At 70.0% G+C, this 55,461-nt stretch carries 53 protein-coding genes, 5 pseudogenes and 2 riboswitches (2 of these 60 only partly in view); of the genes and pseudogenes, 29 read left to right on the top strand and 29 right to left on the bottom strand.

From position 1 onward, the window contains the following. Positions 1 to 761: the 3' portion of an aromatic amino acid ammonia-lyase gene (locus tag SRB5_RS06125; RefSeq protein ID WP_323377146.1), read on the top strand. Its footprint begins 736 nt before the window's first position; 761 of the gene's 1,497 nt are visible here — the last part of the coding sequence; the start codon falls outside the window, past its left edge; it ends in the stop codon at positions 759 to 761. Here the strand turns inward: SRB5_RS06125 and SRB5_RS06120 are convergent. Continuing rightward, positions 748 to 1,941, bottom strand: coding sequence for a sensor histidine kinase (locus SRB5_RS06120; protein WP_323377145.1), 1,194 nt, complete (start codon positions 1,939 to 1,941; stop codon positions 748 to 750). The two genes, SRB5_RS06125 and SRB5_RS06120, sit on opposite strands and share 14 nt — an antisense overlap. Next, the gene (locus tag SRB5_RS06115) at positions 1,938 to 2,630 is read right to left on the bottom strand and encodes a response regulator transcription factor (protein WP_153450352.1); all 693 of its coding nucleotides are present in this window, start codon (positions 2,628 to 2,630) and stop codon (positions 1,938 to 1,940) included. The genes SRB5_RS06120 and SRB5_RS06115 overlap by 4 nt, the downstream gene beginning before the upstream one ends. A 694-nt stretch (positions 2,631 to 3,324) precedes the next feature. Here SRB5_RS06115 and SRB5_RS06110 point away from each other — a divergent pair. From SRB5_RS06110 to SRB5_RS36315, 3 genes are all read left to right on the top strand, one after another. Further along, the gene (locus SRB5_RS06110) at positions 3,325 to 3,936 is read left to right on the top strand and encodes a TetR/AcrR family transcriptional regulator (protein ID WP_323377143.1); all 612 of its coding nucleotides are present in this window, start codon (positions 3,325 to 3,327) and stop codon (positions 3,934 to 3,936) included. Between the two features lie 44 nt (positions 3,937 to 3,980). Continuing rightward, positions 3,981 to 4,652, top strand: a complete 672-nt coding sequence (locus SRB5_RS06105) for an enoyl-CoA hydratase-related protein (protein WP_153450351.1) — start codon at positions 3,981 to 3,983, stop codon at positions 4,650 to 4,652. Between the two features lie 684 nt (positions 4,653 to 5,336). Further along, on the top strand, positions 5,337 to 5,567 hold the full coding sequence (locus SRB5_RS36315) for an SGM_3592 family protein (protein WP_153450350.1): 231 nt from the start codon (positions 5,337 to 5,339) through the stop codon (positions 5,565 to 5,567). Positions 5,568 to 6,566: 999 nt separating this feature from the next. Here SRB5_RS36315 and SRB5_RS06095 read toward each other — a convergent pair. Further along, positions 6,567 to 6,824 (bottom strand): hypothetical protein, encoded by a 258-nt coding sequence (locus SRB5_RS06095; RefSeq protein ID WP_153450349.1) that lies wholly within the window; start codon positions 6,822 to 6,824, stop codon positions 6,567 to 6,569. A gap of 252 nt (positions 6,825 to 7,076) precedes the next feature. Beyond that, the gene (locus SRB5_RS06090) at positions 7,077 to 7,355 is read right to left on the bottom strand and encodes a hypothetical protein (protein ID WP_153450348.1); all 279 of its coding nucleotides are present in this window, start codon (positions 7,353 to 7,355) and stop codon (positions 7,077 to 7,079) included. A gap of 319 nt (positions 7,356 to 7,674) precedes the next feature. Between SRB5_RS06090 and SRB5_RS06085 the strand changes: the two genes are divergently transcribed. Then, the gene (locus SRB5_RS06085; RefSeq protein WP_153450347.1) at positions 7,675 to 9,444 is read left to right on the top strand and encodes a serine/threonine-protein kinase; all 1,770 of its coding nucleotides are present in this window, start codon (positions 7,675 to 7,677) and stop codon (positions 9,442 to 9,444) included. Positions 9,445 to 10,189: 745 nt separating this feature from the next. On the opposite strand, the gene SRB5_RS06080 is transcribed toward SRB5_RS06085, so the two are convergent. Both SRB5_RS06080 and SRB5_RS06075 read right to left on the bottom strand, forming a co-directional pair. Next, positions 10,190 to 11,269, bottom strand: a complete 1,080-nt coding sequence (locus tag SRB5_RS06080) for a hypothetical protein (protein ID WP_153450346.1) — start codon at positions 11,267 to 11,269, stop codon at positions 10,190 to 10,192. 338 nt (positions 11,270 to 11,607) lie between these two features. Further along, entirely contained in the window at positions 11,608 to 12,363 is a 756-nt protein-coding gene (locus SRB5_RS06075; RefSeq protein WP_153450345.1) for a TetR/AcrR family transcriptional regulator, read from the bottom strand. Between the two features lie 141 nt (positions 12,364 to 12,504). Here SRB5_RS06075 and SRB5_RS06070 point away from each other — a divergent pair, with 141 nt between their 5' ends. Next, complete coding sequence (locus tag SRB5_RS06070; RefSeq protein WP_153450344.1) at positions 12,505 to 13,728, top strand: hypothetical protein; 1,224 nt, start codon at positions 12,505 to 12,507, stop codon at positions 13,726 to 13,728. 120 nt (positions 13,729 to 13,848) lie between these two features. Here SRB5_RS06070 and SRB5_RS06065 read toward each other — a convergent pair whose 3' ends face one another. The 3 genes and pseudogenes from SRB5_RS06065 to SRB5_RS06060 all read right to left on the bottom strand — a co-directional run bounded on the left by SRB5_RS06065 (position 13,849) and on the right by SRB5_RS06060 (position 15,377). Further along, positions 13,849 to 14,310 (bottom strand): SAM-dependent methyltransferase, encoded by a 462-nt coding sequence (locus SRB5_RS06065; protein WP_228389797.1) that lies wholly within the window; start codon positions 14,308 to 14,310, stop codon positions 13,849 to 13,851. 9 nt (positions 14,311 to 14,319) lie between these two features. Further along, positions 14,320 to 14,422: pseudogene (locus SRB5_RS36310) on the bottom strand (SAM-dependent methyltransferase); the annotation flags it as partial. 355 nt (positions 14,423 to 14,777) lie between these two features. Further along, complete coding sequence (locus SRB5_RS06060; RefSeq protein ID WP_153450343.1) at positions 14,778 to 15,377, bottom strand: NADPH-dependent F420 reductase; 600 nt, start codon at positions 15,375 to 15,377, stop codon at positions 14,778 to 14,780. Between the two features lie 79 nt (positions 15,378 to 15,456). Between SRB5_RS06060 and SRB5_RS06055 the strand changes: the two genes are divergently transcribed. Both SRB5_RS06055 and SRB5_RS36305 read left to right on the top strand, forming a co-directional pair. Continuing rightward, positions 15,457 to 15,846 (top strand): winged helix-turn-helix transcriptional regulator, encoded by a 390-nt coding sequence (locus tag SRB5_RS06055; protein ID WP_153450342.1) that lies wholly within the window; start codon positions 15,457 to 15,459, stop codon positions 15,844 to 15,846. Between the two features lie 435 nt (positions 15,847 to 16,281). Further along, entirely contained in the window at positions 16,282 to 16,494 is a 213-nt protein-coding gene (locus tag SRB5_RS36305) for a hypothetical protein (RefSeq protein ID WP_228389796.1), read from the top strand. On the opposite strand, the gene SRB5_RS35830 is transcribed toward SRB5_RS36305, so the two are convergent. Then, positions 16,454 to 16,660 carry a VOC family protein gene (locus SRB5_RS35830; protein ID WP_323377142.1) on the bottom strand — a complete coding sequence of 69 codons (207 nt, stop codon included), beginning with the start codon at positions 16,658 to 16,660 and terminating at the stop codon, positions 16,454 to 16,456. The two genes, SRB5_RS36305 and SRB5_RS35830, sit on opposite strands and share 41 nt — an antisense overlap. Before the next feature lie 387 nt (positions 16,661 to 17,047). Here SRB5_RS35830 and SRB5_RS06045 point away from each other — a divergent pair. Beyond that, a pseudogene (locus SRB5_RS06045) lies at positions 17,048 to 17,485 on the top strand (IS110 family transposase); the annotation flags it as partial. On the opposite strand, the gene SRB5_RS37715 reads toward SRB5_RS06045, so the two are convergent. From SRB5_RS37715 to SRB5_RS05995, 10 genes are all read right to left on the bottom strand, one after another. Beyond that, positions 17,421 to 17,663, bottom strand: coding sequence for a transposase (locus tag SRB5_RS37715; protein WP_194292854.1), 243 nt, complete (start codon positions 17,661 to 17,663; stop codon positions 17,421 to 17,423). The pseudogene SRB5_RS06045 and the gene SRB5_RS37715 overlap by 65 nt on opposite strands. Before the next feature lie 77 nt (positions 17,664 to 17,740). Further along, a complete protein-coding gene (locus tag SRB5_RS06035) occupies positions 17,741 to 19,624 on the bottom strand; it encodes an FAD-dependent monooxygenase (RefSeq protein ID WP_153450341.1) in 1,884 nt (627 codons plus the stop codon). 7 nt (positions 19,625 to 19,631) lie between these two features. Then, positions 19,632 to 20,378: a class II aldolase/adducin family protein gene (locus SRB5_RS06030; protein ID WP_153450340.1), complete on the bottom strand. Its 747-nt coding sequence runs from the start codon at positions 20,376 to 20,378 to the stop codon at positions 19,632 to 19,634. Positions 20,379 to 20,427: 49 nt separating this feature from the next. Beyond that, complete coding sequence (locus tag SRB5_RS06025; RefSeq protein ID WP_194292848.1) at positions 20,428 to 20,712, bottom strand: Dabb family protein; 285 nt, start codon at positions 20,710 to 20,712, stop codon at positions 20,428 to 20,430. A gap of 11 nt (positions 20,713 to 20,723) precedes the next feature. After that, positions 20,724 to 22,241, bottom strand: a complete 1,518-nt coding sequence (locus tag SRB5_RS06020) for an aldehyde dehydrogenase family protein (RefSeq protein ID WP_153450338.1) — start codon at positions 22,239 to 22,241, stop codon at positions 20,724 to 20,726. A gap of 11 nt (positions 22,242 to 22,252) precedes the next feature. Continuing rightward, positions 22,253 to 23,287: a dihydrodipicolinate synthase family protein gene (locus tag SRB5_RS06015; protein ID WP_153450337.1), complete on the bottom strand. Its 1,035-nt coding sequence runs from the start codon at positions 23,285 to 23,287 to the stop codon at positions 22,253 to 22,255. 97 nt (positions 23,288 to 23,384) lie between these two features. Continuing rightward, complete coding sequence (locus SRB5_RS06010) at positions 23,385 to 24,266, bottom strand: VOC family protein (RefSeq protein ID WP_153450336.1); 882 nt, start codon at positions 24,264 to 24,266, stop codon at positions 23,385 to 23,387. Positions 24,267 to 24,361: 95 nt separating this feature from the next. Further along, positions 24,362 to 25,213 (bottom strand): alpha/beta fold hydrolase, encoded by an 852-nt coding sequence (locus SRB5_RS06005; protein ID WP_153450335.1) that lies wholly within the window; start codon positions 25,211 to 25,213, stop codon positions 24,362 to 24,364. Then, complete coding sequence (locus tag SRB5_RS06000; RefSeq protein ID WP_153450334.1) at positions 25,213 to 26,154, bottom strand: VOC family protein; 942 nt, start codon at positions 26,152 to 26,154, stop codon at positions 25,213 to 25,215. Before SRB5_RS06000 ends, SRB5_RS06005 begins: the two co-directional genes overlap by 1 nt. 26 nt (positions 26,155 to 26,180) lie before the next feature. Next, a complete protein-coding gene (locus SRB5_RS05995) occupies positions 26,181 to 27,737 on the bottom strand; it encodes a bifunctional 3-(3-hydroxy-phenyl)propionate/3-hydroxycinnamic acid hydroxylase (RefSeq protein WP_153450333.1) in 1,557 nt (518 codons plus the stop codon). A gap of 183 nt (positions 27,738 to 27,920) precedes the next feature. Between SRB5_RS05995 and SRB5_RS05990 the strand changes: the two genes are divergently transcribed. After that, positions 27,921 to 28,625, top strand: coding sequence for a TetR/AcrR family transcriptional regulator (locus SRB5_RS05990; RefSeq protein ID WP_323377141.1), 705 nt, complete (start codon positions 27,921 to 27,923; stop codon positions 28,623 to 28,625). Between the two features lie 136 nt (positions 28,626 to 28,761). Here the strand turns inward: SRB5_RS05990 and SRB5_RS36300 are convergent, their stop codons facing one another. After that, positions 28,762 to 29,115, bottom strand: coding sequence for a winged helix-turn-helix transcriptional regulator (locus SRB5_RS36300; protein WP_407703880.1), 354 nt, complete (start codon positions 29,113 to 29,115; stop codon positions 28,762 to 28,764). A gap of 261 nt (positions 29,116 to 29,376) precedes the next feature. Between SRB5_RS36300 and SRB5_RS37710 the strand changes: the two are divergent. Together SRB5_RS37710 and SRB5_RS05980 are read left to right on the top strand one after the other, a co-directional pair. Further along, positions 29,377 to 29,496: pseudogene (locus tag SRB5_RS37710) on the top strand (IS5/IS1182 family transposase); the annotation flags it as partial. Positions 29,497 to 29,512: 16 nt separating this feature from the next. Next, positions 29,513 to 29,721, top strand: a pseudogene (locus tag SRB5_RS05980) (transposase); the annotation flags it as partial. Positions 29,722 to 29,894: 173 nt separating this feature from the next. Here the strand turns inward: SRB5_RS05980 and SRB5_RS05975 are convergent. Next, positions 29,895 to 30,470 (bottom strand): hypothetical protein, encoded by a 576-nt coding sequence (locus SRB5_RS05975; protein ID WP_323377140.1) that lies wholly within the window; start codon positions 30,468 to 30,470, stop codon positions 29,895 to 29,897. A gap of 1,333 nt (positions 30,471 to 31,803) precedes the next feature. Between SRB5_RS05975 and SRB5_RS05970 the strand changes: the two genes are divergently transcribed. The 3 genes from SRB5_RS05970 to SRB5_RS05960 all read left to right on the top strand — a co-directional run bounded on the left by SRB5_RS05970 (position 31,804) and on the right by SRB5_RS05960 (position 35,366). After that, complete coding sequence (locus tag SRB5_RS05970) at positions 31,804 to 34,095, top strand: SpoIIE family protein phosphatase (protein ID WP_194292847.1); 2,292 nt, start codon at positions 31,804 to 31,806, stop codon at positions 34,093 to 34,095. 252 nt (positions 34,096 to 34,347) lie between these two features. Then, a complete protein-coding gene (locus SRB5_RS05965) occupies positions 34,348 to 34,656 on the top strand; it encodes an NIPSNAP family protein (RefSeq protein WP_323377139.1) in 309 nt (102 codons plus the stop codon). A 434-nt stretch (positions 34,657 to 35,090) separates the two neighbouring features. Further along, positions 35,091 to 35,366 carry a hypothetical protein gene (locus SRB5_RS05960; protein ID WP_153450329.1) on the top strand — a complete coding sequence of 92 codons (276 nt, stop codon included), beginning with the start codon at positions 35,091 to 35,093 and terminating at the stop codon, positions 35,364 to 35,366. Positions 35,367 to 35,695: 329 nt separating this feature from the next. Here SRB5_RS05960 and SRB5_RS05955 read toward each other — a convergent pair whose 3' ends face one another. The 3 genes from SRB5_RS05955 to SRB5_RS05945 all read right to left on the bottom strand — a co-directional run bounded on the left by SRB5_RS05955 (position 35,696) and on the right by SRB5_RS05945 (position 38,089). Then, positions 35,696 to 36,619 carry a terpene synthase family protein gene (locus SRB5_RS05955; RefSeq protein WP_153450328.1) on the bottom strand — a complete coding sequence of 308 codons (924 nt, stop codon included), beginning with the start codon at positions 36,617 to 36,619 and terminating at the stop codon, positions 35,696 to 35,698. A 219-nt stretch (positions 36,620 to 36,838) separates the two neighbouring features. Beyond that, the gene (locus SRB5_RS05950) at positions 36,839 to 37,165 is read right to left on the bottom strand and encodes a hypothetical protein (protein ID WP_153450327.1); all 327 of its coding nucleotides are present in this window, start codon (positions 37,163 to 37,165) and stop codon (positions 36,839 to 36,841) included. A 108-nt stretch (positions 37,166 to 37,273) separates the two neighbouring features. Continuing rightward, positions 37,274 to 38,089 carry an isocitrate lyase/PEP mutase family protein gene (locus SRB5_RS05945; protein ID WP_153450326.1) on the bottom strand — a complete coding sequence of 272 codons (816 nt, stop codon included), beginning with the start codon at positions 38,087 to 38,089 and terminating at the stop codon, positions 37,274 to 37,276. Between the two features lie 805 nt (positions 38,090 to 38,894). Here SRB5_RS05945 and SRB5_RS37420 point away from each other — a divergent pair. Together SRB5_RS37420 and SRB5_RS37415 are read left to right on the top strand one after the other, a co-directional pair. Further along, positions 38,895 to 39,503: a hypothetical protein gene (locus SRB5_RS37420; protein ID WP_323377138.1), complete on the top strand. Its 609-nt coding sequence runs from the start codon at positions 38,895 to 38,897 to the stop codon at positions 39,501 to 39,503. Positions 39,504 to 39,641: 138 nt separating this feature from the next. After that, a complete protein-coding gene (locus tag SRB5_RS37415; protein WP_323377136.1) occupies positions 39,642 to 39,998 on the top strand; it encodes an SH3 domain-containing protein in 357 nt (118 codons plus the stop codon). A 53-nt stretch (positions 39,999 to 40,051) separates the two neighbouring features. Here the strand turns inward: SRB5_RS37415 and SRB5_RS05935 are convergent, their stop codons facing one another. Beyond that, positions 40,052 to 40,426, bottom strand: coding sequence for a winged helix-turn-helix transcriptional regulator (locus SRB5_RS05935; protein ID WP_153450325.1), 375 nt, complete (start codon positions 40,424 to 40,426; stop codon positions 40,052 to 40,054). A 96-nt stretch (positions 40,427 to 40,522) separates the two neighbouring features. Between SRB5_RS05935 and SRB5_RS05930 the strand changes: the two are divergent. Beyond that, a pseudogene (locus SRB5_RS05930) lies at positions 40,523 to 41,408 on the top strand (NAD(P)-dependent oxidoreductase). Positions 41,409 to 41,491: 83 nt separating this feature from the next. On the opposite strand, the gene SRB5_RS05925 reads toward SRB5_RS05930, so the two are convergent. Together SRB5_RS05925 and SRB5_RS05920 are read right to left on the bottom strand one after the other, a co-directional pair. Next, a complete protein-coding gene (locus SRB5_RS05925) occupies positions 41,492 to 41,860 on the bottom strand; it encodes a cupin domain-containing protein (protein WP_153450324.1) in 369 nt (122 codons plus the stop codon). Positions 41,861 to 41,977: 117 nt separating this feature from the next. Then, positions 41,978 to 42,871: an RNA polymerase sigma-70 factor gene (locus SRB5_RS05920; protein ID WP_153450323.1), complete on the bottom strand. Its 894-nt coding sequence runs from the start codon at positions 42,869 to 42,871 to the stop codon at positions 41,978 to 41,980. A gap of 204 nt (positions 42,872 to 43,075) precedes the next feature. On the opposite strand from SRB5_RS05920, the gene SRB5_RS05915 reads away from it, so the two are divergent. The 10 genes from SRB5_RS05915 (at position 43,076) to SRB5_RS05870 (ending at position 52,323) form a co-directional block, all read left to right on the top strand. Further along, positions 43,076 to 44,542, top strand: coding sequence for an MFS transporter (locus tag SRB5_RS05915; RefSeq protein ID WP_153450322.1), 1,467 nt, complete (start codon positions 43,076 to 43,078; stop codon positions 44,540 to 44,542). Positions 44,543 to 44,702: 160 nt separating this feature from the next. Beyond that, positions 44,703 to 45,467, top strand: a complete 765-nt coding sequence (locus SRB5_RS05910) for a YqjF family protein (protein WP_323377135.1) — start codon at positions 44,703 to 44,705, stop codon at positions 45,465 to 45,467. Positions 45,468 to 45,609: 142 nt separating this feature from the next. Next, positions 45,610 to 46,278 carry a hypothetical protein gene (locus SRB5_RS05905; RefSeq protein WP_153450320.1) on the top strand — a complete coding sequence of 223 codons (669 nt, stop codon included), beginning with the start codon at positions 45,610 to 45,612 and terminating at the stop codon, positions 46,276 to 46,278. Positions 46,279 to 46,423: 145 nt separating this feature from the next. Continuing rightward, complete coding sequence (locus SRB5_RS05900; RefSeq protein WP_323377133.1) at positions 46,424 to 46,855, top strand: Rrf2 family transcriptional regulator; 432 nt, start codon at positions 46,424 to 46,426, stop codon at positions 46,853 to 46,855. 101 nt (positions 46,856 to 46,956) lie between these two features. Further along, on the top strand, positions 46,957 to 47,706 hold the full coding sequence (locus SRB5_RS05895) for an SDR family NAD(P)-dependent oxidoreductase (RefSeq protein ID WP_153450318.1): 750 nt from the start codon (positions 46,957 to 46,959) through the stop codon (positions 47,704 to 47,706). 77 nt (positions 47,707 to 47,783) lie between these two features. After that, positions 47,784 to 48,200, top strand: coding sequence for a nuclear transport factor 2 family protein (locus SRB5_RS05890; RefSeq protein ID WP_153450317.1), 417 nt, complete (start codon positions 47,784 to 47,786; stop codon positions 48,198 to 48,200). A gap of 102 nt (positions 48,201 to 48,302) precedes the next feature. Then, positions 48,303 to 48,505: riboswitch (cobalamin riboswitch) on the top strand. A gap of 56 nt (positions 48,506 to 48,561) precedes the next feature. After that, positions 48,562 to 49,407 carry a nitrite reductase gene (locus tag SRB5_RS37015; RefSeq protein WP_153450316.1) on the top strand — a complete coding sequence of 282 codons (846 nt, stop codon included), beginning with the start codon at positions 48,562 to 48,564 and terminating at the stop codon, positions 49,405 to 49,407. Next, complete coding sequence (locus SRB5_RS36290; protein WP_153450315.1) at positions 49,404 to 50,063, top strand: precorrin-8X methylmutase; 660 nt, start codon at positions 49,404 to 49,406, stop codon at positions 50,061 to 50,063. The genes SRB5_RS37015 and SRB5_RS36290 overlap by 4 nt, the downstream gene beginning before the upstream one ends. Then, complete coding sequence (locus SRB5_RS05875; protein ID WP_323377132.1) at positions 50,060 to 51,574, top strand: precorrin-2 C(20)-methyltransferase; 1,515 nt, start codon at positions 50,060 to 50,062, stop codon at positions 51,572 to 51,574. The genes SRB5_RS36290 and SRB5_RS05875 overlap by 4 nt, the downstream gene beginning before the upstream one ends. Beyond that, entirely contained in the window at positions 51,571 to 52,323 is a 753-nt protein-coding gene (locus tag SRB5_RS05870; protein ID WP_323377131.1) for a cobalt-precorrin-4/precorrin-4 C(11)-methyltransferase, read from the top strand. Before SRB5_RS05875 ends, SRB5_RS05870 begins: the two co-directional genes overlap by 4 nt. On the opposite strand, the gene cbiE is transcribed toward SRB5_RS05870, so the two are convergent. Next, positions 52,295 to 53,527 (bottom strand): precorrin-6y C5,15-methyltransferase (decarboxylating) subunit CbiE, encoded by a 1,233-nt coding sequence (gene cbiE / locus SRB5_RS05865; protein ID WP_323377130.1) that lies wholly within the window; start codon positions 53,525 to 53,527, stop codon positions 52,295 to 52,297. The genes SRB5_RS05870 and cbiE overlap by 29 nt on opposite strands. A gap of 54 nt (positions 53,528 to 53,581) precedes the next feature. Next, a riboswitch (cobalamin riboswitch) is annotated at positions 53,582 to 53,729 on the top strand. A gap of 29 nt (positions 53,730 to 53,758) precedes the next feature. On the opposite strand from cbiE, the gene SRB5_RS05860 reads away from it, so the two are divergent. Further along, a protein-coding gene (locus tag SRB5_RS05860; RefSeq protein ID WP_153450313.1) for a VWA domain-containing protein crosses the window boundary here: on the top strand, positions 53,759 to 55,461 show its 5' portion. Its footprint extends 307 nt past the window's final position; 1,703 of the gene's 2,010 nt are visible here — the first part of the coding sequence; its start codon is at positions 53,759 to 53,761; the stop codon falls past the right edge of the window.

Here is a 55,461-nt window from a genome sequence, read left to right as displayed (position 1 = left end):
CCTACAACCACCCCGGCGTCTGCCATGCCGGAACCCGGCTGCGGCACCTGCTCACCGGGTGCACTCCGTCGGGCGACCGGCCCCTCCAGGAGCCGTACAGCATCCGATGCACTCCGCAATTGCTCGGAGCCGCGGAGGATGCGCTGCGATACGTCGACTCCGTGATCACCGCCGACATCGGCGGGGTCAGTGACAACCCGCTCTTCCTTCCCGACGACGTCGGACCGGGAAGAACCGTGCACGGCGGGAACTTCTTCGGTCAGCCCGCCGCGTTCGCCGCCGACCTCCTTGCCGTCGTCACCGCTCAGCTCGGCAACCTCGCCGAACGCCAGCTCGACCTGCTCGTCGATCCCACCCGCAACGGAGGCCTGCCACCCATGCTCACCCCGACACCGGGGATCCAGCACGGCCTGCAGGGTGTACAGCTCGCCACCACCGCGTTCGTCGCCGAACTCCGGCGTGCCGCTACACCCGCCGGCATGCAGAGCCTGCCGACCAACCTGCACAACCAGGACGTCGTTCCTTTCGGTACACAAGCCGCCCTTCGCTCGTACGACATGGCAGAGCTCCTCGGACTGCTCTGCGGCTCCCTCGCGCTCGGCCTGCGGCAGGCCTCGCACGCCGGTGCCCGCCGCCCCACCGCTCCGCGGTGCGCAGACCTTCTGGACACGCTGGCCGCCGCGATCGAGCCGGTCGACCCGGACCGGCCGCTGGACAGCGATGTCCGTGCTGCGGCACGGATTGTTCTCACATGGCGCTGAATTCGCATTCGGGCAGCCGGATCGTGAACCGCGCCCCCTTCCCCGGCTGCCCGTCGGCCGTGACGGTGCCGCCGTGGTGGGTGACGACCTCCCGCAAGAGCGCCAGTCCCAGCCCGTAGCGGCCGCCCTCCCCGTTGCTGTGAAAGCGCTCGAACAGCCGCTCGCCCTCGTCCGGCGCGAATCCCGGGCCGGAGTCGGACACCGTGAGCTCCACCATGCCGCGCTGCCGCACGAGTGCCACTTCGACCCGCGCGCCCGGTGCGTGCCGGACCGCGTTCGACAGCAGTTCACCGACTGAGCGACGCAGTGCCGTCTCGACCCCGTTCACCCACAGGGGACCCGGCGGTGCCGTCACAGTAACGGGTTCCGTCTCCTCTGCCACTGACCGGGCCAGCGCCGCCAGATCCACCGGCCGGCACTCCGCCGGCCGCGACGGCCCGCCGGTCAGGCACGCGGACAGCAGCAAGTCGTCCAGGATGTCCCCGAGCTGCCCGAGTGATCCCGTCAACCGGGCCAGCCCCTCCCGGTGCCCGGCTGGCAGCCCTGCCGCGGCAGCCTGGTTCGACAGCATCTGCACCCGTGTGAACGCCTGGGTGACCGGTGTCCGCAACTCGTGACTGGCGTCCGCGACGAAACGGCGCTGCCGGATCAGGGCCTCGGCCAGCGGTGCCACCGACACCCGCCCCAGGACCACCCCCGTCGCGACGGACGCCAGCAGCCCCAGCAACTCCGCGACGCCCAGCGCATACCACAGGTGCGTCCGGTCAGCCAGCTGATACCGCATGTCGAATACCGCCTGGACCACTTGCCCGTCTCTTCGGACCTGCGTGCGTACCAGATAGACCGTGTGGTTGCGCCGCACGGTCCGCTCCACCGCCTCACCGGATCGTCTCGTTGTCTCGAGGTCGGTGCCGAGCGGGAAACCGTCGGGAGCGTTCGCCAGCGGCCGGAAGCCCGGCACGAACAGCCATGTGCACACGGGCGGGTGGACTGGGTCACCCAATGCCGCACCGAACCGAACATCACGCCAGACCTGCTCATCTTGCGCATGACGCATGACCGCATCGGAGACCAGTCCGACCGCCATGACGACCAGGGTGATGAAACCCGCGGTGATCAGCGAGATCCGTATACGCGCGCCGCGCACGGCCTTGCGTTCACCGGCCGTCCATCCCTTCACCGCTCCCCCAGGGTTCCCAGCTGGTAGCCGAACCCACGCACCGTCCGGACCACCCGCCGGCCGAGCTTTCGGCGCAGGTAATACACGTAGGTGTCGACGATGGATAATGCGGGCGCTTCTTCGAACACCGTCCGGCGCAGCTCCGCGCGTGAGTACACGATGCCCGGATGCGCTGCCAGAACCCACAGCAGCAAGAATTCCCGCGCCGCGAGGGCGATCTTCTCCCCGTCGGGCAACTCCACCACACGGTGCCCCACCAACAGTCGCGCGGACCCGATGGGCAGAGTGTCGGCAGCGTCGCCTGCACGGCGACGCAAAGCCCGTAATCGTGCGCTGAGTTCCTCCAGGAGGAAGGGTTTCACCAGATAGTCGTCGGCCCCCGCGTCCAGCCCGTCGACGCGGTCGTGCACCGTTCCCATGGCGGTCAGCACCAGCGCAGGGGTACGGACGGCCCGCGACCGCAGGCGGCCCAGCAGATCGAGTCCGTCGAGCACGGGCAACCGCCGGTCGATGACCAGGACGTCGTACTGTCGGGTCAGCCCGAGATGCAGCCCTCTCTGCCCGTCACCGGCGACATCGACGTGATAGCCCTCCTGCTGCAGCACCTCTGCCAGCATGCCGCCGAGTTCTCGGTCATCCTCGACCAGCAGCAGCCGTGCCGCTCCGGTGGTCTGCCCCCGTCCGGTCATGCCATCTCCCATCCCCTCGCGTGGCCCCTCCCACCCATCCGGCCCCACCCGTTCGTCCCCCGATCCCCACCCCGGCACACCGCACGTCCACGAAGCGGACAGGCCGCCGCCGTCATCCGGCGGCGCCCGGGAGTCTCTGCGGCGCCCCGTGGGTCATCGTGCGCGAGGGCCAACCACGGGGACGTCGTCACCGCACGGAGGATGTCCGGACTCCGTACGGCGTCCCCATCAGCCGCCCGGTCCACGTGGCCGAAGGTTCACCCTGTGCCACGGCGGCGCCGGCCGGCGCCGTCCGCCGGAGATCCGTTCACCGGCGAGCGGACCGTGGCGTCCGGTCGAGGCGGTCCGCCGGATCCCGAGGATCGCGTCGGGCGACACCTCGTAGGAGGTCCCGTGCTGCACGTGTACGACGCCGGGCGTGTTCGGGTGCCGTTCCTCAAGCCGGTGAGAGGCTTCGAGGGGAGCGAGGTGAGTACGGGTACCTGCGATCCCGCCCCGGTGTCCTGGTGGAGACCTGCCCGATCGCCGTCGTGTTCGACGCATGTGACACGCACGCTCAGGACCATGGCCTCAATCTCCGACCACGGGCAAGTCACCGCGCAGCCGCTCTTGCATTGTCTATGACATAACCCATAAGTTACCGACAGGTAGATTCTTTGGCGGATCGCACTGCCACAGGGAAGGCGGCGAACTGGTGAACGCACGCAAGAGGGACAGCCGGAACCTCATGGTCCTCAGTGCCGCCTCCCTGCTGCGCGAATACGGGGCCAGCGCGACCAGTATCGACAAGATCCTCGCCCACAGCGGAGCGCCGCGCGGATCGGTGTACCACCACTTCCCCGGGGGGCGGACGCAGCTCATAGACGAGGCGGTGACGCTGGCGGGAGACTTCATCACCGGTTTGATCGGCGCAGCCGCACAAGTCGACGATCCCGTGGAGGCCGTCGACGCCTTCTTCACGGCATGGCGTGATCAGCTCGCGGAAAGCGGCTTCAGGGCCGGCTGCCCGATCGTGGCCGTAGCCGTGGAGACCAACGACGACGCACCCCAGTTGTCCCGCTCCGCAGCTGCCGTCTTCGCCCGCTGGCAGAGAGACCTCGCGGCCCTCCTCGTCCGGCACGGCCTCACCGAGGAACGCGCCCGCAGACTCGGCGCCTTCATCATCGCCGCGGCCGAAGGCGCGGTCATCATGTGCCGGGCCGAACAGAGCACAGCCCCGATCGAGGCGGCCGCCGCCGAGATCCACGACCTGCTCCTGCACACCCTGGGCGACCGCCCCGGAACCAAATCCGGACCACGGCCGTAACCCGCAGTTCCCGCCCGCCGTCAGCCCATTCCGAAGGAGCCACCATGCCCTCGCTCGACCGTCACGACAACATCTTCGTCCTCGACCTCGGAGACGGGGAGAACCGCTTCCACCCCGACTGGCTCACCGCCGTCGGGGCCGCGCTGGACGAGGTGGAGAAGGCGGAAGGCCCCCGCGCTCTGGTCACCGCCGCCACCGGCAAGTTCTACTCCAACGGCCTCGACCTGGACTGGCTGTTCGCCCACCTCGACCAGCACGAGGACTACGTCGTGTCGGTCCACGAGCTGTTCGCGCGGATGATCTCGCTGCCAGTCGTCACGGTAGCGGCGCTGCAGGGACACACCTTCGCCGCCGGAGCGATGTTCTCCCTCGCTCACGACTTCCGCGTGATGCGTGCCGACCGCGGTTTCTGGTCACTCCCCGAAGCCGACATCAACATCCCCTTCACCTCCGGCATGTCCGCGCTGATCCAGTCCCGGTTGGCACCGCAGACCGCCCATGAGGCCATGCTCACCGCTCGCCGCTACGGCGGCATCGATGCTGCGGCCGCCGGAATCGTCGATCGGTCGGTCGGCGAGGACGTCGTGCGCTCCGCCGCGATCGAGATCGCCCAGGCTCAGGTGAACAAGGCCGGCGACACCCTCGGCACGATCAAGTCCCGCATGTATGCACCGGTCATGGCCGCCTTGCGCAACACCACCCAACCGCTCGGCTGACGGGCACGGCAGTCAAGGCCGGCTCGGCAGGCACAGGCGACGCCAGGCGCATGTGCCGCACGTGGACGGTGTACATACGGGTGTCCGACCGAACGCACCAAGGAACTGTTCTCTTCGAGGAGTCCGCTCGCCATCAGCCCGCTGCGCCGGCGGCAGTGGCGAGAGCGGACCGCCCGTGGGCCACCTCGCCGCCGTGCCGCGCGGGCCCTTGTCCGCGGACGATCCGTACCTGCGGCTCGGGTCCCGGGGTATCACGAGCAATTGCTGCGGGGCCGACCGGCGATTCACCGTCGCGATCCCCGAGCCCCTCACACAGCTCACCGGGCCGGCCGACGCCCCCTCGACTCCCTTCCCGGCACCCCCCGGCACAAATATGTCCCCGCCCGCATCGAACCCATCCCCCCGGAGAACCGGAAAACCTCACCCACAATGCCCCAGCCCCGTCCCCGCCCCGGATCCGACCGGCGCGCAGAGGGCGAACAACCCCGCACGGCCGCAGCGAAAGCCGAGACCGCAGCATCACGGCCCCGAACCGGGGTCGGACAGCTGCCGGCTGCACCGCAGGAGAGAACCACGCCCGCCCGCGACCAGCGGAGACACCCACACCGGTTACCCACATCACACCCCGGCCGGGAGCACATCAGGGCATTTCCGACGATCTTCTGTCAGGAGGTGACACGATCCATGATCGATTCACTGCATCACAGGGACCGCGCCGGCTCCCCGGAAGAACCTGGCCCCGCCCTCGACGAGGAATTCGTCCGGGCGGCGCCCGTAAAAGAGCCGTCGGCCCGCAGCCGCATTCTTGCCGCACAATGGCGACGCCAGGCACCCGAGCCCCGCCCATGGCGGGCCGACAAGCCGCCCGCCGGATGGTTCTTCAGCCGCCCCCGACGCCGGTGGCGGCGCTGCTGACGGATCCCCGGCCGTCGGACGCCGCGCTCCTCGGCCGACGATCCGAAGCCCGCAGGTTCTGACGTGCGAAGGGGGCGCCCCACCACGGTGGGCGCGCCCCCTTCCCGTACGACCTCCTCGGCCGTCCCGTTTCGGGGGACCAGAGCGACTCGGGAAGGAGGCCGGGGCACATGATGCGCCGACGATCACACAGACAGGCCGGCCGACGCGAGCGGGCTTACGTATGAGGTCTTCCGGATTCGTCCGCCGACACAATGCACACGGCGGCGGAAACCCCGGCCGGCATCAACGGCTGCGGAACGCAGGGAGCAACGGGTGACGGCGAAACCGCACGCGGCGCAGTTGTATCGGCACGGACCCTTGAACATGCGCCTCCGCCTTTGGTGCTGACGGTTCATGTAGTGGCGGGGCTCACCAACGCCATGCAGTATGTTCGGTTGCCTGCGGCAGGAGAGTCGTACGCGCTACACCAGTTCGGCTGAGTCGCGTGCGCTGCCTGCCGGAGCCCTGGCAGGAACTCGGACCGCATCGGCCACACGGTCGGCCAATGCCGCCCAGGGGTTGATGCCGCTGCGGAAGGCGTGGGCAGGGCGGGGAACTTCGGAGGACCGCCACCCCCGTCTCCCGGACACCGCCGCCGAGACGGCGCCGGGGGACGCCACGTGAACCTGCGCATCGACCTCGCGTGGATCCTGGCCGTGGCGCAGCAGATCCCGAGAGACCCCCGGGTCGTCGACTGCGGCGTCCCGGTCAACGGGGGACGCACGCCACCGGGCGGAGATCCTCGACCACGAGGTCTACCCCGACGGTCACCCCGGCCTGGACACCGCCCTCCCCCTTTCCTGCGGCAGATCGGCCTGGGCCAAGGGACCGGCACCAGAAGCGGGGGAAAGATTCCTTCAGACACCACGCACGAATGCTTGCCCGCTCTGTCCGGCGTTCCGTCCGGATGATCTGCGGAATGGAGGGGATGTGGATGGACGAGGCCGCGGCGGACGATCACGCGGGAGAGTCAGTGAAGCAGCCGCGGCCCGGCCAGATACCTTCCTCAGAGCCCACTACCGCAGACTCGTCGAACATCGGGGCCACAAGAAAGCCGTCGTCGCGGTGGCCTGGCCGATGTTGGCGATCGTCTGGCGCATCACCAACGACCCCGTCCCCCGCATCGAAGACCTCGGGCCCGACCACCACCAACGCCTGATCAACCCGGCCGGCGAAACCCAAACTCTCGTCCGCCAGCTCCAGGCTCTCGGCCACCAGGTCACCCTCACTTCCACAGAAATGCGGCTGAGTGCCACAGCCCCTTCATGCCCCTCCGTCGGCAGACGCCGCCCGGACACTGCTGCCCACCCGCCTGATTCTGGAATTTTCCAGTTCAGAGGGTGCTCAGCGCCGCCAGGGCACGCGAACGGGCACGTCCCGTTCCGAGTAGGTCCGTGAGGCGATCGGCACCGGTTGAGGGCACTCGGCCCCCGCTGTTCGCGGGGGCCAAGGCCGCGCTGTTCGCAGTCAGGATTCGGCAGCGTCCTTCATCGAGGCATGAGCTTCCTCAACCGTAGCCGAGTAGAGGCCCAGCATCGGACGGAGGACCACAGGGTTGTCGGTCGGGAAGCGGCGGGCGCCGGACTGGGGCATGTGGTCGGCGTTCGCGAGTACTTCCAGGGTGTCGAGGTGGGCGCCGTCCTTCGCGCCGGTGGGGTTGAGGTCCGTCACCGCATACGCCGACGTGCCCGCGTACAGCGGATAGGCGGGGGCACCGCCGAGGCCACCGGGGGGGCTGGAACGCATGGCTGTCGCTGGTGGCGTTGGCTGCCGGGGCGTTGGCGGAGGTGTCGCCGTCCCCCGTTGCGCCGTTGCCGGCAGGCTGCTGTCCGGCCCCGCCACCGCCGGAGCCCGGTTGGGGCACAGGGGGCGTGGTGTCGTCGGACGCTCGGGTCTTGCCGGGCTCGCAGGCGGTGAGCAGCAGGGCGGACAGGCCGAGAGCGGCGGCAGACGACCAGAAGGTTGCGATCCCCCGCCTCCGGCACCGTGTCCTGCTGCAGAGGGATGACCGGTAGTTTCGGGGGCCCGGCCGAGATTGATGTCGCGCTTTGGCAGAGTGGTGGGCATGGAACCGTTGAGAGGTCAGGATCCCAGGCGCCTGGGCGACTTCATACTGCTCGCCAGGCTGGGCAGTGGCGGCATGGGGCGGGTGTACCTGGGGCGGTCGCCGGGCGGGATACAGGTGGCGATCAAGGTGATCCGCGAGGACTTCGCGGACGACTCCGACGTCCTGGCCCGATTCCGCCGTGAGGTGGCGACCGTACGTGCGGTGCGCAGCCCGTATACCGCACGCCTCGTCAGCGCTTCCCTGGAGTCGCCCTATTGGCTGGCGACGGAATTCGTGCCGGGTCCCACGCTGCTCATGGCATCACGCGGTGCGCCTCTCGAACCCGCCCTGTACACCGGGGTGTTCGCGGCACTGGCGGAAGCGCTGGCCGAGGTGCACGGGCACGGCGTGGTGCATCGGGATGTCAAGCCGCACAACGTCATCCTGGCCGCAGGAGGTCCACAGCTGATCGACTTCGGTATCGCCCGGGCAGGGACGGACACGAAACTCACCCGTACGGGGCAGACGCCCGGCACTCCCGGTTACACCGCACCCGAGGTGTTGCTGGGCGGTGAAGCAAGTCCGGCGGCGGACGTGTTCGCGCTCGGTGCGACGATGGCGGCTGCCGCGACGGGCCGGGCTCCTTACGGTGCCGGGGAGTGGCCGGCCGTGAGCTACCGGGTTGTGCACGGGGAGATCGACGTCGGCGGGGTGGAACTCGGGCTGGCCGAACTCATCCGGCAGTGCGTCGATCGGGAACCGGCTCGGCGGCCGGACCCGCTGGAGATCGTCCGCCGGTGCGGTGTGACGTACGCACTGGCGGAGTTGCCGTCGTATCGGCGGCTGTCCGAGACATCGCCTTTGGCGGTCCCGCCGACGCCCCTGCGACGGCGTCGGCGCCGGGCTCCCCTGATGGCCGCGATCGCCGCGGCCGCCGGAGTGCTCGCGGCGACGACGGTATGGCTGCTGCCGGAGGGCGGTGGTGCCGCGACAGCCGACTCGCCGACCGCCTGCGCGACCAGTTCCCCGTCCGAGTCCGTTTCCGGCGGCGATGGCAGCCGGGAGACTCTGACGATCGGGATCGCGCCCGATGATTCGGCCATGAGCTGGTGCACCCGGACCGGGGAATACGTCGGTTTCGAGGTCGACATCGCCCGCTACATCGCCGGCGAACTCGGCCTCTCCCCCGAGAAGGACATCGTGTGGCGGGAATTACCTGCTTCCGGCGGTACGGATCTCGTGGCGAGCGGCGCCGTCGATTTCGCCGTAGCCCGCTTTCCCATGGGCCATGAGCGGGGCGGAGTTGGCTTCGTGGGCCCCTACCTCTCCGTCCACCAGGATCTTCTGACCCGCGCCGATGACAAGATCGCCGATGTCACGGCCCTCAACAATCGCAAGCTGTGCGCGGTCACCGGCTCCACCTCCGCACAGGCCGTGAAGGAGAAGGCGCCCGGCGTGGACATCGTGGATCACGCCACGTACACGGATTGCCTCACCGCACTGGACGGCGGCAAGGTCGATGCCGTCACCGCGGACGACGGCGTCCTGGCCGGCTACGCCAACAGTCACGGACAACCCTTCGCCTACCGACTGAGTGGACTGGATTTCAGCACTACCTCGTACGGAGTCGCAGTTTCCGCCGACAGGGCCGAGCTGCGCCGGTCCATCGACAAGGCGATCGGCCGGATGATCGCGAACGGTTCCTGGCGCGCGGCTGTCGAACGCAATCTCCGGGGCGTGGACAACTACGACCCCCAGCCGCCCGATCAGGCCGCGGAGACCGGCTGACCCGGGCGCGGATCGTTCCTCGCAGGGCATTCGGAGATGGCCGATCCCGGACATGTTCACTGCCGGGCGAGCATTCCTGCTGCTGGGTGGAAGGCAAGCGGAACGCTCGCGCGCTCGTTGGTCTTCGGATCGAGAATGGCGGGCCAGTCGGGTCGGACCGGCTGCCATGCACCGATCGCCCCGAGGCGCAGACTCGGCATGGTGAACGCGCCGCCGGCCTTTGTGGGTGGGAATGTCCGGCAGGGCAGACCGCGTCGCGGTCCAGGGCCTGGGGATCGGCAGGCAACCGTGCTGCCGGCGGATGCAACCGACGCGGAACCGTGCGACTTCGTCGCTGCGTTGCCCACCGAACAGCCAGGTCAAGGAGATGGCCCGGATCAGCTCGGCTGGACAGGTGCGGCCGTCCGCAGTCGATAGAACTTCCGACTCGACATTCAGGCCAGCCCACAAGACCTCGGCCCAAGACGCCGTTCGCGATCATGCCCGTCCGGGCTCATGAGGGCCTGAACACTGCGGCTCCTCCGGACTGCGACAGCACTCCGTGACATGCGGGCGAGTGGCGTCGTTGACCGGGGCGAGGCGGATGAGATCCAGCCACATCCCCCACCAGCGTGTCCCCCCTGCCGTTTCTCCCTCAGCCACCACTCGCAGAAGGTGGTCGGCATGCACCGCCTCGTCCGGGACTTCCGCCATGGTGCCGTTCCTGTCCCGGTCTGCGTAGAGGCCGGGACAGGAACGGCGGGTTTCAGCTGACCGACTGGGCGGGGACGGTGAGGGGGCCCATCCGCAGGGTGACGCTGTCCGCCTCCTGCGCTCCTGGTGGCAGCGGGCCGATCTCCGCCGGCTTGCCGGGCTGGGTCAGATCCGCGCGGTAGACCTTGCCGGGGCCGCCGCGGGTGTCGCCGCCGGCGAGTATGTACAGCGCCGTACGGTCCGCGGATACGGCGCGGGTGAGGATCTCGCGGTCCGAGGGGGGTGCGACCTCCGCCGCGACCGGGACCTGCGGGTACGGGTACGGGCTGTCCGAGGCCGGGTGGGCTGCGTCGGCGATCAGGTCCGCGGGGAACTTCAGGGTGAAGAATCCGGCCGACTCGCACAGCAGTTCCGTCTCACTCAGCCATGTGACCGGTGAGCACATCGTCGGTCCGTTCGTACCCTGCGGGGTGACGACGGTCGCCGGCGGGCGGTCCTTGGAGTAGTGGCCGCCGTCGGGCAGTGCCCCCAGCGAGTCGTACCGCTTGCCCACGGGCTCCAGCGACAGTCCGTCGTTGATCTTGCGGACGACGAGTCCGCCGCTGGGGTGCACCGGCGCGGCGCATGGCACCGCGAGGTCCTCCACCGCCTGGTACCAGCCGTCGAGCTCGGCGTCCTCGTAACACGCGCCGCTGACTTCATGCTTGGTCACCTTGCCGGCCGCGTCGGCCCGCTGGTACTCGTCGCCGCGTACGAACCAGAACGAACCGTCGGCCGCGAATCCAGGGTTTTGGTCCAGGACTTCCTCCGCCGCGTAGTCCGATGCGGACGCCGCCTGGGTGAGGTCCTCGAACGAGCTGTCGTCCAGATTCACCCAGCCCACGCCGTGTACCGCGCTGCCCGACATCTGGTCCGGCCATTTGACGCCGATGGCCAGCCGTTTCCCGTCCGGCGACAGCGGGCTCAGTCCCGGGGAGCACGGATCGGCGAGGGCGGCGTCGGTACCGCCGGCCTTCTTCGCCAGCTGGTCGAGCGTGGGCTTGAGTTCCGTGAATGACACCTGTGCGACGGGCTTGCGGAAGTCCTCGTCGTAGGCGGTGGCTGTCCAGTCCAGTCCAGGATTCCGGTGCACACGACTGGGCCCTCGTGGGAGAAGACCTTCCGCAGTCTCTGCGCCGCTCCGCCGAAGCCTGCCTGTGCCCTTCCTCCGTTCTCCTGCGCCAACTCGTCGGGGGTGCCCGCGGCGCTCTCGCCGTCGTTCCCGCAGCCCGCCGCTCCCATGGCCAGCGCCAGTCCCGCCAGCGCCGCCATCGTTACTCGTGTGAATCGCACCTTGTCCCCGCCGTATCCGTTCGGTCGGGGGCGCCGGGACGGTCCCGGACTCCCCGGCAGATCAAGGTAGATGAAAGGACAACCATGTCCGACGGTGAGATCGATCCGTGATCAAACGCGCACACGATCAAGACAAAGTCAGCCTGCCCCGAAGATCGGGCTGCGGGTGAGGCCGAGCAGGCGGAGTATGCGGTCCATCAGGTCCTCGAATACCGCGTCGTATTCGTGGTAGGCGAAGTCCAGATGCCGGTTCGCCGCCATGCAGACCACGCCGTAGACCTGCCGCCAGCAGGTGAACATCAGATACGCGACGCCCACCGGCTGGTCCGGGCACACGCTGCGCCCGTACACGACGATCTGCGGCAGCAGGGCGGGCGTGATGTCGGTCTCGGCCGGCGGGATCAGGCCGTGCTCACGGACGAGGCGGTCGAAGAGCGCGGCGAAGACGCCTCCCAGGCGCTCCGCGAGCGCGACCGGGATCGCTCCGCCCGAGGTGGAGATACGCGCGAACTGGGCACCCATCACGAGGTCGAATTCGGGCCGGTTGGCCAGTGACCAGTCCAGGACCGCCCGGCATCCCGCATGGATCTGGGCGCTGACACCGTGGCTCTCGTACCGGGCGGCGGCCTGCTCGACAGTGCTGGAGAACTCCTCGACGAGGAGGTGGTAGACGGCCCGTACGACCCCTTCCCGGCCGCCTTCGAAGTGCCGGTACAGCGCCGGCGGAGTGACGCCGACGGCGCGTGCGACGGCGGAGAGCGTCAGGTTCTCCGGGCCGCCCGCGGCGAGCAGTTCGCGGGCGGTGCGCACCGCCTCCTCGCGCAGTTCGAGGCGCTGGCGTTCCCGGCGGGAGAGCGGGGCGTCGGAATGGTCGTCGCTGGTCGGCCCTGGCATGTCTGCTCCCGTCGGTGGTCCGCGGCCGGCGCGGTGACCGGCCGGGCTTGCGCTGCAGACATGTTATGTGGTTAAAGATGCCAACGAAGTAATGCCCTTTTACTTTCTATGCAGTTGTTACGACTGAAGGGGGACCACGGCATGCGTGTGTCATCGAGCGGTGGAGTCCGTACGGCCGCAGCGGCGCTGGCCGCCGCGCTGCTCCTGGCAGGATGCGGATCGAACGACGCACCGGTACCCGGCCGGGACGATCCGGCCGGGGCGGGCTCACCGGCCGGGCCGACACTCGCGGAACTCGGACCGGCACTGGCGAAGGTGCTGGCCGCGGACGGTCCGGTGCTGTGCTGGCTGGACGAGGGGGACAACTGGCACGCAGACGCGTACGACACGGACTTCCGCAAGATCGTCGCCTCCGCCGACTACACCCCCCTCACCCAGCCCCTGGCACAGATCGCCGCCAAGGCCCAGGTGGAGCCCGACGCGGTCGTGGTCGTGGACCCGTGCGGCGGCGGGACGCATCCGGACCTCAGCCCCGTGTCACCGGACGGCAAGGAGATCGCCGTTCAGGTCGGGGACGGGATCAGCGGGCACATCGGCCGCCTCGACGTCGCCACCGGGGAATTCACCGACGTCTCCGCGGCCCAGGAGGGCGACGGGTACGCGACCGAGGACGTCAACCAGCAGGACCCGGGGTTCACACCCGACGGCACGCTGTGGTTCCGCGACAACATGGAGATCGCCTCCGTCGACCGCACGGGCCGGCTCACCCACCACAAGATCCGCACCGGCTGCGACGCCGGGTGGTCCGGCGACGACCCGTACTACTTCCGGCCGCTGGGCGACGACGCCGTCCTGTGCCCCGTCGTCCACCCTTCGGGCCGCTTCGCGGCCTGGGGCGACGGCAGCGAACTCGACCTGCGCGTCATCACCGGCAAGGTCGACGACGCCGACCGGATCCCGGGCGAGCCGCCGTACTGGATGGGCCTGCGGACCAATTCCGAGGACTACGCGACCTGCCTCCCGCTGATGTGGCTGTCGGCCACCGAACTGCTCTGCCACGACGGCGGCGGAACGGGTCCCGGCGGGGGCTTCTACACCTTGCGCATCGACCCCGGCCTCGCCCGGGACGACTACGACGTACTCCACACCACGAACCTCGCCGTCAGCCGCGTCATCGCCCCCAAGACCGACCGCGGCATCACCGCGTTCGGCCTGTCGGGCGACCACCGGAACCTCTACCTCCTCGGCGAGGACGACGTCTACCGCGTCGACCTCACCGCGGCCGGCAGTGAACCGCAAAAACTCGGACCCGCACCCGACCACCACCGCGCCACGAACCTCAAGGACAACTTCGTCGCGCCATAACCACACGACACCCGGGGCTGCCTGGGTCGTAGGATGCGGATAGCCGAAGGCGATCGGGGCGAGCCGGCAGAAGTGCTCTCAATCGATCACGAGTTCGGACCGGACATCGCTGCGCGTGTGCTACGGCTTGCGTGCCACCGCGGCGAACTCGTCGACCTCGGGCGCGGTCCCGATCGCGCTGGGGTCGCGTCGCCGGCGCGACAGCGGGCCCAGGCCGGGGTCCAGGATCTCCATCCCGTCGAAGAAGCTCGTGATCAGCTCGGTGGAGCGAACGACCATCGGCGCGGAGCCGCTCTCGTTCCACACCCGCACCGCCTCGTCCGTCCGCTCGCCGTGGATGGCGTTGGCAGTGGACGTCAGGGCCAGGTGGCTGCCCGAGGGCAGGGCATCCCGCAGCCGCTTCATGATCGAGCTGGCTTCTTCGTCGTCGGGGATGAAAATCAGCACGCCGAGCACGGTGCCGGCGATGGGCTGGGTGAGGTCCAGCGTCTTCGCGGCCTCGGTCAGGATCCGGTCGGGATCGCGCAGGTCGGCGTCGATGTAGTCGGTCACGCCTTCGGGGCTCGAGGCGAGCAGGCGCATGCCGGTCGACCTTGTAGTTGTCCTTGCCGCCCAGCCAGTAGTTCGAGACCCGCGCCGGGTGGGAGACCGTGGTATCCGTACCGAATCCGTTCCGGACTCGTCGAGCCTCCAGGAAGCGACCATCGACGAACTGGGCCGCGTCTGGGCCGTCGACACCGACACGGGCGTACGAGCCGAACCTCCCGTACGCCTACGTCGGCATCCGCGGCTGAACTTCCGGGGGCAGCCCCGGTCGGCCTCGTTCCCATCGGTTTCGCAGATTGTTCCCCGGTCATGAAGAGAGTCTTCCTGAACAGTACGTTCTCGCTGGATGCCTGGCGTACATCGTGAACCTTGAAGTCAGGGCGTGGATCGGCTCCGTGGAGAAGGTCGCCAAGGACGCCACGAACGCCGTGGTCGTGGACAGCGCGCCGTAGAAGAGCCCGGTCGTGACAGCAGGGGGCCCCGGCACCGCCAGGGCCCCCTGCTCACGCACCCTGACGGTCCAGAAGGTCACACATGTCCCCGGGCAGATACATGTTCGGGAACAGAGGACCGCCGGGGTCAAGGACGGCCGAGTGGTTCAGATCGCCGACCGGCACCGGAACGTAACCGGCCGACCGGACCAGCTCACTGACGATCGCAAGCGCGCCGGCGTCGTCGGCCGCCACCGCGATCGCCCAGGTATTCGGTTGGCGTACCGCGCGGCTGACCAGCAGTTCGTCAGGCACGTGCGTGAACGCACGCACCACCCGCGCCTGCGGCAGGAGATCCGCCACCCACCGTCCGTGCGGTCGTTCCAGTACTGACCGGATCCGGCCGTCCTCTACGCGGACTCCATTGGCCAGGTCGACGACGACGGTGTCGGGTGTGACAGTGGCCAGCAGTTCGGCGTTGGGCTCGATCGCCGTGTGCGGCAGCGCGATGAAGACAACCTCGCTCCGGGTGATCGCGTGGTTCAGGGAAACGGCCGGAAACGACGATCTGCCCGGCATCCGCGACCCGACGACGACCTCGTGCCCGGCCTTCCCGAGAAGCTCCGCGAGCCCTCGCCCCATGCGCCCGGCGCCAAGAATTCCGATCTTCATGCCGCATCCCTTCGTGGTAACTGTTGATTACCAACACAACGGTAGTAACCATGGAGGCCCGGCAACAGGAGGTACTTCCATGAGCGATAGGCACACCGATGTGACCATGACGGCGCGGTTCAGTGCCGTTGAGTGCTCACTCAAGGACGTTCTTGACCGAATCGGGGACAAGTGGTCGATCCTCGTAGTCGCCGCACTCGCGCGCGAACCGGTTCGGTTTCGCGCTCTGCAGCGCTCGATTGACGGCATCTCGCAGCGCATGCTGACACTCACCCTCCAGCGCCTGGAACGCGACGGCCTCCTCACTCGAACGGTCATCGACATGCGACCCCCGCGCGTCGAGTACGCGCTCACCGCCACCGGCCAGTCGCTGACCATCCCGCTGAGATCGCTCGCCGACTGGGCCGAGGAGCACAGAGGTACCATCACCGCCAGCCGAGCCGCCTGGGACTCCCAGCACAGCTCCTGAAGCAGGAGCGGAAACGGGCGCCACCAGTGTCCTGGCTGGATACGCAGAGGATCCCCGGCGCAGACGGAGCAGTGAGAGAGGTATGGGAACGTCGCAGCCGGAGCTGGCCGAGGTCCAGCGGGAGCACTGGCAGCGGACGTACGACGCGCGCCCTGGGATGCGCGGGGAGGAGCCGTCCGAGCCAGTTGTCCGTGCCGCTGACGTCTTCCGGGGTGCGGGACGCGTGAGGTGCTGGAGCTGGGCGCGGGTCATGGCCGTGACGCGTTGTACTTCGCGCGTGAGGGCTTCTCCGTACGGGCCACGAATTTCAGCCCGGTCGGTCTGGAGCAGCTGCGGCGCAGGGGACGGCGGAGCGGGTCACCCCCGCGGTGCAGGACGTGCGCGAGACCGCTGCGCCGGCGATGCCTCGGTGGACCGGTCACCGATGTCCGCCGGGTGCCGCGCCCCGGTGGCGTCTTCGTCTACACCGTCCGGCGCACGGGCGACGCCCACTTCTGGGCCGGGATTGGGTACAGCGACAACATCTGGGAGCACGGGGGCTTCGCCGTCCACTTCTTCTCCCGCCACCTGGTCGACGCCCTCGCCGACGGCTGGGACCTGGACCAGGTCAAGGCCTTGGAGGAAGACGGCCTGGCCCGGAAGCTGTAGCGACCCGACCCCGGAGGCAGAAGGGGTGTCCGGCCGGATCGAAGAGTACGCGGACACTCTCCTGCGGCTGGAATTCCGCCACCGTAGCGCCCAGGGTCACCGCCTCGGCGACCGCCGAATCCAGATCGCCGACCCGGAAGTCGCCCAGCAAACGGTCCGGCGGCACGCGGGGCCGTCCGGGCCGATACGGGGTACCGGATCGCTTGCATCACGGTGGTGAACTGGGTGAAGTCGTTGGTGCTACCGTCCGTGACGGTGAAGGCGAGCGGGCGGCCCAGGTTGTCGCAGGCCGTGGATCTCGCTGGTCGGCCCGCCAAAACCGCCCCTGGAGCATCCGGGACCCGGACTGCGGAGCCCCGTTACCGTTTTCCTGGCCCCGCAACGGGGCTCCCGGCCTTCGGCCCCGGCATGACTTGGAGCCCCAGTCGATCATGATCGAAAAGGTGGTGCCACCGGATGCCGGAGGCATTGGCAGACCGCTGGTCAGGGGCACGAGCGCTGATCCCGAACCCGGGAAAGGCGGTCTCTTCGTAACGTGGATGCCGGCACGCTGATGCCGCAGGTAGGGCCGGGGAAGTTCGAGCGCGGGAGTCGAGGCGTGACCAACGACAGCATCGACGTCTACCTCGGCCTGGACGTGGGCAAGGGCGAACACCACGCCACCGCGCTCACCCCCTCGGGCAAGACGGTCCTGGACAAGCGGCTGCCCAACACCGAACCGAAGCTACGCGAGATCTTCGCGAAGCTGCAGGCCAAGCATGGGAGAGTGCTGGTGATCGTCGACCAGCCGGCCTCCATAGGCGCGCTGCCCATGGCCGTGGGCCGCACACAAGGCTGCCGTATCGCCTACCTCCCGGGCCTGACGATGCGCCGGATCGCGGACCTCTACCCAGGGGAAACAAAAACCGACGCCCGCGACACGCACGTCATCGCCGATGCGGCCCGCACCATGCCGCACACCCTGCGGTCCATCGAGCTCGCCGACCGTATCGCTCGGGTACATCCCGCCATGCGGCACCGGTCCGAAACCTCCACGCGATCCCGTTCAGCACGGTGCGGTCGTCCAGCCGTTTACGCCCGAGCAAGGACTGAGGCAGAAGCAGCCGGACGAACTCCCACCCGGCATCGGACAGTTCATGGCGATGTATCGCCCCACTGTGATCCACCATTCGTAATCGTTTGAAGACACGCCCCAGCACACCTACACGATCGAGGAGTTGATCGACGGCTCTCCGGTGCCGGGGGCTCACCGGCGCAGCCGTGCGAAGAAACCGGCCAGCTCGTCGGTCGCGGTCAGCGGCAGGACGTGCGCGACATACTGATCCGGTCGCACGACGACGACAACACCACCGCGGTCGATGGCGCGTGCCTCGAAGATGTCGTCCTCCGGCATCACGGCGTAGACCCGTTCGAGGTCGACCAGGGCGAAGGGGCCTGTTCTCGGTTTGAAGACGCCGGGTACCTGGGAGAGTTCGATCGCACGGTGGTCCTGCTGGTAGACGACCTTGAGGTCGAACCAGTCGTGGGGGCGGATGCCCTGCGGGAGTCCGGCCAGCGGCGAGTCGGGGGACGTGGTGAGCCATCTCGCGAGGCCGGCGACCGCGGAGCGGTCGCCGCCGGGCGCCGCCTCGTCCGCGAACACATAGATCCTCCAGCGCCCGTCGGCTGTCGCGTGATGCCCCAGGTGTACGGGATTGGTGTCGGCCACCCGCCGTACCCTGGCGGAGGCGAAGCGCTGCCCGATCGGGAAGCCCTTGGCCAGGTCCTGGTACACCAGCCGGCCGACGATCACCGAGGGGGCGTATTGCGTCCGGAAGCCGGTGCGGAACTCCTCCGTGGACTTGAAGTACTCCGGCAACTCCGCGGCGTCGGCGAATTCGGCGGTCTTCCTGGCCATCATCGCGGACCACGCCATGTCGAAGTCGATCAGGTTCTTCGCGATGATCTTGCGTTCCGCGCCGTACGTGGTGAGCAGTTCCTTCGGCGCCCGGCCGTCCAGGACGTGTCCCAGTTTCCAGCCGAGGTTGAACCCGTCCTGCAGGGAGACGTTCATTCCCTGGCCGCCCTTGGCGCTGTGTGTGTGGCAGGCGTCGCCCAGGATGAACACGCGCGGCAGGCGGTCGCCGGTTTCGGTCGGCGGTACGTCGTCGAACTGTTCGGCGAGCCTGTGGCCGACCTCGTAGACGCTGAACCAGGCCACCTTCTTCACGTCCAGCGAGTACGGGTGCAAGATCGCGGCGGCCTTCGCGATGACGGCCTCCACCGGCGTGTCGCGCACCTTCCCCGCGTCGTCGGCGGGGACCTCGCCCAGGTCGACGTACACGCGGAACAGGAACCCGCCTTCGCGGGGAATGACCATCATGTTGCCGTGGTGGCCCGACTGGACGGTCGACAGCAGCCGGATGTCGGGGAAGTCGGTGTCCGCCAGGACGTCGAGGACGCCCCATGCGTGGTTGGCGCTGTGGCCTTCGAACCGGCAGCCGATGGCCCGGCGCACCTTGCTGTGCGCGCCGTCGGCTCCCACGAGGTACTTCGCCCGGATGTGGAACTCCTTGCCCGCGGACTCGCCCTCGGACTGCTTCAGCCTGACGAGCACGGGGTGGCGGGCCCCGGGGAGGACCTGGTGGCCGAGGTACTCCACGCCGAAGTCCGGGCGCATGCGGCTCGGTGAGTTCGCCATGGACTCGGCGAAGTAGTCGAGCACCCGCGCCTGGTTGACGAGGATGTGCGGGAACTCGCTCAGGCCCTTGGGGTCGTCCGGCGACCGGCCGGTCCGGACGATGCGGGTGTGATCGTCCGGGTCAGGCTGCCAGAAGGCGAACTCGGTGACGTGGTGTGCCTCGGCGGCCAGCCGCTCCGCGAATCCGAACGCCTGGAAGGTCTCGACACTCCGCGCCTGGAGACCGTCGGCGTGACCGGTCTGCAGGCGGCCCGCGCGGCGCTCGATGATACGGGTGGTGATCCCGGGGAACTGGGCGAGCTGAGCCGCGGTGATCATGCCGGCCGGTCCGGTGCCCACGACGAGAACGTCGATCTCGTCGGGTATGGCGTCCGGACGGCTCGGTGCGGCATCGGAGGCGGGCTGGATACGCGGGTCCCCGGAGACGTAACCGAAGTGATGGAACTGCATGCCGGTCTCACTCCTGTCCCGGGCCGGGGGCCAGGTCTCCGGCCGGGATGTCCGGCCGTACCTGTTCGTGCCAGACGTCCCACGCCCGGACGGCCTGACCGCTGATGGTCGCGTTCGCCGCCGCTGCCTCACCGGCCGACAGGTACCGCGGTTGTCCGAGAGCGAGCGCCGTGGCCTGGGCGTGGGCGTTGGCCTCGGTGTAGACCGCCCGGTAGACGGCCTCCTGGAGCGAACCGCCGACGGCGACCGAGCCGTGGCCGCGCATCAGCGCGACGGGTGAGTCACCGAGCGTCCCGGCGAGTGCGGCACCGAGCGGCGACGAGGTGATGAGCAGGTCGCTGGCGTCTCCGGCGACGTCACTGATCTCGAACACCGGTATGGCCCGTCCCCCGAGGAAGCCGGCCATGTGGAGGACCGGCCGCAGCCCGGTGCCGACGACGCTGAACGGCACGACCGAAGGTGAGTGGCTGTGCACGACTGCCATGACGTCCGGTCGGCGGCGGTAGATCTCGGCGTGGATGAAGCGTTCCAGGTAGGTGCGGCGCGGGTCGCGAGTGTGCCCGTCCAGGTCGTGCTCGAGCAGGTCGGACGCGGTCACCGAGCCCGGCGCGAGGTTGCGGGACAGCCAGAACGTGTCGGCGCCGGGGGCGGTCCGCGCACTGACATGCCCGAAGGCGTCCAGGACACCCTGGCGGACGAGGATACGGTTCGCGGCGACCAGGTCCGCTGCCTGTGTCGTGGTGAGAGTGGTCATGAGGCCGGTCCTCCGGCTGGTTCGTGGTACGCGGTCGTGCGGTACGCGGTCATGAGCTGAGGAACACGACGCCGGCGCGCTCGGCCATGATGGGCCGGATGAGCTCGCGTACCACCTGCTGGTGGGCCGGGTGGTCACGGAACTCGAGGTAGCCGGCCTCGTCGTCGAACTCGATCAGCGAGGAGAAGTCGAAGTTGTCCGGCCGGATCCGCAGGTCCCTGCCCATCCGCATCGACCGGATGGTGCCGATCCTGTCCCGCAGACCGAGGAGGCCGTCGGCCATCCGGCGGATCTGCTCGTCGGTGGTGCCCTCGTGGAAACGCAGGGAAATCACGTGGTGGAGCATCATCGCTCCCCGCGGGGGATGCTGACTGTCTTGGACTGCGTGAAGGAGAGGATCTCCTCGAGGCTTTCCTCCTTGCCGAGGCCCGAGGCCTTGACGCCGCCGAACGGCAGTCCGGGGAAGTGCCGCGAGGAGTCGTTGATCCACACGTATCCGGCCCGCAGGTCCTCGGCGAACCGGTGCGCCCGGCCGACGTCCCGCGTCCACACGCTGGCGGTCAGGCCGTAGCGGACGCCGTTCGCGATCCCGACCGCCTCGTCGTCGGTGTCGAAGGTGAGCACCGAGAGCACCGGACCGAAGATCTCTTCCTGGGCGATCGTCATGCCGGGGGTGACACCGGAGAACACGGTGGGCTCGAGGAACAGGCCTTCCGGCAGGTGGGCGGGGCGGCCTCCGCCCGTGGCGAGGACGGCTCCTTCCGTACGGCCGATGTCGATGTAGCGGCTCACCCGCTCGAAGTGCTCGCGCGAGACGAGCGCGCCCATCATGGTGGACTCGGACACCGGCACGCCGACGTCGATCTGTTCGACGAGTTCGACGACGCGGGCCAGGACCTGGTCGGCGATGGACCGGTGCACCAGGAGCCGCGAGTTCGATCCGCAGGACTCGCCCTGGGTGGCGGTGAAGTTCATGCCGAACACGGCGCCCCGGGCCGCCGCCTCGATGTCGGCGTCGTCCAGGACCACCATGGCGTTCTTGCCGCCCAGTTCCAGGCTCACATGCTTGACGCCCGCCCCGGCGGCGACGCGCTGGATCTCACGTCCGGTCCACTCACTGCCGATGAAGGCGATCCGCTCGATCTCCGGGTGCGCGGCGATCGCCACGCCCGGCGCCGGTCTGGCGCCGTTGACGATGGTGACCACACCCGGAGGCAGCACCTGTGCGATCAGCTCACCGAGGCGGATCGCCGACAGCGGTGCCTGCGGCGGCGGCTTCAGGACGACGGCGTTGCCCGCCATCAGCGGCGCGCCGAGCTTTCCCGCCCCGAAGAAGACCGGGTGGTTGAACGGGATGATCCGGCCGACGACCCCGTAGGGCTCGGGCCGCGAGTAGTGCAGACCGGTCCCGGAACCCGGGTAGGTCTCGCCCTTGATCATCAGCGCCCAGTCGGCGAACATCTCGAGATGGTCGGCCGCCCACAGGGCGTCCTTGCGCATCGCGGTGACGGGACTGCCGCCGTCGAGGGCGTCGAGGAGGCCCAGTTCCGCGGCGTTGGCCCGGATGTGCCCGGCGAGTTCGCGGAGCGCCGAGGCCCGGCCCTGGGGCGAATAGCGGCTCCAGGTCTCGAAGCCGCGCCGGCCCGAACGCACGGCGGCTTCGACGTCCGCCTCACCCCCGTCGGCGACCTCGGCCAGGGGGAGTTCGGTGGCCGGGTCGTACGTGGTGAAGGTCGCTCCGCCGGCGGCCGGACGCGGCTCGTTGTCGATGAGCAGGCCCCAGTCGCGGGAGCGGATCGCGTCGAGCGTTGCCCGGTGGGGCGCGTAGTCGGCCTCGTACGGTGTGGTGGCGGTGGATGACATGGGCTTCCTCGTCACTTCTGGTGGTTCGTCCCGGCGGGGGCCGTCCGCGCGCGCAGCTCACGCCAGCGTTCCCCGCAGGCGGCGGAAGCGGCGGCGTACTCCTGCGGCAGGTGGTGGTACGGCGATCGAGCCGGTCCCGGCCGGCAGTAGCCGGCGGCGGCGATCCGGGCCTTCTCGATCTGGGTGTTGTACGAGGCGAAGATCTCCTGGTCGGCGAAGAGGTGTGCCAGTGGCTCGTTGGCCCATGCGATGTCGGCCGCCGCCTTTTGCGCGGCCTTGGTGTCGCCGCGGGTCAGCGCGTCCATCAGAGCGATCGAGGGCTCCGGCCCCATGCCCGCGGCGGTGGCCCAGCAGGCGGTGGTGGTCCGGGGCGCGCGTGCGGCGAAGTCGTGCACGACCATGTCGCTCGGGACGAAGTTGACCTTGCCCTCGGTGACCTCCAGCATGCGCTCCAGCTGCGGCGCCCGGGACACCTTCGCCGAGGTGACGGTGGGCGCTTCGGCGAACACGCCCCGCCAGAAGTCGACGGGGAACTGGTAGCGGAAGGCGCGGGCGTTGGCGTAGACCATGAGCGCGAGCTCGGGGAAGGCCTCGCTCGCCTGGGCGAAGTAGTCAACCGCCATCGCGGTGGTCAGCGGCTGCCACATCGGCAGGCCGAGCAGGGCGCCCGTCGCTCCGGAGTCGGCCACCTTCCGCAGCCGGCGGGCTGTGCCGTGACCGCCCGCGCCGGTGGCGCCGACGAAGACCGGCACCCGGCCGGCGACCGCCCCGACCACTGTGTCGACGACGACGTCGAAGTCGTCCTCGCTCAGGGCCGGGCACTCGCCCGTCGTACCGAGGGCGATGATCCCGGAGGCTCCGTCGCGCACGAGCCGGTCAACGAGCCGTGCGGTCTCGTCGGTGTCGACGGTGTCGACGGCGTCGAGCCGATCGGCGCCGGGCAGCGCCGGGGTCGGGATGATCCCGTACATGCCGTTGATCTCCGCGGCGGTTATCACGGCCGTGCCTCCTGTCCCGGGGGCCGGGCCGGCCATCTGCTGTTCCATCAAGATCCACACTCCTTCTCACGCGCCGTGGGCGGCGCGCTTCGCACTGTTGTCTCCGACCGCACAGGCGGGTTCGGTCACCCGGGGAGCGATCAGGTCACTTCGTGAAGTCGGGCGGCGGCGGGCCGGCGTATCCCCAGGTGTCGCCCTTCCATTCCTCGCCCCAGAACCTCGCCTCCAGCGGGCCCTCCATCTCCTCCTCGACCTGCTCCAGCTCGGCGTAGTACTCGATGAACACGCCGGCCGGGTCGGCGTAGTAGGTGAAGATGTTGTGGCCCGGTCCGTGCCGTCCGGGGCCCCAGACGCAGGCCGTTCCCTCGCGGGTGAGCGCGCCCAGGGCGGTCATGACGCTGTCCATCCCGACGACGTCGAACGCGACGTGCTGCACGCCGGTGCGTCCGGAGTCGCAGACGGCGAGACTGTGGTGATCACGGTTGCAGCGCAGGAACGACATGCCGCGCGCGGTCCGGTCGCTCACCTTCAGCCCGAGTGCCGCGTAGAAGTGCTCCAGTGCCGCTCGCCGCGGCGTGTTGAGGACCACGTGGCCGAGCTTGCGGGGTGCGACGATCCGCGCTCGGTGGATGCGTTCGGTGTGCGTCGCCCCGTACAGCATCTGCACCACGTTGCCGTCGGGGTCCCGGACGGCCGCGGCGGCCTCGTGTCCCGGTCCGACCGCCTCCCCGGGCTCCCGCTCCACCCGGCCGCCCGCGGCCAGTGCCGCCTCGAAGGCCGCGTCGAGGTCGGCCCGGGTCGCGACGTCGAAGGAGATGTGGACGAGCTCGCCGCGTTCGGTCCCGGCAGGTGCCTGCTCGAGGGAGAGGCCGTGATGCGCGGACGTCAGTGTGCGGAGGTAACGACGCCGGCTGTCGCCGTCGCCGTTGACGGGGGCCAGACCCCAGCGATCGACGTAGAAGTCCTCCGTCCGGTCAAGGTCGGGCACAGCCAGGGCGATGCTGTTGAGGGTCTGTACTCGGACCATCGGGAACCTCCGGTTTCTGCTCGCAAAAGGGCGTGGGGCCGGGAAGCCCCTCACGTGGCGCCCCCGTGGGGCTTGTCCCGGGGGCGCCAGACCGTTCAGTGGTGGCGGACGAAGTCCGCCACCAGCCGGTTGAACTCGTCGGCGTGCTCGAGCTGGGCCCAGTGGCCGCAGCGGTTGATGATGTGGCACCGCGAGTCGGGAATGTTCGCCGCCAGGAAGAGCGCGGTCTCGAAGGAGACGACCCGGTCGTCGCGTCCGTGGATCAGCAGCGCCGGCGCCGAGATCTCCGCGAGCCGGCCGGGGTCGGCCCAGATCGTGATCGGCGCCCGGGGCGCGTGCCTGGCGACGTTCGCGAGATGCTCCGGGTGCTCGGCCACGGCGGCCGAACGCTGCTCGGCCAGCTCGGGGGTGGCGAACCGCTCCTTGTCGTAGACCATGACCTCGACCAGTCGCATCATCTGCTCGGGACTGTGGTCGGCATAGCTCCTGGCCATGACCTTGAGACCCTCGGTCGGGCCGCCGCCGGCGCCGAAGAGGATGGGCTTCAGCTGGATCGGGGCGCCCATGGTGATCAGGTGGGAGACCCGCTCGGGCTGCTCGATCGCCATGCGCAGTGAGGCGTGGCCGCCCATCGAGTTGCCGACGAAGGCGGCCTTCTCGATGCCGAGCGCGTCGAGGAACTCGCGGATCACCTCGACGTGGTCGTACGTCGCGAAGTCGGCCTCGTCCGACTTGCCCCAGCCCGGCAGGTCGGGGGCGATCACCCGGAAGCCGGCCGCGGCGACGGGCTCGATGTTCGGGTTGTAGTTGCTCCAGCCGGTGGCGCCGGGACCACCCCCGTGGAGCAGGAGGACGGGGTGTCCGTCGGCGGGGCCGGCCTCGTTGTAGTGGATGTTCCAGCTCTTGGTCCGGATGTCCCTGGAGACGTCCGCTTCGGTGAGGGCCATCAGCGGGCACCTTCCGGGGGCATGTTGGTGAAGGGGGCCCGGCCGAGCAGATCGTGGACCATCTCCGGGGGACGGTGGCCCCAGCTGCTGAGCCTGCCGAGGGTCTCGACCTCCCAGGTCTCGTCGTCGATGAGCAGCCCGCCCCAGCCGTACTCGACGGAGAAGCCGGAGGGCGTACGGACGTAGAAGCTGAACATGCGGTCGTTCGGGTGCATCCCCAGCGTCATCTCGAACGGCTGCTTCGCGTCCATGCACCGGTCGTAGGCCAGACCCACGTCCCGGATGTCGCTGACCTCGACCATGAAGTGGTGCATCTTCTTCGGGTGCGGCATGTTGCCGAAGGCCACGGAGTGGTGGCGCGGGTTGCAGTGCAGGAAGACGACGTCGGCGACGACCCCGGGAGCGACTTCCTCGACGATGAAGTCGCTGATCTTGAAGCCGAGGATGTTCAGATAGAAGGCGAGGTACTCCTCGCGGCCGACGCCCTTGGAGACCAGCACCTCGTGGCCCGCGCCGCCGGCGCCGGTGACGAACGTGCCGAGCACGGTGTCCGAGTGGAACGGGGTCTCGGCGTCGGCGAAGCCGGTGACCAGCTCGAGCCGGTTGCCGATGGGGTCGGCGGTGATCACGATCCGGTCGACCTTGCGGGCGGCGGCGAGGGCGGAATCGCCCTCGGTGGCCTCGATCCCCGCGCCGCGGAGCTTCTCCACGATACGGTCGAGTGAGCTGTCGTTCTCCACCGCGTAGCCGGTGGCGGCCAGGTCGTCGGCCGGCCCCTCGGTGCAGAGCCAGCGGTACGCCTTCTCATCGGTTCGGAAGCCGATCGAGGCGGCGTCCTTGTGGCTGACCTGCATTCCCAGCAGACCCGCGGCGAAGTGCTCCCAGCCGGCGAGGTCGCTGACCTCGTACACGACGTACGCGAGTTCCTTGACTCCAGGCATCTGTTTCCTTCTCTCGGGGTGTGGGATCAGAGCGCCGGAACGGCGAGCCCGGCCTTGTCGGACGCCGCGACGAACTTGTCCGGGCGCAGGGCGATCGCCTGGACGCCGTAGCGGGCGAACCAGCCGAGCAGCACCCCTTGGAGGTCGACCAGTTCGTCGGGTCCCCGGGTGTAGGCGGTCTTCGGCCGGACGGTGAGATAGCGGGCGCCCAGCGCGTCCCACTGCGCCGTCTCCTCGGCGCTGAGCAGGGTCCGCGGGTCGGTGTCGGCGCCCAGCAGGACGAAGCCGTTGCCGAGGAGTTCGTCGAGCCGTCTCATCAGACCCACCGTGTCGGCGACGACGGGCTGGGGGATCATCCGTCCGACGACGGAGGCGTCCGCCACCTCGCCGCGCAGCCAGCTCCCGGCATCGAGGACCGGCGGCGCCATCATCGGCTCCTCGTACGGCGTCACGGTGTTCTCCGGCACCGCGTTCATCGCCTCGAGTTCCTCGGGCGCGACCTGCTGTTTGATCACGCGGCCGAACTGGACGGCTATCTGGGTGAGGAACTCGACGTTGGAACGGCGCTCCGCCTCGTAGGTGTCGAGCATCGCCGTGTCCAGCTCCCCGCGCAGGACCCGGGTGAGCTTCCAGGCGAGGTTGTGCACGTCGCGCATGCCGGACTGCATTCCCGCGCCGGCCCACGGCGGCATCAGGTGGGCGGCGTCGCCGGCCAGGAAGACCCGGCCCAGCCGCCAGGTCTCGGCCGCGCGGACGTGGTGGCGGTAGAAGGCGTGCTGCTGGATCTCCACGTCGTCGGGCGTCATGCCCATCGCGTCGAGCAGCGGCCACACCTGCTCCGGGGTCCGGAAGTCGGCCTCGGTCTCGCCCGGCTTCAGCGGGATCTCCCAGCGGTGGTGGCCTGCGGAGAGCGCGATGTCGACGACCGGCCGCACCTTGTCGCTCCAGAACGTGAGGAGGTCGCGGTCCGGCCACCAGCGCTTGACCCGGCAGTCGATGACGATCCACAGCTGGGGGTCGGTGTCGCCCAGCATCGGGATGCCCAGCAGTTTCCGGGTCGGGCTGGAGCCGCCGTCCGCGCCGAGCGCGTAACGGGCCCGGGTGGTGGTCTCCTCACCGGTCACACGGTCACGCGCGGTGACTGTGACGCCGGTGTCGTCCTGCGTGACCCCGATCACCTCGGCGCCGTAGCGGACATCGATGCCGTCGGCCTCCTGCGCGCAGCGGCGCAGCTCGGCCTCCATCGTCGGCTGGTAGATGCTGAAGAAGCGCGGCTTGGTATTGCGTGTTCCGAGCGCCGAGGGCGGTTGCGTGGCGCGGAAGATCTCCTGGCCGTCGTACGTCTTCCAGCGCAGCTGGTCCTGCGGCTCGACGACCTTCTCGATCCGCTCGTCGATACCGAGGCTCTGGAAGACCCGCATCGTCCAGTCGTTGATCGTGACCGCTCGGGCACGGGGGTAGATGTCCTGGTCCCGCTCGAAAGCGATCACGGACGCGCCCCCGGCGGCGAGCGACAGGGCCCCCACCACGCCGGTCGGGCCGTAACCGATGATCGCGATGTCGGTGTCGAAGTGTTCAGGCATGCGACGCTCCTCGAAGAGTTCGACCGAGCGGTCGATTTCTTGGTGAGCAGCGTCACGCTGCCGTGCGGTTACGGTCAATCGCCGGGCTTGAAAATTCTGTGATGCAGAATTCGCTTGCCGGACAGGCGCGGATGCGCTCATACGTTCGAGTGCCGTGTCCCGCCGCCGCCGTATGCTTCGGGGGTGGACAGGCAGCGAGTCAGCAACCGGCGGGGAAAGCGCTCACGCGAGGAGATCCTCGAGGCGGCCTCCCGCATCATGGGGCAGCGGGGTTACGCGGCCACGCCGCTCTCCGTCGTCAGCAACGAGATCGGGCTGGCGAAGAGCGTGATTTTCCATCACTTCCGCACCAAGGGCGGTCTGCTGTCGGCGGTGATGGAACGCGGCATGAACGACTTCTTCAGGGCGATGAGCGCCGTGCACGCCGACCCGCCCGCCGGTGGAACCCCCCAGGAACGACTGAGCTGGTTCCTGCGCCGGGCGGCCGCAGTGCTGACCGAGCGGGAAGAGTTCCTCCGCCTGCACATGTACCTGATCCTCAGCGAGGACAACGACGAGGCCGATCTCGAGGTGAAGGAGGCGATCGACAAGGTGCGCCACGAGGGCAGGCGCCACGTGAATCACATGATCCGGGAGTCCTTCAACGACGAGGACCCCGAGATCGCCCGGGCCGTCGCCGACCGGCTCGAGTACATCGGCATGGCCGGGATCGACGGTACGTTCCTCGCTGATCAGGCCGAGGGCCGTTCGATGGCCGATGACATGGACCTGCTGGCCGAGACCATCGCACTGATGGGAGAGCGGCTCGCAGCGAGGATCAAGCACTCCGGCGACGCCGGGGCGGGGCTGGAGCCATCCATCACGCCGCGCACGTCGCGCCGGCCGTAGACCGCCGGGGCAAAGTCACCGCACACCAGCCGGAACCCGCGCCGAGCAGCGTCGCGGCGGGTATTCCGCCGGGGTGGGACGAATTCATCCTGGCACTGCCGGCGAAGGATCCCGCGAGCCGCCGGCCTCGTGGAGATCACCCGTGGCGTGCGGCTGCGATGGCTGGTCTGTTCCGGTCGACCCACGCCGCCAGGGTGGCGGCGTACTCCACACGCGGTGGTGCGTCGGGGTGCACAGTGCAGGTGATCAGCGCGTTCCGTTCCAGATTACGCAGGCTGAGCGTCAGCATCCGGCGGCCGATGCCCTCGATGGCGCGTTCCAGTTCGGTGAACCGGTGAGGACCGTCGCCGAGCCCGACCAGCACCTGGGCGCTCCACTTGTCGCCGATCAGGCCGAGTACCTCCCGCAGCGGGCAGTCGGGGATCTCCGGAGTTCCTGCCGGGGGTGGCGGTGTGGCCCGGTCTGTTATCGCGGTGCTCCGTTGCGACAAGAAAGTGCCTCCTTCCGCAGGGTCTGAGAGGTCGTTTTCACCCTGGACAGTTGTATTGCCCTGGATCTTTGCGGGGATATCGGCTACGCCCTTGGAGATTGCAGTGTTGGTGAGCTTTGAGGGACGGGTGGGGTGACGCCTGTGGCAGCAGGTGACTCGCCTCTGTCTCATCCCAGGATGCACACGGCGCGGGCGCACGTGCCTCCGTGCCCCTGTCCTGTGCGCCTGGGCGCACTCTCCGGGTGACGATACGTACAGGTCATGGCTGTACGTCGCCCGTATCCCGGCGATCTGTCCGACGCCCGCTGGGCGCTGATCGAGCCGGTGCTCACCGGCTGGCGCGCGAAGCGGCGGAAGAAAGGCGCCGGCCATCGGCCGGCCGCCGGAACATGGCCTGCGCTGGTCAGTGGAGCGTACATACGGCTGGCTGATGTTCCACCGCCGGCTCGCCCGCGACTACGAGACCCTTCCGGCCCGCTCCGAGGCCATGATCCACCTGGCCATGACCGACCTGGTAGCACGCCGCCTCACCGGCGAGCCACCATCTCCTGGCGCACTCCGGCATCCCAGGACCAAACACACATTCCGGGACGAAACACCGGGTGAAAACGACCTCTCGGCGGGTGCAGACGTCTCGCCTCCCGTCACCCGCACGGTGGCCGGCCCGAAACCCTTAATCAACATGAGCGTGACGCCTCGGCGTGGAGCCTTCACAGGCTCCACGCCGAGGCCGTCCTAAAGTCCTGTCGGGCAAGCGAAACTGCTGGTCGGAGGTGCACTCACAAGCGTAGCGCCTCGAGTTCGTCCGCGCGACGGTGGTCCTTGGGGCGGCCGATGGACCGTCGCATCAGGATCAGGTCGTCCAGGTCGGCGTACAGGACGTTGAAGCCCGCCGGATCGCGGGCGCTGACCGCCCGCACGAGACAGGACGCGACGTCCATACCGCCCCACGGCAGGTCGGGCGTGCACAAGTCACCCCCGGCGCCCACCACCTGGTAGGCCGCCTGAGGCCGGTTCAGGTCGGGCAGGTCGGCGCAGCCCGTGGCGGTCAGGGCCGCGCGCAGAGCATCCGCCTGCGCGCGCGTACCGTCCCACAGCAGGTCGAGGTCGCCGGTCAGTTCCGCCGAGCCGTGCATGATTCCGGCCACCTGACCGACGACCACCGCACCCGACCCGGCCTCGTGAAGAGCCCGGAGGAACGGGAACGGATCGAAGCCCAGGGCACCGTCCGTGGCAAACGTACCCACCACGTCATCGGCATCCTCCGGACCACGCCCCGTCACGACGCGATCCCGGGTGGAGGCCTCAATACGCCGGACGGCACGGCGAAGTCGCAAAGCAGGAGTCTCATTCACCCGGCTGATTCAACCGCACGCGCAGCCTGGACCGTTCCGTTCCGTTGCCGGTCACGGGGCTGCTTCGAGGAGGCCCCGAAAGGGGAAGGTTCGCGGGACATCTGGCGGAGACCGGCGGGGGCTGGTGGGGTCGGACTCGCGGAGCCTGTTGATGGCGAGGTCGCATAGGTTGGCCATTTTCTCCGGCCCGTGCCCCGTCCGGATCCGGAAGGCATCCTCGGCGAACGTGGCGTCCCTGACGTAGTGGCGGCTAGATGCCCCGTGCTGCGGTCCAACGATACGGCCGATGAACTGCGGTGATGCTTCACGTACCGTCGTGCTGTTGATCGTGTGGACGGCCTGCCGGGTGATCCCGGCGGTCTTCACGCCCTTGCAGTGCCGCAAGAACCGTCCTTCCACCGCAGGGCCTTGATCGCGGCGCGCCGGTTCGGCTGGTTGCCCTTGGCCATCAGCAGATGGTGCGCCTTGATCACCTCCGCCAACCATGTCGCGTGTTCGCGCCGGGTGTGCGGGCCGCGGTCACACAGTGCCGGACAGGTTGAAGCTGGTCGGCGGTTCGGCTGGCGGGCATCGACGGCGGGCGGTCCCGGTACGCGAGCGGCAGACGCTCTTGTCGTCCACCGCCACCGCCGGTGTCCCGGCTGGGTCCCCGCCCTTCAGATCTACCAGGCCGCCCGGACGGACGGCCTCATGATCTCCTGTTGAGGAAGCTGTCCCGGCCGGTGTACGCACGGAGACGTCCGTCGGTCAGCCCGTGACGGCCTGTCGACGAATCGCGCGGTCCTTGCGTGTGGCCGGGTCAGTCGGATTCGCCTCGCGTTTGCGGCAGCTATCGGACCGGCCCACCGACGGGCTTTCCCGGCCTCCGAACGGTTCGCTCCCGCCGGGCCCGCTGCTCTGCGGGTGGGACTCGCCCGTGTCGGCAACGGCGCGAGGTACGGCACGGCCACCGGGGCCGCATTGCCGTGCGAGGCGGCAGGTACGGACAGTACGGCCGAGGGTCCGGAAGGCGGATCGTGCGGTCGGATTCTTCCTGAGTCTGCCGGTGCGGCCTCCCGCCGCCGCCGGGAATGCGCCTCCGGGGTTTTCGTCTCATCGTGATTGATGTCGTTCCTGCACGACGGGATAAAAACCGACAGGAGCGTCGGGTGTGCCGGGTCGCATCGAACGCAGACGGAGGCGGCGGATGGATGGGACGAGAGGGCCCGTGGAGAAGCCCTTCCTCATGCCGCCCGTGATGTTCCTTCTGGACGCACACGGTACCGTCCGCCAGTGCTCGCCCGGAGTGCATCGCCTGCTTGGCCGGGACCCGGGAGAATTGGCGGGACAGCCGATGGCTGACGTCATCTCCCCCCGCGGCGGACCGCTGCCGGTTACGGGGCAGGATCTGCCGCTGTCCCTGCGCCACCAAGACGGCACCACCGTCGACGTGAAGGCTGAGGTGATGCCGCTGACCGAGGGAAGTCCGGGCTGGAGTGTGGTGGTCACCCGGCTTCCGACCACGGATGGCTGCGACGAATCCTCGGTCGGACAGGAACCGCAGGGCACCGGCCATGACCGGTGCCGGACCGTGGACCACGCCTTGATTCGTTCCCTGTTCAACTGCAGTGAGGTCGGGCTCGTCGTCCGTGAACCGGATACCGCCGCGAGAGACGCGTGGTGCAGCCCCGCATTCTTCGGCGTGGAGGCCGGAACCCGCGATGGCCCGGTCCGCATCGATCTGCACGAGGTCCTGACGGACGAAGACGCCGCGGCGATCGACGGACAGCTGCGACAGACCCTCCGGACCGGCGAACCAGTGACCGGCGCCACCGGCCGCGCCAGGAACCGTGGCGCCGGCGATCCCGACCGCGAGGTCTCACTGTCCGCTTTCCCGCTGACAGACCGCGCCGGGCATCCGCTCGGCGCGGCAGCACTGCTCGCCGACACCACCCGCTACCACACCGCACAGCGCCAGCTCGCCCTGCTGCAGACATCCGCCCGCCAGTTGGGCCGCTCACTCGACGTCGTCCGGACCGCCGAGCACGTGACGCAACTCCTCGTCCCCGAATTCACCGACTGGGCGTGCGTGGACCTGACCGACCCGGTGCGGGAGGGAGGCGAGGCCACCCGGCTCGTGCCCGGCACCCCGCTGCGACGCGTCGCAGCTGCCTCCGCGCACGGCGCCTGGCCCACGGACATCTACCAGCTGGGAGACCGGGTCCGGGCCCGGGACCTGGAGAGTCAGGCACTCGGCGGCGGCGGAACCGTGTTCGTGCCCGACCTTGACGCCCTGCGTACCCGGCTGGAGATCGACCCCGAACGGCTGCGGCTCCTCTTCCCCGCCGTCGCCAGATCAGCGCTGTTCGTTCCGCTCTGGGCCCGGGGCCACGTCCTGGGCGTCCTCGCCGTCTGGCGGGGCAAAGACCGGCCGCCCTTCACCCAGGACGACGTGGGCATCATGGAATCGGTGGCCTCCCGGACAGCCCTGAGCCTGGACAACGCACGCCGCTACACCCGTGAGCGCCGCACCGTCGAACATCTCCAGCGGAGCCTGCTGCCCCCACCCGTCCGACGGACCAGCGCCGCCCAAAGCGCCGGCGTCCACGCCCCGGCCGGCAGCGCCGCTGGCACCGGCGGATCCTGGTACGACGTCATCCGGCTCTCCGGGGCGCGCACCGCGTTCGTCATCGGCAAGGTGGCCGGACACGGCATGCACGCCGTCGGCGCCATGGGCAGACTGCGATCAGCCGTACAGACGCTCGCCGACGTCGACCTGCCGCCCGAGGAACTCCTCAGCCACCTCGACGACCTCGTGACCCGTATCGGAAGGGACGAAGGACGCCCACCGGACCCGGATACCGGCTCCCTGCACGGGGCCACCTGCCTGTACGTCACCTACGACCCCGTCACGGGTCAGTGCCTCATCGCCTCCGCCGGCCATCCCCCGCCGCTCCTTGCCCGCCACCGTACCGGCACGGTAACCGAAGTGCCTGTCCCGACGGGTCCCGCCCTCGGCAGCACGGACCGCGCTCCCTACGAACCGGCCCAGCTCCACCTGGATCCCGGCGACATCCTCACCCTCCACACCGGGCCGCCCTCCCCCGACACCCACGACCTGCACCACCTCCGCGACGGAGCCCGCGCTGCCGCGCACATCGACACCCCCCTGACCGACGTCACCGACCGACTCCTCCACCGCCTCCGGAAAACCTCCCGCACCGAGGACCTCGCAGTCCTCCTGGCCCGCGTCGAGCGCCTGCCGCCCACCCGAACGGCCTACTGGGAACTGACTGCCGACCCCACCCAGGTAGCCCACGCCCGCACCCTCGTCAGATCCCGGCTCGCCGGATGGGGCCTGGAAGACCTGGCCTTCAGCACCGAACTCATCGTCAGCGAGCTCGTCACCAACGCCATCCGCTACGCGTACGGCCCCATCGGCCTGCGCCTCATCCAGGACGAACAACTCATCTGCGAGGTCTCCGACCCCAGCCAGTCCCAACCCCACCTACGCCGGGCACGCCTGTCCGAAGAAGGCGGCCGCGGACTGTTCCTCGTCGCCCAGCTCACCGAACGCTGGGGCAGCCGCTACACCACACGCGGCAAAACCATCTGGACCGAACAAAAATACGAAGCGGGCGGCTGAGCAGTGCCCGAATCAGAACGCTCGAACCCTCCGCGCACCCTCACGGACCATGTCATCGGCCAGGGAGCCGGACTCGGTACTGCCGTCCGCGTTCACTACACTGAGCACAGGGCGCATCTCCCTGCAACGCGGGCATCTACTCGGTGTCTTGTAGGCTGCCCCGAGAAATCCGCCCTGCCATGTGCCCCATGGAACCGATCCACAAGTCCCGAGCATGGCTCAGCCCGAACCGGCATGCAGCATCATGTGGGCGTGATCACCATTCATCTGAAGTACGAGATCGACGCCGACAAGCTCGAGGATTTCGCCGAATACGGCCGCCGCTGGGTCGGGCTCGTCAACCGCTTCGGCGGGACGCATCACGGCTACTTCCTGCCGAGTGAAGGCGACAGCGACATCGCCTACGCCCTCTTCTCCTTTCCCAGTCTCGCCGCGTACGAGCAGTACCGTACGGACAGCATGACCGACCCGGAGTGCCAGGATGCCTTCGAGCTGGCTCGTAGCACCCGCTGCATCAAGCGGTACGAGCGCCGCTTCCTCCGGCCGCTCGACGTCACGTAGGCCAGGCCTGGGCTTGAATAGCACCCCCGAGGTCGTGGCCCCCTGCCCGACGTAAACCTCATGCGTGTCGAGGACGGCCGGATCGTGGAGGCCTCGATTACAGCGAGACCGGCGGCGAAGTGCCGCCCGCCGTTCGAAGAGTACGCGGCCCGGGGCGACGACCTGGACACCGGCCTCCCCCACCCCGAAGGCCGCACGCCGACACCAGCAGCCACCCACCCGCCACCTCACGGAGATCATCAGGTGGCGGGCCTGGGCGGACAAGAACCCGCCACCCGAACTCGCCGCCCTGCTCGACGCCGTCGAATCCGGAAGACCCCTTGATCTCTACTGCCGAGTCCAACGAACTACCGGTATCTCACCCCTGGCCCCTTCCCCGAACTTGCGGGCTGGGGCCACTCGACCGCCCTCAGGACCTCGATAGAGTCGGAGCAATGACTGGGAACCGGGGCCGTTGGCCGAAGATCGACGAGGAGCGCGGCATCGAGGACGTGACTCTCCTCATCCTGGAGTGGCTGGGCGAACAGGGTGTGAACGCCACGATCAGGATGGACGCGGAGCGGCTGGCCGACAACGCGCCGGCGTGGACGTTCGCCGCCAGCGGCGGTCCGTTGGCACTTGGGACGCGAGCTGACGGGAGGACTGTCCGGCAGTGCATGTCCGTCGCTCTGACCCGTCTGCGCGACGCTGGTCTGTCGGTTCCATTTTGATCTCATGCCGCCGGTTGGCCACGGCTGTTCCCATGGGTTGGTTGGCCCCGGCTTCTCAGAGCTGTCGAGGTCGAGACCTGGCAGTCTCGTCATGCCGGTGAATCTCAACCTCTTCAACGATGTACTCGATGGCCTGGCTCAACGAGCTCGATCGTTCGTCCGCGCGCACGACGTCAAGGTCGACGTCCGACCTGTCGAGGCACGCAGAACCGCTCGGGGATCGGTGGATTCCGTCCGCCGGGCCCAGAACGGTCCACAGTGCGTCCAGGGGTCTCCCCGAGTCGATCGGGCGGTCGTCGTTCAGTCACCTGTTCCAATGTAATCCTGGCTCACAACCGCAGCCCCGCAGCTTTCAGGGGAACCAGGGAATCGGCGTATCGTGCCGATTCCTGACTGTAGTTGATAAACCCACGGGCCCATGCGCGGATCCCGTCCACATACCGGTCAACTGCACCTCGTTCCAGCATCGTCAGGTTCATGGCGGAGGCGGTGGTCCGCAGACTCACGATCGCGGCAGGCAATTCGGTGATCCGCAGGGAGAGCCGACGGTGGACCTCGCTGACGGCGTCCCGCAGCGTCAAGTGGTGGTGGTGCTGCAACACCACGACGAGGTTGCTGGTTTCACCCGTGCGTAGTTCTTTGGCGAGGGAATACAGGTCGTTGGTCCAGCAGATGATGTCGGCTGCGGAATCCCGCACCCGTCGGCATGCCGGCGAGGACCACACCAGCTCGGTGAGTTCCGCGTCGTGTGCGTATTCGGTGAGATCGAAGCACCAGCCGACCGCTCCGGAGACCCGGCGCCAGGCGATGTAATTCCGAGGCGTGGGTACGCTGCTTTCCGCCCGGCGCCGGATCATGTCCCGGTTGGTGTATATCCATTCCGCCAGATGTCGGCGGAGGCGGACGCCCCACGCAGGGCTCATTCGATCGGTCAGACGGGGCACGACCTCCGCCAGGACGCGCACGCTCGCCGGCGCCTGTTCGGGCACAGCTTCCTGTGCGCAGGTGACGATGCGCATCATGGCTTGCAGCTCTGTGTCGACCTCTCCGGAATCGTCCCCGCGGGCATCACTGCGGTCATCCACGGCGAACATCCACAGGGCCAAGCGAGACAGTTCGGCCAGCCGCTCCGGGGGTGCCCACGGCCAGACCCGGCCGGCGAAAGCGATATGGCGCTCCCTACGGGCCTGCTCAGCTGCTTCGGCAGAGAGAAGCCCCACCTTCTGGGCCCACGCCGTGACGAGCGGCTCCACGAGGCGAAGGTTGGGGTTGAGCAGTGAGAGGCCCTGGGTTTTGCCCTGCAAGAGTGCAGCCCGTCGCCCGCCGTCCCCTGGATCGGCCCCTGTGATCCCGGTGCCTGCCTCTGCAGGCGCTCGCTTCACGAAAGCTCCCCTCCCCAGCCCTGCACAACATGGGCAAGGACCGCATTCCGTCATCCCTTCCCCGGGGACCGGTTCTTACCCACCACGGGCTCAGGTGCCGGTGGGGATGGTGACGACGACGTAGGGAAGGCCGGACGGAAAGCCTCGGGTGATCAGCCGCCAGGTGATGTTCAGCTTCGGCCCGGGAAAGATCCTTGTGGTCAGCGTGCTCAGGGCGGAGCCCGTCGGCCGGGCGTCGCCGGCGGAGACCGGCCCGGGTGAGAGGAAGGATCTGAGTTCGGGGTGCGTGCTGTCCTGTAGGCAGCCCGGGACGCTCTGGTCGGCAAGGCGTACGGAGACGCTGCCGGTGCCGGGCAGTTCGGCGGCCAGGGCGTGCGGGCCGGGTGAATCCGAGCAGTAGGGGGCGTCCCAGTCCATGCGGAAGCTCGCCTCTTCGACGCCACGTCAGCCATGGCCGCTGCCGCGCAGCAGCCCGAGAACAAAGCCGCCCCGCAGCGGGAGTTACCCCACTCCGTAGGCCGATCCTCAGGCAGTGGCGAACAGACCGTTGATTTCCGGGAAGGCCAAGGCGTCATCGAGCACCTGGTAGCTGCCGGTGCCGTAGAGGTCGCGAGCGGCGCGGCGGGCAGCGGCGTAGGCCGCCTGGGCCACTCCCGATCCGAGGCTGACGCGCGCCGCACCGAGCGCACCCAGCTCGTCCACCGTCGGTGCGCCGGGACCGGCCATGAGGTTCAGCGGTACGGAAATCTCCGCCGCCAGCGCCGTGACGGTGGCCGGGTCCGTGACGCCGGGGACGAAAATGCCGTCGGCGCCGGCCTCCACGTAGGTGCGGGCACGCTCGAACGTGTCCTGCAGCCGGGTCTCGGGGTCGCCCAGGCCGAACAGGAAGGTGTCGACGCGGGCGTTGAGGAACACGTCCGCCCCCGCCTGCTCCCCCGCCCTGCGGGCCGCCACCAGCCGCGCCGCGAGCTCGGCCGGGGGCCGGGTCCCGTCCTCGATGTTGATGCCCACCGCGCCGGCCTCGATCACCGCGGTGACGGTCTCCGCGACGGCGGCCGGGTCCTGCCCGTACCCGCCTTCGATGTCGGCGGTGACCGGCACCGCGACAGCGTCGACGATCCGCGCGATCAGGCCCAGCGCCTCCTCGCGGGACAGCATGTCGCCGTCCGCGGCGCCCACAGACCACGCGACACCGGCGCTGGTGGTGGCGATCGCGGGCGCACCCGCGGCCTCAATGACGCGGGCGCTCGCGACATCCCAGGCGTTGGCGAGAGCCAGGGGACGAGCGGTGCTGTGGAGAGAACGGAAGAGACGGGCCTTGTCGGCCTGCGCAGTGATCATGCGCTCAGCGAACCACTCACCGAACACTGCTGTCCGGCAGGAATCCGACACGAACGTCTGTCCGGACACCGGCCTGTCCCGGCCGTCGTACGGGCGGGTCCGCGCGCTGCTGGACGCACATCGCAGCGCCCGGGACGGGCACCGGGTGAGACCTGCACGACTACCGCCGATCCCGGCCCGCCCCACCTCGGCACAGAGCTCGTCACCGCTGATACTGACGACAACGTCCCGACACAAAAGGCCGGAAAGCACCCGCTGCCGCTTCAAGTCGGCCCTGGACACGATCTCGGAGCCGTCCGTTCGAACGCGGATTCCTGACTGGGTCATACCTACCGCCAAAAACCCAGGGCATCACCCTCTGCCGAACGCGGGAGTTCACGTGGCCCGTACGGCCGCGACCGAGAAGGCGAGAACGTATCGGCGAGTTCGCGCTCGAGCAGAAGGACGCCGGAGAACGTCCCGTCGAGGATCGCGTCCATCAGCTGCCGATAGATCTGGCCGGAGAGCGGCTCGGCTCCCACAAAACAAAATCATGCGCTCAGCATGGTGGCGATGGCCCGCGACGTCCCTCGTGCCCTGCGGTGGTCCGACCGGTTCGGATACGTATTCCGCGGACCCGGCTGGGCGCCTGAACCCGGCGCCGGGGCGAGCGTGTGAGCAGGTCTGACGTGGCCGCAGGTTTCGACGGAGCCCGAAAGGCTGACGTGACCCCGACCGTATCGGTCAGCATCGGTACAGGGCGTACGGCGTCCTCCGGGACTCGTACGCCTCGCCCGAGCAGATCAGCGTCGAGAACGGGGAACACATGCGCTGGCACCGCAGACTCCTGCGCGCCGTGGGAGGGCTGGGCCTCGTGGCCTGCCTCCTCGGCGCCGCCACGACCGGCGTCCAGGCATCCGCGCCTGCGGACGCGACGGCCGTGACCGTGCCGCCCGGGGTGACGGCGGCGGTCGCCGTCTACGACCGGCAGACCAACACCTTCACCGAACAGCTCAACCCGCACCTCCAGGTCCGCTCCGCCTCCGTCGTCAAACTCCTCATCGCACTCGATCACCTGTGGAACAAGGGCCCCACCTACAGCCTGACTCCCACCGACCGGGCCCGGTTCGACTCGATGCTGCGCGCCAGCGACGACGCCGCCGCCAGCTCCTACTGGTCGGCGAACGGCGGCTCCGCGATCGTCTCCCGGCTGGGGCTCTCCGACACCGCCGGTCCGCCCGCCGGCTACCCGGGCACCTGGGGATACACCGCGCTGTCGGCGGCCGACACGGTACGGATCTACCGGTGGATCCTCGACAGCGCGCCGGCCACCGTCCGCGACATGGTCATGGGCAACCTCCGCCAGTCCACCCGCTGCGGCACGGACGGCTTCGACCAGCTCTTCGGGATCCCCGCGACATTCGACAGCCCCTGAGCCGTCAAGCAGGGCTGGTCCGGCTTCGGAACCTCGGGCAGCTGCCTCGACACGACGGCGCCGGCCGCCGCGTCCGTCGACATAAGCCAGCGCGCCCTGCACACCACCGGCACCGTCGGCGCCGGTGACCGCTCGGTCGTGGCCGTCTTCACCCTCCAGCCCACGACGACCTCGTTCGGCGCGGCGTACACCAACGTCAACCGGATCGTGCGCTCCCTCGACGTGCCCGGCGCCGCCAAGAGGGCCGGAAGCTGGTTCGGCACCTGGGGTACGGACGTCAACGTCCGCAGCAACCCGACGACCGGCTCCACCGTCCTCACCCGGCTCCCCGCCGGAGTCGAGGTACAAGTCAGCTGCCAGGAACAGGGCGGAACAGTGGTCGTGGACCCCTACACCAACGACTGGTGGGCCTACCTGCCCCTCTACGGCGGGTACGTCACCAACATCTACCTGACCTCGCCGGACAATCAGCTCCCGGGCGTACCCCTGTGCTGACGGGTTTCGCGGTCACCCCGGATGCGTCTGTGCCGGGGTGGCGGGAAGCACGTTCACAACAGAACCTGGCCCGCCTTCTCCTGCGGCCCCCGAGTGGCCGGCCGCGCCCGACCCCAGGCTGCCAGCGGCTGGAGTGCGTCGTTGAGGCGCTTGCCGTCCTCGGTCAGCGAGTATTCGACGCGAGGCGGCACCTCGTCGTAGGAGACACGGTGCACGACACCGTCCGCTTCCAGCTCACGCAGGTGAGAGGCCAGCACCTTCTCGGTGATCCCCGGGAGCAGTCGGCGCAGCTCGCCGAAGCGACGGTGCGGATGCTCGTGGAGCGCCCAGAGGATCAGCACTTTCCACTTGCCGCCGATCACTTCCATCGCGGTGTCGATCCCGCAGACGTGTCCGTCCGGTGCGCCCGGCCGGTTCAGCGTCGTCATGCGCCACCCTTCTGACGTGCTCGCTCACCCCTGGGTAACCACCCACTCAGAAGTGCGTACTTGATCCCCTCAGGCCCTGCGACCAGCCTAATCGGCATGACACATAACCCTGTTGGAAAATCTCCCGTCACGGTGCTCGGCCTCGGCGCGATGGGCACCGCACTGGCTCGCACCTGGCTCGCCGCCGGCCACCCGCTCACCGCCTGGAACCGCACCCCCGCCCGTGCCGCGGCACTCGCCGCCAAGGGTGCACGGGTCGCGGACACCGCCGCCGACGCGGTCGCAGCCAACAAACACCCTGATCGTCGTCTGCCTGTTGGACGACACATCGGTCGGCGAGGTGCTGGCCGACGCCGACCTGGCCGGCAAGGACCTGGTCAACCTGACCACCAGCACGCCCGCCCGGGCCCGCGCCCGCGCCGAGTGGGCCCGCGAGCGTGGGGCCCACTACCTGGACGGCGGGATCATGGCCGTGCCTCCGATGATCGGCGTCCCGGAAGGCGGCGGCTACGTCTTCTACAGCGGCTCGCGGGAGCTGTTCGAGCGGCACCAGGAGACCCTGAAGGTTCCGGCCGGCACCACCTACGTCGGCGAGGACGCGGGCTTCGCGGCCCTGCACGACGTGGCTCTGCTCAGCGCCATGTACGGGATGTTCGCCGGGGCCGCGCATGCCTTTGCCCTGATCCGCAAGGAGGACATCAACCCTGCGGCGCTCGCCCCGCTGCTTGCCGACTGGCTCGTCGCGATGGCCCCGGCAGTTCACCGGACCGCCGACCAGCTGCGCAGCGGCGACTACACCAAGGGCGTCGTCTCCAGCCTCGCCATGCAGGTGGCCGGCACGCCGACCTTCTTGAGTACCGCCGAGCAGCAGGGTGTCAGCCCGGAGCTGCTCAGCCCCTACTTCGAGTTGATGCGCCGCCGCCTGGCCGAAGGCAGCGGTGAGGAGGATCTGACGGGCGTGATCGACCTGCTGGTGCACTGACCGTCCGCCTGCCGCCGTCGAAGCAATCGTGCTGGTCACAGCCATCGACGGGACGCTGTGAGCCAGCACGTTCGCAACACTCTTTAACTGTCGGGGTAGAAGACGAAGAGTGTGCAGCCCGTCGTCGTCTGCGGGATGTGTGACGAGCCGGCGGGGGCGTGGATGAACGAGCCCGCGGGATAGTCCCGCTCGCCGTCGTTGAAGACTCCGGAGACCACGAAGACCTCTTCCGGCCCCGGTTCGTGGACGTCGATGCCGTCCCAGCAGGTGTGCGGATCCATCTCCAGCACCTGGGCCTTCGCGCCGCTCTCACCGCTCCACAGCGGCCGCAGCCGAATACCGGGGAACAGTTCGTGTGTGGGCGCGTCGTGTACGGCGGACCATACGTAGTCGGGCGGGTGCTCGCCCGTGCGCGCTGTCGTGTCTGCCGCTCGTGGTGTCTCTGTTGTCATGGGGCAAGCGTCATCGAGCGCCGACACACCGCCCAGTGTCTCGATTGACGTTCCGCGGTACTTTCCTGCCATGCACCGTGGCGTCCGCGAGTGCGGGCTCCGGGGCCGGCGTTGGTTTCAGCGGCTGACCGTCGTCTCCCGGGACACGTACGACAGCTTCTGCGGGTTGCGGACGTGGTAGGCGCCCGTGATGTACCCGTCCTCGACCCGGACCGCCAGCACGCCGTCGATCCGGCCCCCGGCCCGCACCAGCATCCCCGGCCCGCCGTTGATCTGCACGATCTCGGCCGTCCGGGCGGCGTCGCGCTTCCACCAGCCCGTGGCCAGCAGGCGAGCCACGCTGTCGGCCCCCACGACGGGCCGCAGCAGCGCGTGCCTGATGCCGCCGCCGTCGCTGAGGGCGACCACGTCCGGCGCCAGGACGTCGAGCAGGCGCTGGAGGTCGCCGGTCTCGACCGCCTGCTTGAACGCCTCGAGCGCGGCGCGGGTCTGGGCCGGGGAGACGACGCCGCGCGGGCGGCGGGCGGCGACGTGTGCGCGGGCCCGGTAGGCGGTCTGGCGTACCGCCGAGGGTGTCTTGCCGACGGCCGCGGCGATTTCGGCGTACTCCAGGGCGAACACTTCACGCAGTACGAACACCGCGCGTTCGACGGGGGCGAGCGTTTCCAGTACCAGCAGCATCGCCATCGACACGCTGTCCGCCAGTTCCACGTCCTGCGCCACATCGGGCGTGGTCAGCAGCGGCTCGGGCAGCCACGGTCCGACGTAGGACTCCCTGCGCCGGCCCAGCACGCGCAGCCGGTCCAGTGCCTGGCGGGTGACGATCCGTACCAGATACGAGCGCCGGTCCCGGACCACGGACAGCTCGACGCCCGCCCAGCGCAGCCAGGTCTCCTGGAGCACGTCCTCCGCGTCGGCGGCCGAACCGAGCATCTCGTACGCGACGGTGAACAGCAGATTGCGATGGGCCACGAACACTTCGGTCGCCGGATCCGTCCCGTGCCCGCTCATCCCCGGCTCCCGCCTGTCCGACCTTGTCTTCCGCACGCCCACTGGACGTTGCCGCCCGCCGCCGCGTAACGCCCGCCCGTGGTGAGTCACGTCACACCACGCGCGCTGTTACGGGGCCGGGGGCGTCGGCGTCTGGTGATCGTCAGAGCCTGTGCGGCGCGAGCGGTTCGCGCGGGAGGCGGCACCACGAGTAAGGACCAACCCATGTCACCCACGAAGGCGCAGGCCGGTCGGCGGCGCTGGGCCGCGCTGTTCTTCATCGCGCTGGCCCAGCTGATGATCGTGCTGGACGGGACGGTCGTGAACATCGCGCTGCCGTCGCTCCAGCGGGATCTGGGGATCTCCGACGGTGACCGGCAGTGGATCATCACCGCGTACACGCTGGCGTTCGGCAGTCTGCTGCTGCTCGGCGGACGGATCGCCGACTACACCGGGCGCAGGCGGACGTTCCTGATCGGGCTGCTGGGCTTCGCCGCCGCCTCGGCGCTCGGCGGCGCGGCGGACACGTTCGGGCTGCTGCTGTGCGCCCGTGTGCTGCAGGGCGGGTTCGCCGCGCTGCTCGGGCCGTCCGCGCTGTCGCTGCTGACCGTGACCTTCACCCGGCCCGACGAGCGCGCCAGGGCGTTCGGGGTCTGGGGCGCGGTCACCGCCGTGGGCGGGGCGATCGGGCTGCTGGCCGGCGGGGCGCTGACCGACTACCTCGACTGGCGCTGGTGCCTGTACGTCAGCGTCCCGATCGCGCTGGTCGCGGCGGCCGGCGGGTCCGCGCTGCTCGGCGAGTCGCGCACCGGGGGCAGGGCGCGGTTGGACACGCCCGGCGTGCTGCTGGTGACCGGCGGACTGGTCGCGCTCGTGTACGGGACCAGCCGGGCGGAGTCCGACGGCTGGGCCTCGGCGGGCGTGCTCGGTCCGCTGGCGGCTGGGGTGGTGCTCCTCGCCGCGTTCGCGGTGGTGGAGCGCCGGGTTCCGCAGCCCATGCTGCCGCCGCGGCTGGTCGCCGACCGGGCTCGCGGGGGCGCGTATCTGAGCGTGGGGCTGGCCATGGTGGGCATGTTCGGGGCGTTCCTCTTCATGACCTACTACCTCCAGGTGGTGAAGGGATACTCGCCGATCCGGACCGGTGTGGCCTTCCTCCCGATGACCGTGGCGGTCCTGCTGTCGGCCGGCGGGCTCACCACCCGGCTGCTGCCCAGGGTCGCGCCGCGCGTGCTGATCGTGCCGGGTCTGGCTCTCGTCGCCTCGGGGATGCTGTGGCTGCGCACCATGGAAACCAGTACCCCCTACGCGGAGGGCGTTCTGCTCTCGGGGCTCCTGCTCGGCTTCGGCGCGGGCATGATCATGCCGGTGGCCTTCAACTACGCCACCCACGGCGTCGACCCGCAGGACGCAGGGGTCGCCGCGGCCAGCGTCAACACCGCTCAGCAGATCAGCAGTTCGATCGGAACCGTGCTGCTCAACACGATCGCCACCGGCGCGACCGCGGACTACATGGCCGACCACGGGAGGAGTCCGGCGGTCGCGAGGGCGGCAATGCTGGAGGGCTTCGTGACGGCCGGCACCTGGGCTGCGGGGATCCTGCTGACCGGCGCGCTGATCGTCGCCGTACTGATGAACGCCCCACGACCCGAACACCGGCCCGCGAAGAGGGACCACAAGCCCGTACCCGCCTGATCACCGACCCGGTTACGGTAACGCCGCACAGAACCGGCCACGGTCCGCTCCAGGGTCGGGGAGAGCGGTACTATCGGACCGGTGGTCCGGTTACACGGGTCGCCGATCCGGACGATCAAGAGGGACAGATGCGAGCCGACGCCCAGAAATGCTGGACGCCGTGACGTTCACCCCGGTCGCGCCGGATCCGATATCCGCCGACCCACCCGGCTCCACGGAGAGCCCGCTGCTCACGCAGTCGTGGCTGGACCTGGCGTTCCTCCACTGGGCCGCCGACCCGGCCGACGTGGCGCCGCTGCTGCCGGCCGGCACCGTGCCCGACACCCTCGACGGGGTGACCTACGTCGGGCTCGTCGCCTTCCGCATGCACCGCGTGGGCTGGCTCCGCCTCCCCGGCATCCCCTACCTCGGCACCTTCCCCGAGACGAACGTCCGCCTCTACTCCGTCGACGGGCACGGACGGCGCGGCGTGGTCTTCCGCTCCCTGGACGCCTCCCGCCTCATCCCCGCCGCTGTCGGACGGACCGTGTTCCGGCTGCCGTACCAGTGGTCCCGTATGACCATCACCCGCGACAGCGACACGATCAGCTACACCAGCCGCCGCCGCTGGCCCGGGCCGTCCGGGGCACACAGCCGGATCACCGTCCGGGTCGGGGAGACCATCCCGGACCCCACCGGCCTCGAGCACTTCCTCACCGCACGCTGGGGACTGCACAGCGCGTTCTTCGACCGGCAGCTGTACCTCCCGAACACCCACCCCCGCTGGCCCCTGCACCGCGCCGAACTCGTCGAGTGCGACGAGAGCCTGATCACCGCCGCCGGCCTCCCCGCACCGCAGGGCGAGCCGGTGAGCGTCCTGTACTCCCCCGGCGTCCCCGTCAGGTTCGGCCGGCCGGCCCGCCCCGGCGGCATCCCGACACCCTGAGCACCCCGCACGTTCCAGGCCCTTCCCGAACGCCGTCCCCGCCGACAGGCCTGCTGCCGGGTTCGACGGACCACTGATACCGCAGCCCCTGGCGGGGACAGACCGGGAATCGTTGACGTCCCCCAGTCGCAGTGTGAAGATCATGTTCGCCCGACGCGACGGGCACCAGGAGGGGATCACGTTGGCCGCCGAGCACAGACCCAGACCCGCACTGTCGATCACGATCGCCGGCGTATTCCTGCTCGCCGGCCTCGCGCTCGCCGTCCTCCTGTTGCCCGGCAAGCTGGACAAACAGCAGGCGTACGATTCGGCGCCCCGGTGTCCCACCGCCCAGCCCGCACCCGGCTGCCGGTCACAGACGCCGGTCACCCTCACCGCCAAGGAACGCCGGGAGAAGGGCAAGAACCGCCCCTACCTCTTGCTCATCTCCCGCGACGGCGGGCCGTCGCAGTGGGTGCAGATGGACTCGGGGGACAGCCATCCGGTCTACGACACCGCCCAGCCCGGCGACACCCTCACCGCCACCTACTGGGACAACCTCATCGTCGACGTCACCTTCCACGGCCGGCACGAGAACTCCACCCACGAACCGAACTCCGGCTTCCAGGGATTCCTCTTCCTGACCACGCTCCTCCTCGTCGCCGGCGCCATCACCACCGTCATCGCCGCCCGGCACCTCGCAGGCAGGACACTGATGAAACCGGACATCAAACCCCTGGCAGCCATGGGCGTCGGCACGGGCTTGCTCGCCGGGGGCCTCCTCGTCACCGCCGTCCTCACCGGTGCCCTGAACGCGCTGCTCACCCGCTGAACACTCACGGGGATCCCCTGGAAGCGAATCCACGTGCGCGCCCAGGCGGCTCGGCGCCGGTTTAGCCTGCCGGGATTTGCCGGAAGCTGTTGTAACGGTTATTGTTACGACGAGGTTGAAACGATCGAGGGAAGCGAGGTCCGAGGTGAGCGCCAACAGCAGGCTGACCATCGCAGCGCATGCCCTCACGTGGATCGGGCTGTATCAGCGTCGCGGTCACGAGGTCGCCACCTCCGAGCAGATCGCGACGAGCGTCAACACCAACCCGGTGGTGATCCGCCGTCTGCTGGCCGAGCTACGCAAGGCCGGTCTGGCCGATTCGCGGCGGGGTGCGGGGGCGGGCTGGATGCTCGCGCGGGACCTGTCGGCGATCACCCTGCTCGACGTCTACGAGGCGATCGAACCGGGACCGCTCTTCGCCCTCCATCCCTCGACACCGGATCCGCAGTGCGTCGTGGGCCACGGCATCGGGCCGGCGATGACCGCCGTGTACGACGACGTGGAGGCCGCCCTTCGCAGGGAGCTGGCCAAGACCACGCTGGAGGACGTGCTGCGGGACACCCTGAAAGCCCCCTGACCTCGGATCGTCGACTTCCCCCGCTCGAGGTGGGGCGCATCCGTCGGCCGCCGACGTAACAGAAATAGTTACATCTAGATTTCAAGGAAATTGGAGAATCCATGGGAAAGCTGGACAACAAGGTGGCGATCGTCACCGGAGGATCGCGGGGAATCGGGGCGGCGTCAGCACTGGCGCTGGCCGACGAAGGAGCCGACGTCGCGATCAGTTACTCGTCCTCGGCGGATCAGGCCAAGGCCGTGGTCGCCGACCTGGAGGCGAAAGGGGTTCGTGCGGCGGCCTTCCAGGCCGACCAGGCGGACGCGGCGCAGGCGACGGGCCTGATCCGGCGCGTGGTCGACCGGTTCGGGAGGCTGGACATTCTGGTCAACAACGCGGCCGCGAGTGTCGGCGGCGGCCCGGTCGACAGCGAGCCCGTCGACCACGCCGCCATCGAGCGGCAGCTCGCCGTCAACTACAGCAACGTGGTGGCCGCGATCCAGGCGGCGGTGCCGCTACTGCCCGACGGCGGACGGATCGTCAGCATCAGCTCGGGTGTGGCCAATCGCGCCGGTTTCCAGGGGATGGCGTACTACACGGGCACGAAGTCGGCCCTCGAGGGCTTCAGCCGGGGTGCGGCCCGCGATCTGGCGCACCGGGGCATCACGGTCAACGTCATCCAACCGGGGTTCATCGACACCGAATTCAACCCCGCCGACGGTCCCGCCGCATCCATGTTCCTTCCGACCACCGCAATGGGACGCTACGGCAGGCCGGAAGAGATCGCCGCGGGCGTCGTCTTCCTGGCCGGCCCACAGGCCTCCTACGTCACCGGCGCGGTACTGAGGATCGACGGCGGATACGGCGCATAGCCCGGGGTGCCGAGCCGCATCGACTCGCGCCCATCAATGTAACAAAAATAGTTACCTCGAAAACAAGGACAAGCACGATGACAACCGATACCCAGACCTCACGGGCAGTGGCCGAGCAGTTCCTGGAGCGCCTCGGCAGGCAGGACCAGGACGGCATCCAGGAACTGTTCGCGGCAGACATCGACTGGCACGTCCCCGGCAACGCGGAACTGCCCTGGACCGGCCGCCGTACCCACAGGGAGGAAGTCGCGCCGTACTTCACCACGATGTGGCCCCACTTCGAACCCGGCAAGAGCAAGGTCGCACTGGAGCGGATCCTCGTCGACGGCGGTGACGTAATGCTGCTGGGGACCTTCACACACACCCTCAGGGCCACCGGAAAGGAGTTCACCACTCCGTCGGCCATGCACCTGGCGGTCGAAGACGGCGAGATCGTCCGCATGCACCTCTACGAGGACACGCTGGCCGTCGACCAGGCGTTCAACGCCGGCTGAGACCCAGAGGAGTCCACGGGCGACTCCCGCGACCCGGTGGGCCTTCACCCTGACGGCGGGCCCTCCCGCCTCACCCGCCGGGTTCGTGCCCGGCCGGGGGCGGGTAAGCTCGCGGCAGCCAGTCGTGCTCCACGCAGTGGGGTCAGGGAACCCGGTGAGAATCCGGGGCTGACGCGCAGCGGTGAGGGGGACGGTTGGAGCATGCGGATCCCGTTGTGGACCGCGGCCACTGGGCTTTGGCCCGGGAAGGCGCTCCGTACCGGTCGATCCCGAGTCCGAAGACCTGCTGGCCCTTGCGGCATCCGCCGCCAGGTCGACGCGGGCCCCGCGAACGGGTCCCTGGCCGGAAGGTCTTCTCGTCATGTCAGTCATCCGTTCCCGGAGTGACCGGTGCCCGGGGGTGTTTCGTCCGTGGCCGGCGGACGACGGGTTGTTGGTGCGGTTGCGGTTGATCGGTGGCCGGGTGCCGGCTGCGGCGCTGCGGGGGTTGGTCGAGGCGGCCGAGGAGTTCGGCGACGGCCGGGTGCATGTGACCTCGCGGGCGAATCTGCAGGTCCGGGCGTTTCCCGGCGCGGATGGGGTGCTGGCTGCGGACGCGCTGGCGGCGTTGGAGGCCACGGGGCTGGTTCCCGGTCGTAGTCATGAGCTGGTCCGTAACGTCATGGTGTCGCCGCAGACCGGGGTGGCCGGAGGGCTGGTCGACCTGCGGGTGACAGCCGGTGAGCTGGATTCTTTGCTCTGCGCGGACCCGTTGGCGGCGACGCTTCCGGGCCGGTTCCTCTTCGTACTGGACGACGGTCGCGGCGATCTGATCGGGCAGACGTGTGATCTGGGGCTGGTTGCCCTGCCGGGCGGTCAGGCGCAGCTGCGGGTCGGCCGGGGCTGGGCGCCGGTCGTTCGCGGGGAGGAGGCCGCTGCCCGGCTCGTCGCCCTCGCGCGTCGCTTCGCCGAGCTGCGCGGTGGTGGACCGGCCGCGCCGTGGCACGTCGACGAACTCTCCGGGCCGCTGCTGGCCCCGGCCGCCCCCGATCCCCGACTGCCCGTACCCGCCCCCGTCCCGGCGTTCGGCCCGGTGGCCGGGGGGCGGCATGTCGAGGTCACGCCGGACGGGATGGACCGCGGGGAGGTCGCTGAGCTCACCGCCGGTGTGTCCGAGGTCGTCGTCACGCCCTGGCGCGGGGTGTTCGTACCGGAGGAGGAGCGTTGAGCGGGCTTCGCCGGCCGACGCGCCGGTACTCCTACGTCGACAGTGGTCCGGCGATCTACGTCGATTCCTTCGCCGCCATCCGGCGCGAGGCGAATCTGGCCGGGCTGCCGGCAGACGCCGAGAAGCTGGCCGTGCGGATGATTCACGGCAGTGGGCAGGTGGACCTCGCCGACGATCTGGTCGTCCATCCCCGGCTGGTCGGGGCCGCGCGCGGCGCGCTGGAGACGGGTGCGCCGATCCTGTGCGACGCCACGATGGTCGCCACCGGTGTCACTCGGGCCCGGCTGCCGAAGGACAACCGGGTGTTGTGTCTCCTGGGCGATCCGCGGGTGCCCGAGCTGTCCCGCCGTTGGGGTACGACCCGCACCGCGGCGGCGGTTTCGCTGTGGGAGCCGTATCTGGACGGTGCCGTGGTGGCGATCGGCAATGCCCCGACCGCGCTGTTCCATCTGCTGGAGATGCTCCATGACGGGGCGCCCCGTCCGGCCGCGGTCGTCGGCTGCCCCGTGGGCTTCATCGGCGCGGCGGAGTCCAAGCAGGCCCTGGTCGACTTCGCCGACGGTACGGGCCTTCCGTACGTCACGGTGCGGGGCCGCCGCGGCGGCTCGGCGATGACGTCCTCCGCGCTCAACGCACTGGCTCAGGAGAAAGAGTGACCGGCCGTTTTTCGGGTGTGGGTGTCGGGCCCGGCGATCCGGAGCTCATCACTCTCAAGGCGGCCCGGCTGATCCGGGACGCCGATGTCGTCGCGTATCACGCGGGTGTCGGCAAGGAGTCCCATGCGCGGAGGATCGCTGCCGGGCTCTTCCCGGACGGGGTGGTCGAGGAGCAGCTGACGTACCCGGTGACCACGGGGACGACCGACCATCCCGGTGGATACGCGGGGGCGCTGGCCCAGTTCTACGAGGAGTCGGCGGCGCGGCTGGCGGCTCATCTGGACGCGGGGCGGCATGTGGTGCTGCTGGCGGAGGGTGATCCGCTGTTCTACGGCTCGTACATGTATATGCACGACCGGTTGGCGGAGCGGTATCCGACGGAGATCGTGCCGGGTGTTCCGGCCTTCGCGGCGGCGACCGCGGCCGCGGCGAGTCCGCTCGTACGGCAGACGGACGTGCTGACCGTGCTGCCGGGAACGCTGCCCGAGCCGGAGTTGGCCCGGCGGCTCGCGGACACCGACGCGGCGATCGTGATGAAGCTGGGCCGGACGTTCCCGGCTGTGCGGCGGGCGCTGGAGGCCGCGGGGCGGCTCGATCACGCGCTGTACGTGGAGCGTGCGTCGCTGCCGGAGGAGCGGTGGCTGCCGGTGCGGGAGGTGGACGCCGGTTCGGTGCCGTACTTCTCGCTGGTCGTGGTCACGGGCGATTCACGCAACGGGCGCCGGTCGCGCGACAAGCACAAGCCGGAGCAGCCCTCCGGGCCCGCCGCCGAGCTGCTCGTCGTGGGCCTGGGCCCGGGACCGGACGGCTGGCTGACGCCCGAGGTGTCGGCGGCTCTGGCCGGGGTGGACCATGTGGTCGGCTACGGGCCCTACGTGGCGCGGGTGCCGCAGCGGGCGGGGCTGACCCGGCACGCCTCGGGCAACACCGTCGAGGTGGACCGGGCCCGTCACGCCCTGGAACTGGCCCGGGCGGGGGAACGGGTCGCGGTGGTGTCGGGCGGTGACGCGGGTGTCTTTGGGATGGCCTCCGCGGTCTTCGAGGCGGCGGAGGACCCGGCCTTCGCCGGGGTCCCGGTCCGGGTGCTGCCGGGGGTCAGCGCGGTGCAGGCGGTCGCGGCGCGGGCAGGGGCCCCGATCGGCGCGGACTTCGCGGTGATGTCGCTGTCGGACCGGCTCAAGCCGTGGGCCGTGGTCGAGCGGCGGCTGCGCGCGGCGGCCGGGGCGGACTTCGTACTGGCCCTGTACAACCCGGCGTCCCGATCGCGTACGGAACAGATCGCCGCCGCGCGGCGGATCCTCCTCGAGCACCGCAGGCCCGACACCGTCGTGGTGGTGGGCCGCGACATCGGCCGCGCCGAGGAGGCGCTCGACGTCACGACCCTGGACGCGCTCGACCCCGCGCGCGTGGACATGAAGTGCCTGCTGATCATCGGGGCGGACGCCACCCGGGTCGGCCCGGCGGGCGTGTGGACACCGCGGTTCGTCGGCGACCGCGTGGAGGCGCCGTGACCGTTCACTTCGTGGGAGCCGGCCCCGGCGCGGCCGATCTCCTCACCGTCCGCGCGACCCGGCTGCTCGCGGCCGCCGATACGGTGCTGTATCCCGGGACCTACCTCGACCCCGAGGTGCTGGGCCATGTGAGCCCGGGCGCGGAACTGGTCGACACCCAGCGCCTGGACCTGGACGAGATCGTCGGACGGATGGTCGCCGCCCACCGGGCCGGGCTCGAGGTCGTGCGACTCGGGTCCGGGGACCTGTCGCTGTACTCCGCGCTCGCCGAGCAGACCCGGAGGCTCGACGCGGCAAACGTCCCCTGGGACGTCACCCCGGGCGTTCCGGCGTACGCGGCCGCGGCGGCGCTGGTGGGGCGGGAGCTGACGGTGCCGCTGCTGGCGCAGTCGGTGGTGCTGACGCGGACCCGGGCGCGTTCGACGCCGATGCCCGGGAGCGAGTCGCTGGCGGCGTTCGCGGCCACGCGGGCGACGCTGGTGCTGCATCTCGCGGTCACCCGGACGCGGGAGCTGATGGCGGAGCTGGAGCCCGAGTACGGGGCGGACTGTCCGGTGGTCGTGGTGTACCGGGCCAGCCAGCCGGGCGAGGCGGTGCTGCGCGGCACGGTCGCCGGCATCGCGGACGCCGTGGAGGGGGCCGGGCTGCGGCAGGCTGCGGTGATCCTTGTGGGGCGGGCGCTGGAGCCGTCCGCGGGTGGTGAGTCGTACCTGTACAGCGTCAGCCGCTGGTCCAGGCCCACTGGGTGACCGTGCGGGCGGGGGTCCAGCCGGTGAAGGTGCCGACCGGTGCGGCGGTCTCCACGGCGATGCGGGTGAGTTCGCCGCCGTGGCGGCCGTAGGCGTCGGCGAGGAGTCGCTCGGTCTGCAGGGTGACGCCGTGTACGACGAGGCGGCCGCCGGGACGCAGTGCGGTCAGGCAGGTGTCCAGGACGCCGGGGCGGGTGGCGCCGCCGCCGACGAACACGGCGTCCGGGGTGCGCAGTCCGTCCAGGGCCTGGGGGGCGCGGCCGTGAACGACGTGGAGTGCGGGGACTCCGAGGCGGGAGGCGTTGCGGGCGATGCGGGCGGCGCGCTCCGGGTCCGCTTCGATCGCGGTGGCGGTGCAGGCGGGGTGGGTGCGGAGCCACTCGATGCCGATCGAGCCGGCGCCCGCGCCGACGTCCCACAGGTGTTCGCCGGGCGTCGGGGCGAGGCGGGCGAGGGCACTCGCGCGCAGGTCCCGTTTGGTGAGCTGGCCGTCGTGTTCGAAGAGATCGTCCGGCAGGCCCGGGGTCCAGCCGCCGATCCGGGGGCCGGTGCAGCTGACGGCAATCACGTTCAGGCGCGGGAAGTCGTCGTCCCCTTCGGCCACGAGCCGGGCGGGGGCATCCTCGCGGCTGCTGTGCTCGCCGCCGAGGTCGCCGAGGACGGTCAGCCGGCTGTCTCCGTAACCGGATGCGACGAGGAGCCCGGCCACGCGGCGCGGGGTCCGCTCGTCGGAGGAGAGCACCAGGATCCGGCGGCCGGGCGCCAACTCGCGGTGCACCAGCGCGACGTCGCGTCCGACGACACTGACCACCGCATGGCTTTCGGCGGGCCAGCCCATCGCCGCGCGGGCCAGCGCCACGGAGGAGACGGCGGGCCGGACGGTGACCCGGTCGCCGCCCAGCAGGTCGATGAGGGTGGTGGCGACGCCGGACAGCAGCGGGTCGCCGGAGGCCAGCGCGACCACCGAGGCCGTACCGAAGGAGTCCAGCAGGTCCGTGAGGCCGGCGCGCAGTGGCGAAGGCCACATCTCCCGGCGCTGCCCCGGGGCGTCGGGCAGCGACGCGAGGTGGCGCCGGCCGCCGAGGACGACGTCGGCCGCCAGGACCTCGGCGCGGGCCGCCGCGCCCAGGCCGTCCCAGCCGTCGGCGCCGATGCCGACCACGTGAACCGGCGCTGCTCCGTGCGGGTGAATCGTTCGTGACACCGGCTCAAGCTATCGTGTGGTTCGACAGGCACGAGGTGCCCCCTCGGCCCACCCGCCGGAAACGGCGGTGACGGTCGTCGGGGAGAATCTGGGAAGCCGGTGAGATTCCGGCACAGGCCCGCTGCGGTGAACCGAGCCCGCGCTCCGCCATGGAGTGCCGGGACCCGGCAAGTCCGAAGACCGGCCTCGCGCCCGACGTAACGACGGTGGCGAGCGAGCGGGAGCCTCAACATGCCATTGCAGTATCCGTTTTCCGCGGTCCTGGGCTGCGCGGCCGACGCGCTGGACGACCTGGGCCTGTCCCTGGTCCTGACGGCGGTGTCCCCGCGGATCGGCGGCGTCCTCGTCCGGGGCGAGAAGGGCACGGCCAAGTCCACGGCGGTACGGGCGCTGGCCGCCGTGCTGCCTCCGATCGACGTCCACACCGGCGACCGCTTCTCCGCCGACCCGGCCGACCCGGACGCCTCCTCCCCCGACGGCCCCTTCGCCCCCGGCACGGCGCGGACCACCCGCCCGGTACGGCTCGTGGAACTGCCCGTGGGCACGACCGAGGACCGGGTCCTGGGCTCCCTCCACCTCGAACGGGCGCTGTCGCACGGGAAGGTCGAGTACGAACCGGGACTGCTGGCCCGCGCCCACCGCGGCATCCTCTACGTCGACGAGGTCAACCTGCTCCACGACCACCTGGTCGACCTGCTCCTCGACGCCGCGGCGAGCGGCCGGGTGGGCGTCGAACGCGACGGCGTCTCCGTGGAGCACGACGCGCGGTTCGTGCTGATCGGCACGATGAACCCGGAGGAGGGCGAGCTGCGTCCGCAGCTGCTCGACCGGTTCGGGCTCACCGTGGAGGTCGCCGCGCCCCGCGACCCCGCGCTGCGCGCCGAGGTCGTCCGCCGGCGCCTGGGCTTCGACGCCGACCCCGCCTCGTTCCTGGCCCGCCACCAGCCGGCCGAGCAGGCCCTGCGGGACCGGATCGGCGCCGCGCGGGAGCGGCTGGACGCGGTGCGGCTGACCGAGGCCGCGCTGCTGAAGATCGCCGAGGTGTGTGCCGCGTTCGAGGTCGACGGGATGCGCGCCGACCTCGTCACCGCCCGCACCGCCGTCGCGCACGCCGCCTGGGAGGGCCGCGACGAGGTGCTGCGGGCCGACATCCGCCGCGCCGCGCTGCTGACGCTGCCGCACCGGCGGCGGCGCAACCCCTTCGACGCGCCCGGGCTGGACGAGGAGCTGCTCGACAGCGTCCTGGGCGACGAGGACCCCGCACCCGAACCGCCGCCGCCCCCCACCCCGCCGGACGGTGACGGGCCCGGCCGGCCGGAGGACGCGCCGGGTACGGACGGCGCCGGGGAAGACACCGGCGCGCCGTCGGGCGGCGGCGCCTCGCAGCCGTCCGGCACCGCCCCGGTCACCGCCGCGGCGCCCTACCGGCCCCGGCTGCTGACCGCACGCGGCGTCGGCCCCGGAGCCGCCGGCCGCCGCAGCCGCGCGCTGTCCGACACCGGCCGCCGGATCGGCGCCGCCGCCCCCGCCTCGGCCGAAGGCGCCGGCCTGCACCTCGTCGAGACGCTGCGGGCCGCCGCCACCCGGCAGGCCGCCCGGGGCCGGGCCGACGCCGCCGACGGCCGGATCCGGCTGCGCGCCGAGGACCTGCGGACCGCCGTCCGCGAGGGACGCGAGGCCAACCTGGTCCTCTTCTGCGTCGACGCCTCCGGCTCGATGGCCGCGCGCAGGCGCATGAAGCAGGTCAAGACCGCGGTCCTCTCGCTGCTCCTCGACGCCTACCGGCGCCGTGACAAGGTGGGCCTGATCACCTTCCGCGGCCGGCGGGCCGAGCTGCTGCTGCCGCCGACCCACTCGGTCGACGTCGCCGCCGCCCGCCTCGACCGGCTGCCCGCCGGCGGCCGCACCCCGCTGGCCGAGGGCCTCCTCGAGGC

Source organism: Streptomyces smaragdinus, from assembly GCF_009604385.1.
Classification (GTDB): Bacteria; Actinomycetota; Actinomycetes; order Streptomycetales; family Streptomycetaceae; genus Streptomyces; species Streptomyces smaragdinus.
Note: the sequence above shows the minus strand (reverse complement) of the source record. Positions and strands in the feature narration are given on the sequence as shown.

What these genes read in the sequence shown, in the direction of transcription:
- SRB5_RS06115 (WP_153450352.1), bottom strand. Translation starts at nt 2,630, where the DNA reads ATGACCGGACGGGGGCAGACCACCGGAGCGGCACGGCTGCTGCTGGTC.
- SRB5_RS06105 (WP_153450351.1), top strand. Translation starts at nt 3,981, where the DNA reads ATGCCCTCGCTCGACCGTCACGACAACATCTTCGTCCTCGACCTCGGA.
- SRB5_RS36315 (WP_153450350.1), top strand. Translation starts at nt 5,337, where the DNA reads ATGATCGATTCACTGCATCACAGGGACCGCGCCGGCTCCCCGGAAGAA.
- SRB5_RS06090 (WP_153450348.1), bottom strand. Translation starts at nt 7,355, where the DNA reads ATGCGTTCCAGCCCCCCCGGTGGCCTCGGCGGTGCCCCCGCCTATCCG.
- SRB5_RS06085 (WP_153450347.1), top strand. Translation starts at nt 7,675, where the DNA reads ATGGAACCGTTGAGAGGTCAGGATCCCAGGCGCCTGGGCGACTTCATA.
- SRB5_RS06075 (WP_153450345.1), bottom strand. Translation starts at nt 12,363, where the DNA reads ATGCCAGGGCCGACCAGCGACGACCATTCCGACGCCCCGCTCTCCCGC.
- SRB5_RS06070 (WP_153450344.1), top strand. Translation starts at nt 12,505, where the DNA reads ATGCGTGTGTCATCGAGCGGTGGAGTCCGTACGGCCGCAGCGGCGCTG.
- SRB5_RS06065 (WP_228389797.1), bottom strand. Translation starts at nt 14,310, where the DNA reads ATGCGCCTGCTCGCCTCGAGCCCCGAAGGCGTGACCGACTACATCGAC.
- SRB5_RS06060 (WP_153450343.1), bottom strand. Translation starts at nt 15,377, where the DNA reads ATGAAGATCGGAATTCTTGGCGCCGGGCGCATGGGGCGAGGGCTCGCG.
- SRB5_RS06055 (WP_153450342.1), top strand. Translation starts at nt 15,457, where the DNA reads ATGAGCGATAGGCACACCGATGTGACCATGACGGCGCGGTTCAGTGCC.
- SRB5_RS37715 (WP_194292854.1), bottom strand. Translation starts at nt 17,663, where the DNA reads ATGGTGGATCACAGTGGGGCGATACATCGCCATGAACTGTCCGATGCC.
- SRB5_RS06035 (WP_153450341.1), bottom strand. Translation starts at nt 19,624, where the DNA reads ATGCAGTTCCATCACTTCGGTTACGTCTCCGGGGACCCGCGTATCCAG.
- SRB5_RS06030 (WP_153450340.1), bottom strand. Translation starts at nt 20,378, where the DNA reads ATGACCACTCTCACCACGACACAGGCAGCGGACCTGGTCGCCGCGAAC.
- SRB5_RS06020 (WP_153450338.1), bottom strand. Translation starts at nt 22,241, where the DNA reads ATGTCATCCACCGCCACCACACCGTACGAGGCCGACTACGCGCCCCAC.
- SRB5_RS06015 (WP_153450337.1), bottom strand. Translation starts at nt 23,287, where the DNA reads ATGGAACAGCAGATGGCCGGCCCGGCCCCCGGGACAGGAGGCACGGCC.
- SRB5_RS06010 (WP_153450336.1), bottom strand. Translation starts at nt 24,266, where the DNA reads ATGGTCCGAGTACAGACCCTCAACAGCATCGCCCTGGCTGTGCCCGAC.
- SRB5_RS06005 (WP_153450335.1), bottom strand. Translation starts at nt 25,213, where the DNA reads ATGGCCCTCACCGAAGCGGACGTCTCCAGGGACATCCGGACCAAGAGC.
- SRB5_RS06000 (WP_153450334.1), bottom strand. Translation starts at nt 26,154, where the DNA reads ATGCCTGGAGTCAAGGAACTCGCGTACGTCGTGTACGAGGTCAGCGAC.
- SRB5_RS05995 (WP_153450333.1), bottom strand. Translation starts at nt 27,737, where the DNA reads ATGCCTGAACACTTCGACACCGACATCGCGATCATCGGTTACGGCCCG.
- SRB5_RS05970 (WP_194292847.1), top strand. Translation starts at nt 31,804, where the DNA reads ATGGCTGACGTCATCTCCCCCCGCGGCGGACCGCTGCCGGTTACGGGG.
- SRB5_RS05960 (WP_153450329.1), top strand. Translation starts at nt 35,091, where the DNA reads ATGACTGGGAACCGGGGCCGTTGGCCGAAGATCGACGAGGAGCGCGGC.
- SRB5_RS05950 (WP_153450327.1), bottom strand. Translation starts at nt 37,165, where the DNA reads ATGGACTGGGACGCCCCCTACTGCTCGGATTCACCCGGCCCGCACGCC.
- SRB5_RS05945 (WP_153450326.1), bottom strand. Translation starts at nt 38,089, where the DNA reads ATGATCACTGCGCAGGCCGACAAGGCCCGTCTCTTCCGTTCTCTCCAC.
- SRB5_RS37420 (WP_323377138.1), top strand. Translation starts at nt 38,895, where the DNA reads ATGCGCTGGCACCGCAGACTCCTGCGCGCCGTGGGAGGGCTGGGCCTC.
- SRB5_RS05935 (WP_153450325.1), bottom strand. Translation starts at nt 40,426, where the DNA reads ATGACGACGCTGAACCGGCCGGGCGCACCGGACGGACACGTCTGCGGG.
- SRB5_RS05925 (WP_153450324.1), bottom strand. Translation starts at nt 41,860, where the DNA reads ATGACAACAGAGACACCACGAGCGGCAGACACGACAGCGCGCACGGGC.
- SRB5_RS05920 (WP_153450323.1), bottom strand. Translation starts at nt 42,871, where the DNA reads ATGAGCGGGCACGGGACGGATCCGGCGACCGAAGTGTTCGTGGCCCAT.
- SRB5_RS05915 (WP_153450322.1), top strand. Translation starts at nt 43,076, where the DNA reads ATGTCACCCACGAAGGCGCAGGCCGGTCGGCGGCGCTGGGCCGCGCTG.
- SRB5_RS05905 (WP_153450320.1), top strand. Translation starts at nt 45,610, where the DNA reads ATGTTCGCCCGACGCGACGGGCACCAGGAGGGGATCACGTTGGCCGCC.
- SRB5_RS05895 (WP_153450318.1), top strand. Translation starts at nt 46,957, where the DNA reads ATGGGAAAGCTGGACAACAAGGTGGCGATCGTCACCGGAGGATCGCGG.
- SRB5_RS05890 (WP_153450317.1), top strand. Translation starts at nt 47,784, where the DNA reads ATGACAACCGATACCCAGACCTCACGGGCAGTGGCCGAGCAGTTCCTG.
- SRB5_RS37015 (WP_153450316.1), top strand. Translation starts at nt 48,562, where the DNA reads ATGTCAGTCATCCGTTCCCGGAGTGACCGGTGCCCGGGGGTGTTTCGT.